This is a genomic window from Rhizobium sp. NXC24 (assembly GCF_002944315.1).
Taxonomy (GTDB): Bacteria; Pseudomonadota; Alphaproteobacteria; order Rhizobiales; family Rhizobiaceae; genus Rhizobium.
In genome coordinates this window covers 978,906-1,036,227 of record NZ_CP024314.1, presented here as the reverse complement: position 1 = coordinate 1,036,227, position 57,322 = coordinate 978,906, and the positions used below count along the sequence as shown (strand labels likewise).

Here is a 57,322-nt window from a genome sequence, read left to right as displayed (position 1 = left end):
ACTTCATAGCTGTTGCTGTGGGTGAAGGAGACCTGGCTGCCGCGTCTTTCGCTATCGCGCGTGGTTTCCAGGACAACGCCATGTTGGCCGCATTTCGCCTCGACCAACTGTATGAAGAGGTCCGTCAGCGCAATGCTCTTCCTGCGAAGCGCGCCCATGTCGACCTCATCCCAGACGCCGAGCACGCCCTTCAGCGCTCGCAGCGACAGAATTGGCTGCGTGCCGCAGAGGAAGCGCTTGATGCCATCGCCGCCGGCGAAATTCCGCTCAAAAGCAAAAGGCCGCGCATGTCCCCACCAGCCGCTGAGCGGCTGTGTGATGGCGTCGTGGTGTCTATGGGCGGCATAGATAAAGGCCGGCGAGCCGGGACCGCCGTTCAGGTATTTGTAGGTGCAGCCGACAGCGAAATCGGCGTTGGCACCGTCAAGATCGACCGGCAATGCACCTGCGCTGTGGCAGAGATCCCAAATCACCAGCGCACCGGCCTCGTGGATCCGGCGCGTCAGCGCCGCCATATCGCGCAGCTCGGCGCTCTTGTAGTTGACGTGATTGATGAGCACGACCGCGACCTGATCGTCGATGAGGTCCTCGATATTGTCCGCATCCCGGCCTTCGAGGCGAAGGGTAACGCCTGGGCGCGTCGAGGCAACGCCTTCGGCCATATAGAGATCGGTCGGAAAGCTGTCGCCTTCCGCGACGATAACGCTGCGGCCTGGCCGCATGGCAAGTGCGGCATGCAGGGCTTTATAGATGTTGATCGAGGTCGAGTCCGTAACCACGGTCTGCCCCCGCGCCGCGCCGATCAGACGTCCGATGCGGTCGCCGAGCTCAAGCGGCAGGTGGAACCAGCCGGCGCTGTTCCAGCTACGGATGAGGCCGTTGCCCCACTCCTCCTTTGCCGCCTGCTGCAATTCGGCGAAAACATCATGCGAGGCGGCACCGAGCGAATTGCCGTCGAGATAGATGACGCCCTCAGGCAAGGCGAAGCGGCCGCGGAAGGACCGCAGCGAATCGGCCGCATCCATGGCCTCGACAGCGGCGAGATCGGGAAGGCTAGTCATAGTGTCGGGTCTCACTTTATTCGCGAATGGTTTCCCGGGCGGGCGCGCCGCCGCGGCTGCGCTTGATGCTTGGCAGGGCCAGCATCAGTAGGACGAACAGGCCGGTAGCGAGCTTCAGGTTCGGCGGCGGCATGCCGGCAGCGAGGCAGAGCGAGACGAGCTGGTAATAGATGATCGAGCCGACGAAGGGTGCCAATAGCTGCCGCAATACCGTCTGCTTGCCGGTGAAGGCCTCGCCGATCATTAGGGCCGCCAAGCCGTTGATCAGGATGCCGATGCCCATATTGACGTCGGCAAAGCCCTGCGATTGCACCATCAAGGCGCCGCTGGAGGCAGAAAAGGCGCTGGCGAGGCCGACGCCGCCGATCGTCGCGGCCCAGACATTGATGCCTTGCGCTTCGGCCATATCCGGATTGGAGCCGACAGCGCGCATGGCGGTGCCTTTCTCCGTCTTGAAATAGAGGTTCAGCGCGATGAGCACGATCAAGGCGATCAGGCCGGCAATGACGATCTTGCTTGCCGGAAAGCCTGGTTGGGTCAGGGGCACCCAATCGAATACGGTTGGCTGGCCGAAGACCGAGAGGTTCGACTTGCCCATGATGCCGAGATTGATGCTGTAGAGCATGGTCGACATCAGGATACCGGCGAGCAGCGTGTGGATGCGGAAGCGCAGATGGATGAAGGCCGTGCAGCAACCGGCGGCAAGGCCGACGACAAAAGCCGCAATGATCGCCAGCGGCGGTGCGACGCCGGCGGCGAGCAGGATGCCGCAGACGCAGCCGCCGAGCGGAAAAGCGCCTTCGCTGGTCAGATCCGGAAAGCTCAGCATGCGGAAGGGGATCATGATCCCCAGCACGACGAAGCTCAGGATGAAGCTCTGCGCCAGCGTGACCGGGATGAGCGAGACGAAGCTCGAAATCGTTGTCTGAATGAAGTCCATGATATCAGCTCACCAGCAGCATGCGGTCGGACTTGACGGCGAAGTGGCCGATCAATTCGGGAACGGTGATCCGCTTCTTCGCTTCACCGATGATTTCGAGATGAACTTTGCCGGCGTCGAGCATGATAACGCTGTCGCCGAAGTCGACGGCGTGCTGCATATTGTGCGTCACCATCAGGGTCGTAAGCTTTAACGTTTCGACGGTTCGCACCGTTGCCTGCATGACAATGTCGGCCGTGCGTGGATCGAGGGCGGCGGTGTGTTCGTCGAGCAGCAGTACGTCGGGCGAACCGCCCACTGCCATGATGAGGGACAGCGACTGACGCTGGCCGCCGGAAAGCAGTTCCACCTTGGTATCCAGCCGGTTCTCAAGGCCGAGACCGAGAACGGCGAGGCGTTCCTTATAGGCGGCGAGACGTGTGGCATTCAGGCCAGGCCGAAATCCCCGGCTCTTCCCGCGCAGCTCCGCCAAAAGCATGTTCTCGCCGACTGTCATGCTGGCGGCGGTGCCCTTCATCGGGTCCTGGAAGACGCGGGCGAGCCGCGACGCACGCTTGTGGACCGGCATGCTCGTGACGTCGTTGCCATTGATGAGAATCTGGCCGGAATCGAGGCTGAGGGCACCGGAAATCGCATTCAGCATGCTGCTCTTGCCGGCGCCGTTCGAGCCAATGACGACGCCGAATTCGCCGGTCTTGAGGGAGAGCGTCAGGCCGTTGAGCGCGATCTTTTCGTCGGGCTGGCCTCTGTAGAAAACCTTGCGCGCGGATTTGATGTCCAGCATCCGTGCCTCCCCTGCAGTGTAGGGTTATGAAATGGCGGCGCCTTCAACGCCGCCATGGATCAGATGGATCCTTCGAAGATGCCGCCTATTACTTCGTGAAGCAATTGCAATCGGCAAGCGAGGCCGGAACGTCGGCGCCGAAGGCCTTCAAAACGGTCTTGTTGATCAACGGAGCATGGTCCTCATAGGCAGGACGTGATGGCGCGATCGTCTTGGGATCGCCACCCTTGAGGATCTTTGCAGCGATCCTGCCGGCATTTTCACCGACCTGCTCGTAGTTGACAGCGAAGCTTGCCGGCACGACACCGCTGCGAACAGCGGCGTCGTCGGAATTGACGATCGGGATTTGTGCTTGGCGGGCGGCTGCGGCAACGGCGGTGATTGCCGGCTGCAAGAGGTTGGAGGCGGGCGTGTAAATCACGTCTGCCTTGCCGGCGAGCGAGGCGATGCGCTGCTGGATGTCGTTGACATTGTCGACGCCGACCGGGACCAGTTCGAAGCCTGCGGCCGGAGCGGCTGCCTTAACCTTTTCGATCAGGGCAGCGTCGTTGGCCTCGCCCGGATTGTAAGGCACGCCGATGCGCTTGGCGTTCGGAAGCAGCTTCTTGGTGAAGGTCAAGATGGCGGCGATGTCCTGCAGGTCGCTTGCGCCGGTAATGCCCTCATCGCCGGCATCCCAGGAAGGAACCAGCTTGGCGGCGACCGGATCGGTCACTGCCGAGAATACGATCGGGATACCGGAGCCCGCGAGTGCCTTCTTGGCGATCTGTGAGACCGGCGTCGTGATGGTGTACATCAGCTTCGGATGATCCGACTGCAACTTGGCGATCATCTGCGGCACCAGCGAGGCGTCGAAGCTGGTGTTGCTCTCGGTATAGACGACATCCTTGCCTTCGACGAAGCCATTCTCGGCCAGCGCCTTTTTGAAGCCGGCGATCGAAGCGTTGAGCTGCGGATGTTCGCCGAAATTGGCAATCGCGATCTTGATCGGCTCGGCGGCTGCCGTCGCAATGCTCGCCATGACCGCGCCGGCGACGACCAGCCCCGACAGCCATCTGGATGTGGACTTCCTCATGATTTCCTCCCGGATTTTATAAGAGAGCCTCGCTCTCTCAACTTTGTTTTTGAGATCATAGCGGTTGCGGTGCTGCTGTCAATTTACGATATATGATATGCACTATAAGCACCTTTGATATATAATTTTACTGAAAACCAAATTTATATATAATTTGCGGCTTCAGGTATCGGGATCGACGCTATGCAGGACAAGGAACCTCTGACGAAGACGGAAGCGGCCTATTGGCTCCTGCGCCGGGATATTCTCAACACGAAGCTGCGGCCCGGCGCATCGTTGAAGCTCAGCACTTTGCGGGATACCTATGGCGTCGGCTGGACTCCGCTGCGCGAAGCCTTGTCGCGGCTGGAGGCGGAAAAGCTGGTCACGGCCATCAGCAATCGCGGTTTTGCTGTCGCGCCGGTTTCCCGCACGGAGCTGGAAGATCTGATGCGGGCTCGGATGGTTGTGGAATTGCCGTTGCTGCTAGAATCGATCGAGAGGGGTGGTCCGGCCTGGGAATCCGCTGTGGTCACGGCCCACTACCGCCTCTCTCGCTGCAAGATCATACCCGACGCCGCTTCTGAGGAAATGGCGGATGAATGGGATGAAAAGCATACGGCATTTCATGCCGCTCTCTTAAGCGCTGCGACATCGAGCTGGCTCCTGCGCTTTCAAAGCACGATTTCCGACCAACTCCGCCGTCATCATCGTTTTCTCGGTCTGGCGCCGACACAGCGCGCCGCCGCTGGCCTGCAGAGCGGTTATGAAAAGGCGGTCGCCGCCCTGCGGGAGGCAATGGCGATCGAGCGGCATACGGAGTTGATGGAAGCGGCCCTCGATCGCGATATCGAGCGCGCCCGAGCACTGATGACCGAGCATATCGGCTATACGCTGCAGGTCTATATCAAGTCCGAAGATGAGGATGATGAGCGCGTGCCATCAAAGTTGCGCAGGAATGTCTAATCGTAACAAAGGCGTGTCCTCTTCTGTTTGGGGATGACAACACGGCGCGTGCCCCTATTCTTTAGGCGATCATTCTCTTCATTCCGGGTTCCGGCATCATCCGATTTTGAAAATACCCTTGGGAGGACATCATGACGCGTACAGTGGTCATAGGAGCAACCGGCCATGTCGGCACTTATCTTGTGCCGCGGCTGGTGGAGGCCGGGCATGAGGTGGTGGCGGTGAGCCGCGGCCAGGCAAAACCCTATTCGCCGAACCGGGCGTGGGATGCCGTCGAGCAATTGACGATGGATCGCGCTGCGATGGAAAAGGACGACAGTTTCGGGCCGGCGATCCGCGCTCTAAAGGCCGACATCGTCATCGATATGATCTGCTTTACATTGGAAAGCGCCAAGCATCTGACTGAGGCTCTCTCGGGTCATGTCGGCCATTTCCTTCATACAGGCACGATCTGGACGCACGGTCTTTCCACCGTCGTGCCGACGCTCGAGGAAACGCCGAAGCGACCGTTCGGCGAATACGGAACGCAGAAGGCCGCGATTGAGAGCTATTTGCTAACGAAGGCGCGTATCGAGAGTTTCCCTGCGACGCTGATCCATCCGGGCCATATCGTCGGCCCCGGCTGGGCACCGCTCAATCCGGCCGGACATTTCAACCTCGCGGCATTTTCGACGCTGGCGCGGGGTGAAACGCTCGTGCTGCCGAATTTCGGTCTGGAAACGGTCCATCATGTCCATGCCGACGATGTCGCTCAAATGTTCATGGGCGCAATTGCCAATTGGCGCGCTTCGACCGGCGAGAGTTTCCATGCGGTGTCGAGCGGCGCGCTGACGCTTCGGGGTTATGCCGAGGCGATGTCGCGCTGGTTCGGCCATGAGCCGAAACTGGAATTTCTTCCCTACGACAAATGGGCGGAAGGCCAGACGCCGGAGGATGCCGAGGCGACGTGGGAGCATATTGCCCGCAGCCCGAATTGCTCGATCGCTAAGGCCGAGCGGCTTCTCGGCTACGCGCCGCGCTATACCTCGCTGCAGGCCGTGCAGGAATCCGTGACTTGGCTGATGGAGAAGAGACGGATCGGGTGACGGCATCCCCTTACCGTTGTAGCCAAACCTCTATTCCTTTCGCTGCCGCGCGTCCGGTGGCGAAACAAGCCGAGAGAAGATAGCCGCCGGTCGGCGCTTCCCAATCGATCATTTCTCCGGCGACGAACACGCCGGGGAGGGCCTTCAACATATATCCGTCGTCGATAGCGCTCCAGCGGATGCCGCCGGCCGATGAGATGGCCTCGGTGATGGGCCTCGGCCTCAGGAGCGGGATCGGCAGGGCCTTGATCAGGTGCGACAGTCGTTCCGGATCTGCCAAATTGGCTGATGGAACCAGTTCTCGCAGCAGCGCCATCTTGACGCCTTCGATTCCCGCCCCTTTGCGAAGGCGATTGGAAAGGCTGGCTTTGACATCCTGCCGCGCCAGATCGCGGGATAATCGCTGCGCTGTCCTGCCGGGCGTAAGATCGACCGTGAGCGCGGCTTTACCGTCGTTTGCGAGCCGGTCACGCAGGCTGGCGGCATGGGCGTAGACGAGGCTGCCTTCGATACCGTGTCGGGAAATGACGAACTCGCCGGGAAAAGTGCCGGCGGCCGATGTTGCGGTCACGGCTTTCAGCGGCTCTCCGGCGAAGCGCTCGCTAAAAATGGCGCTCCAGGCGACATCGAAGCCACAATTGGCGGGCTGGAAGTCGGCGATGTCGATGCCTTTGTTCCGAAGCCAGGCGATCCAGGCGGCGTCCGAGCCGAGCCGGGGATAACTCGCGCCACCAAGCGCGAGCAGGGCTGCGTCGCATTGAACGATCGTTCGTCCCTCTGGCGTCTCGAAGGCAAAGCCGCCTTCTGCAAAGCCGGACCAGCGATGCCTTGTCAAAACCTTGACGCCTTCTGTCTCCAGCCTGCCGATCCAAGCGCGCAGCAGCGGCGAGGCCTTCATGACCGCTGGAAAGACACGGCCCGAAGAGCCGGTGAATGTCTCCGTGCCAAGTCCTGCCGCCCAGCTCCTGATATCATCAGGCGTAAAAGCGTCGAGGGCCGAACGTAACCGGTCGGAGCTTTGGCCGAAGCGATTGGCGAAGCGGATATAATCTTCCGAGTGGGTGATGTTGAGGCCGGATTTCCCCGCCAGCAGGAATTTGCGGGCGACGGTCGGCATGCTATCGTAAACGGTGATCCGATGACCGGATAGCGACAGCACTTCGGCCGCCATCAGCCCCGCCGGCCCGCCACCGATGATCGCGATCTGCTTTCCTGTCATGAAGCCGCCCGGTGCTGAATTGTTTTTGTTCTCTTGGGCCGAGCCTGCATTGAAAGCAAGGTGTCTCGCCTAAGTCATTGCCGTTATAGGTGCGAGTCGCTTGCGAAGCTGTCGGATCGCACGTTCCGCTCGCCATCGCCAAGAAGGCATGATCGATGATCAGCGCGATGCTTCGAGCTTGCGCGCTGGTCACGTTGCCAACGGCGCAATTTTTATATAACCATATAGTTACTATCGCTTCCGATTTTCCTGGGGCTGTCAACTTGTGTCATGATCGAGTAATTGTCGGCGGCTAGGGGGCCGCGTGGCCTTGCCAAACGCAATCGGGAGCGGCGATGAGCGAAGCCAAAATCACGAAGGGCCGATCGAAGAGCCCGGAGGCTGAAACTGTGGTCGGGTCCACCGATCAGGCGGTATCGACCTCACCCGCCGAGCGGCCGCGCCTCAGGGATGCGGAGCGCACGAGCAAGGCGATCCTGGCTGCGGCGACGAAGGAATTTGCCGAGCGCGGCTATGGCGGTGCCCGTGTCGATGCCATAGCCGAGCGCGCCAAGATCAACAAGCGCATGCTCTATCACTATTTCGGGGGCAAGGATGCCCTTTATGTCGCTGTGCTGGAAGGCAGTTACGTTGCCATCCGTTCGGCGGAGGCAAGGCTCGATCTCTCGCACCGCAGCCCCACGGAAGGCATGCGGGAGCTTGTTGTTTTCACATGGAAATATTTTCTCGATCACCCGGAATTTCTTGGCATTCTCAACACGGAAAACCTGCATAAGGCCCGCTTTCTGAAGAGGTCGGCGCGGATTTTCGAGCTGCATTCGCCCCTGGTCTCGGAGATTTCCGGTCTGCTGGATCGCGGCGCTGCGGCCGGCGATTTCCGTCCGGACTGTGATCCCGTCAAGATCTACATGAGCATCGCGGCCCTCGGTTCCTTCTTCCTGACGAACCGCTGGACGCTGTCGACGATCTTCCGGCGGAACCTTTCCGATAAGTCGGAGATCGACGCCTGGGGCGAGCATATCGTCGACGTCATCTTCGCCTACCTGCGTCCTTAAGCTTTTAAAACGCCTCTTAATCCCACCGAATCCGCGCAATTGCCGCTGCGGCCGTCGATGATGGCCGTTGACAGCGCCGCTTTGCCGTGTCACTCATGTAACTATATAGTTATTTACGGGAGGAGTGGGATATGGTGACGAAGCCGATCGGCATCATCATGCATGGCATCACCGGCCGCATGGGCTACAATCAGCATCTCGTGCGGTCGATCCTGGCGATCCGCGAGCAGGGCGGCGTGCTGCTTGCCAATGGCGACAGGTTGATGCCGGACCCGATCCTCGTCGGTCGCAATGCCGAAAAGATCGCAGAAGTCGCGCGTAAGCACGGCCTCGCGAAGACGACCACCGATCTCGACAGCGCTCTCGCCGATCCCCACAACACGATTTTCTTCGACGCCGGCTCGACGCAGATGCGCGTCTCGCTGCTGGAGAAAGCCATCGCAGCCGGCAAGCATGTCTATTGCGAGAAGCCGATTTCCGAGACGCTGGACGAAGCTCTTTCGGTCGCAAGCTCCGCAGAGCGTCGCGGCGTCAAGAATGGTGTCGTGCAGGACAAGCTTTATCTGCCGGGCCTGCGCAAGATCGCCATGCTGCGCGACAGCGGTTTCTTCGGCAAGATTCTCTCCGTGCGCGGCGAGTTCGGCTACTGGGTTTTCGAAGGCGATTGGGGCGTGAAAGCGCAGCGCCCCTCCTGGAATTACCGCAAGGCCGAGGGCGGCGGGATGATCCTCGATATGCTGCCGCACTGGCGCTATGTGCTCGACAATCTCTTCGGTGAAGTCAAAGCCGTAAGCTGCTACGGCGCGACGCATATTCCAAGCCGCGTCGATGAAAACGGCAAGACCTATGTCGCCGATGCTGACGATGCTGCCTATGCCACGTTCGAGCTCGACGGCGGCGTTGTCGCGCAGATCAATTCCTCCTGGGCGGTGCGCGTGCGCCGCGACGATCTCGTCACCTTCCAGGTGGACGGAACGCATGGTTCCGCGGTCTGCGGGCTGATGCGCTGCTGGACGCAGCATCGCGTTAACACGCCGAAGCCGGTCTGGAACCCGGACCAGCCGCAGCCGATCAATTTCTTCGAGACCTGGGACGAGGTGCCGGACACGCAGACCTTCGACAATGGTTTCAAGGCGCAGTGGGAGGATTTCCTGCGGCATGTCGTCGACGATACGCCATGGAAATTCACCTTGCGTGAGGGCGCCAAGGGCGTTCAACTCGCCGAACTCGCTCAAAAGAGCTGGGCAGAGCGCCGCTGGGTCGACGTTCCCTCGCTTTCCGCTCGCTAGGAGACAAGACCATGACGAAGACCCTTCGTTTGCCCGGCACCGACGGCAAGCTTGCCGAATTCATCGTCGCCAACACACCGCTTAGCCCACCGGAGCGCCCGGCAGGCGGCCATCGCTTCAATCGCGTCGCCTATGCCGCGGCTCATGTCGTCGTCGATCCCCTGGCCGACAATGATCCATGGCTTGACCGCAACATTGATTGGGAGCGGACGATCGCTTTCCGTGAATATCTCTGGGATCTCGGCTTTGGCGTCGCGGAAGCCATGGACACGGCGCAGCGCGGCATGGGTCTTGATTGGGCTGGTGCCAAGGAGCTGATCACGCATGCGCAGTCGGCCGCCCGCAATCGCTCGGATTCGCTGATCGCCTATGGCGCAGGCACCGATCATCTAGCGCCCGGTCCCGATGTCACTATCGACGACGTCATCCGCGCCTATGAGGAGCAAGTCGCCTTCGTCGAGGGACAGGGCGGGCGCATCATTTTGATGGCGAGCCGCGCGCTTGCGGCGGCTGCTAAGGGACCGGACGACTATATCCGCGTCTACAACCGCATCCTCGGGCAGGTCCAACAGCCGGTGATCATTCACTGGCTCGGCTCCATGTTCGATCCAGCTCTGGCCGGCTATTGGGGTTCGTCCGACGATATGCGGGCAATGGAGACGGCGGTCGCGATCATCAACGACAACGCCGCCAAGGTTGATGGCGTCAAAATCTCGCTGCTGTCGGCGGAAAAAGAGATCGTCATGCGCCGCCGTCTCGATCCGGCGGTCAAGATGTATACCGGTGACGATTTCAACTATGCCGAATTGATCGCGGGTGACAGCCAGGGCTATTCGCATGCGCTGCTCGGCATCTTCGACGCGATCGCGCCTGCGGCAAGCGCCGCTCTCGCGAAGTTGGCCGAAAACGATCTCGAAGCTTTCCATGAGATGCTGGCTCCGACCGTCCCTCTGTCGCGCCATATTTTCAAGGCGCCGACGCGCTTCTACAAGACCGGCGTAGTCTTCCTCGCCTATCTCAACGGCTTCCAGGATCACTTCCAGATGCTGGGCGGTCAACAGAGCACGCGTTCGATTGTGCATTTGTCGGAACTGTTCCGTCTGGCCGATACGGCCCGCGTTCTCAGAGACCCCGATCTTGCCGTGCAGCGGATGAAGACGATCCTTGCCACGGTCGGCGTCGCCTAAAGCAATTCCGGGAAAAGTGCGTGGCGGTTTTCCGTCCGGAATTGCGTGAAAACAAAGAGATAGAGTAGTTCGGCGATTCCGTGAAGCGCTGAACTGCTCTAATCGGGAAACGGGATCTGGGAGGATCATCAGAATGGCTGTATCCGGCCTTTCCATCAATCTTGCGACCGTGCGCCAACAATATGATATGCGTCAGGCGGTCGAGGCCTGCCTGAAGCAAGAGATCGTCGCGATTGCGCCCTGGCGCGATCAGGTGCATGCGATCGGCTTGGCGGAAGCAGCGAGGATCGTTGCCGATAATAGGTTGAAGGTCACCGGATTATGCCGTGGCGGCATGTTCCCAGCCGCAGATGCTGAGGGCCTGAGGGCCGCGATCGATGACAATAGACGGGCGATCGACGAAGCGGCGGCGCTGAATGCCGATTGCCTCGTGCTCGTTGTCGGCGGTCTGCCGAAGGGTTCGAAGGATATCGCTCACGCTCGCGAAATGGTGGCGGATGGCATCGCGGCGATCCTGCCGCATGCTCGCAGCGCCGGCATTCCGCTGGCAATCGAGCCGCTGCACCCGATGTATGCCGCCGACCGTGCCTGTGTGAATACGCTAGAACAAGCGCTCGATATCTGCGATCTGCTGGGCGAGGGCGTCGGTGTCGCAGTCGATGTCTACCATGTCTGGTGGGACCCGAAGCTTTATGAACAGATCGCGCGTGCCGGCGCCAAGGGCCAGATCCTGGCGCACCATATCTGCGATTGGCTGGTACCGACCACGGATCTGCTGCTCGATCGCGGCATGATGGGCGACGGCGTCATCGACCTGAAGCGTATTCGCGCCGCTGTTGAGGAGGCCGGTTTTTTCGGTCCGCAGGAGGTGGAAATCTTTTCGGAGGCGAATTGGTGGAAAAGGCCGGGTGAGGAGGTCCTTTCCACCTGCGTCGAACGTTTCCGCACGGTTTGTTGAAGGCGCAACGTGTGCCCGATCAGGCAGGCATAAAAAATGCCGGGCCACAAATGGCCCGGCGAAGTTTGAAGACTTAAACCAAAGCGGCTTATTCGACTGGGACGATCTTGCCCGCATCCCACTTGTAGAGCGAGAAGCTCTGCGAGGTGAGGTCGCCGGTTTCGCCATAGGTGACCTTCCCAATGGCGGTTTGGATCGGTTCGCCGCTCTTCAGTGCGGTGGCGACGGCTTGGGCGTCGTCGGCGCTGCTGGCCTTTTCAATGCCGGCCTTCAGGACTTGCACGGCAGCGTAGGCGTTCAGCGTGAAGGCTTCCGCCGGGATGTTGCGCTCCTTCAGCGCCGCGGCGGCGGTCTGGGAATCCGGGTTCTTCAGCGCGTCGGAGGCATTGGTGAAGATCGTGCCTGCAGCGGCTTCATTGCCGATTGCCCAATATTCGGTATTCGACAGGCCGTCGCCGCCGATGAGCTGCGCCTTGACGGATATGTCGTGCAATTGGCGGGCGAGAAGGCCGCCTTCCGGATGATAGCCGCCGAAATAGACGAGATCGACGCCGGCAGCCTTGAGCTTCGCCGTCAGCGCGCTGTAATCCTTTTCGCCAGGGGTCAGGGAATCGTTGAGCACTTCGGTTACGCCACCGGCGTTGAGCGTTGCCTTGAAGGCGTCCGCCAGACCTTTGCCATAGGCGGCCTTGTCGTTGAGGATGGCGATCTTCTTGTCCTTGAAGTTCTTCAGCACGTATTTCGCGGCGACATCAGCCTGCTGGTCGTCACGGCCGCAGGTGCGCAGAATGTTGGGGAGGCCGCGCTTGGTGAGATCCGGCGCGGTCGCGGTCGGCGTCACCATCAGGATACCGTTTTCAGCGAGTGCATCCGATACCGGAATGGCAACGCCCGAGGTTACCGGACCGACGACGAAACGAATGCTCTGACCCACGAAATCGTTAGCAACGGAGACGCCCTGCTTCGGATCCCCGGCATCGTCTCCCAGCTTCAGCACGACTTTCTGGCCGAGGATACCGCCGGCCTTGTTGATCTCGTCAACGGCGGTCTGCGCGCCGTTCTTGACCTGGTCGCCGTAAGCGGCCACAGGGCCGGTTAGTGGCGCGATGAGGCCGATCACGATATCCGCATGCGCAAGTGGCGCGAAGGCCAGCGAGGCGACGAAGGTCGCAGCCGTCAATGTCTTCAGACTCATTTTTTCTCTCCTTGGATGGGCGCGGCAGCGCCCTTTGAACCCGCCGCAATGGTCTGTCGTCGCGCGCGAACTGCCGTAAGGCGCCTTGAAAATGGAGACAGAAGTGACATCGAAGCTGATGATCGCTTTCGGACATTTTTGACCTCAAAAGCGCTCATAAGGGTAGTTTCTGTAGGAATATTACCGCGATTCCGCAAGAAAATAACCGTGGTGGAGACAATTTTGACGATTTCTCGGAAATTTCTATCGAAGTACCGACAGTGGAGTTTTGGGGAGCGCGAGGTCGTTTTGCACCTCGAATGCCCTGCCGAAGATTCGTAGGGGCGTTTATTCTGCCAATGCTTGATGCCAGGCTCGCCGGTAGGCTCGCAGACCCGGTAGCTCGGCCCGAACGGGGTGGTTTTCCGGCGCGGCCGCAGGTTTGATGCCGGTCAGCAGCGCCGCACCTTGGCTGGTGCCGGTCGAGCCGGGCAGGGCGACGACGTCAGATCCCGTTAGCGAAGACAGGGCGGCAAGATAAGTCCGATTAAGCGCGAAAGGTCCCTCGACGAAAATCGGGCCTTTGGCGCCGATCAGATCCAGGCAGGCTTCAGTCATCAATGCTAGATAGAGGTTGGCGGCGGCTAGACGTTCCTCGGAACTCGCTTGCGCTTGCCCGATCCAGTGCATCTTTTTGCCAGGGAAGGGGCCGGAACCCTCGACCACGTTCGGTAGCAGCATGATGCCTTTTTCGATAACGGTCGCGAGCATCTCCTCCGTCGTTTCCTGTGATACCGGCCCGATTTCACCTGCCAGGATCTCGAACTCCCGCCCGCCCATGAAACGCGAGGAAGGCACGGCGCGGCCATATGCATCAACATTGGCAAGCGCGTCACGCGCCGGGTCGAGATGGTCGAGATCGCCGCCGACGGCGAAATTGATCACCCATGTTCCGGTCGACACGACGGCAAAGGGCGCTTCGTTCTCCACGAGATGTGGCAGCAGCGACGCGTTGGAATCATGGATGCCGCAATAGACCGGAACCGGAGCACTGAGGCCGATCTCTGCCGCGATCGCCGGCAATAGAGGTCCGAGCGCATCGAAGGCGGAACGGATCGGGGCCATGAGAGAACGAATGTCGAGCGTGTCGACCAGCGAGGAATAAGCGCCGGTGGTCGGATTCCAGAGATCGGTGTGACAGCCGAGCGAGGTGACCTCGTTGGCGGCAATGCCGGTCAGCCGCAGGGCCCAATATTGCGGATAGGTCAGGATCGTGCTGACGCGCGCGAAGTCGTTGGGAAATATGCTCTTCTGATAATGGATTTGCGCGCCGACATTCAGCCCGCCGGAAAGCCTCGGTGAAAAGGTCTCGCTGAAGGGCGGGCGCAGGCGGTCATAGGCTTCCTGCACGGCTTCAGGATAGCGATGCTCGTAATCGAGCACCGGCAGAGCAAGGCTGCCGTCTTCAGCAAGTAGAACGGCGGAGGCGCCGTGGGTGGTAATCGATATGGCGTCGAAGCCGGGTGTGGCAGCAAAGTTCTTCAGCGCACCAATAACGAAATCCCACAAGCCCTCGATGTCATAATGCGGGTAGGGGTCGGTCTTCAGCGTGGTATTGGACGTCCGAACGCCGGCGATCTCAGCGCCGGTCTGCGCGTCGAGCACCACGACCTTGGCATTGGTCTTGCCGATATCGAGGACGGCAATGCGGCGATAGGTCGATGGAGCGGTCATGGCAGATGGAAAACCGTCACGAGATCGCTCTGCACTGGCGAATTGTCAGGATTGGTCGCCATGATATCGGCCATGTGCGCCCACCATTTCTTCATGACCGGATGGTCGGGAAGGCTGGCCATCGTGTGATCCTTCGGCCGCGTCAGAACGCCGAACAGCGTGTTCGTCTCGCGATCGAGATGGATGGAATAATCGCTCACGCCGGCCTGGTGCAGCAGCTCCACCAGTTCCGGCCAGATCTCGTCATGACGTTTTCTGTACTCGCCCTCCATGCCGGGATTGAGCGTCATCTTGAAGGCGTGGCGTTCGAGGGAAGCGATCATTTCGAGCTCATGGCTTTGATGCGCCGTGCGACGATCGGCAGCGCGATGGTGATGATGAGGAGGAGGCCGATGAAGATCGACATGACGATGCCTGGCACGTTGAGAAGGCCGAGGCCGAACGTCACCAGACCCATGACGAAAGCGGCGATGACGACACCGCCGATCGTGCCGGAGCCGCCAAGGATCGACACTCCGCCGAGCACCACCATGGTCACCACCTCCAGCTCCCAGCCGAGCGCGATCGAGGGGCGGGTGGAGCCGAGACGCGAGGTCAGGCAGACGGCGGCGATACCACTCATGATGCCGGTCAGGAGGAACAGGATGAATTTGACCCGCTCAACCGGAATGCCGGAGAAACGCGCTGCAAAATCATTATTGCCGATCGTATAGACCTGACGGCCGAAATTCGTCGCATGTAGCAGGATGGCGAAGGCGATCGCCAGCACGATGAAGAGAACGAATTCGAAGGAGAAGACCCAGAAGACATAGCCCTGGCCGAAATAGGCGAAGGCGTCGGGATAATTGCCATAGGCCTGGTCGCCGAGGACGATATAGGAAATGCCGCGAAACAGGCTCATCGTGCCGATGGTCACGACGATCGACGGCAGTTTCAGCACAGAGACAAGGAAGCCGTTGAAAAGGCCGCAGACGAGCCCCACGCCCAGCCCGATCGCGACCAGCCCAACCGTATCGACGCCCACTTGTGCCGCAGCGCCCATGGCGGTCGACGCAAGCGCGATGATGGCGGCGACGGACAGATCGATTTCGCCGGCAATGACGAGCAGCGCCATGGCAAAGGCGATCATTGCCTTTTCAGTGAAATTGAAGGTCGCATCCGAGAGATTGTAAGGGTCGAGGAAATAGGGCGAAGCCAATGAATTAAAAATGAAAATGGCAATCGCGACGCCGAGAAGCAGGACTTCCCAGCTTGCCATTATGCGCTTGAAGGGCGTGCCCAGACGATCGGGAATGCTGCGCTTTTCCGGTGCGGTTTCGGATACGGTGCTCATGCGGTGACCTCCTTACCCGAGGTTTCCTTCGCTGCCTGATCCCTGAGGATGATGCGGCCGCGATTGCGCTCGCGCCGGGCGTTGAAGACGACTGCCAGGATGATGACGGTGCCGGATATGGCCATCTGCGTGAACGGCGAAATGCCGATGACGGGCAGAGCATTCTTGATGACGCCGAGAAACAGCGCGCCGAGCACGGCGCCGGCGACCGAGCCGACGCCGCCGGCGATCGAGATACCGCCGATGACGCAGGCTGCGACGCTGTCGAGTTCGAAACCGTTGGCGATGTCGACATAGGCGACCGCATAGCGCGACACCCAGAGATAACTGCTGAGGCCGGCCAGCGCGCCCGAAAGCACGAAGGCGAGGAAGCGCGTCCAGCCGACATCGATGCCGGCATAAACAGCCGCAACCGGATTGCCGCCGCTGGCATAGGTGGAGCGGCCGAAGCGTGTGTAGCGCAGCAGGAGATACATCATCAGCACGATGGCGATGCCAACCCAGGAGAGCACGGGCAGGCCGAGGACCAACGTACGCGGTACGTTCAGGAAGATCGGCGTGAACTGATGCGCGTTCACCCAGGCGCCGCCGGACAGTACGAAGGCCATGCCGCGGTAGATGGTGAGCGTCCCGAGGGTGACGACGATCGGCGGGATTTCCAGAGCCCAGACGAGATAACCGTTGATGGCGCCGAGCACTGCGCCCATAACGACAGCCGTGACCACGAGCACGATCAGCGGCAGATCGGGATAGGCAGCATTCAGCATGGCGATCGCCATGCCGGTAAACGCGAGATTGGCGGCGACGGAAAGATCGATCGATTTCGTCAGAATGACCGTCATCTGCGCCAGCGCCAGGATGATCAGGATCGACGTATCGTTGAAGATGTTGGCAAGATTGGCGGGCTCGGCAAAGCCGGCCGCACGCGTTGCGAAACCGGCGATCATCACGATAATGATGAGGAAGAGCAGCGTTTCGCGTTTTTTGAGTATGCGTAGCATCCGGCCCTCCCTATGCATTGCCCGTGGCGGCGCGCACCAGCGTTTCCGGCGTCAGTCCTTCGCGGTCGAACAGGCCGGCCGAAAGTCCCTCCTTCATCACCAGCACGCGATCCGACATGCCAAGGATTTCAGGCAGTTCGGAGGAGATCATGATGATGCTGAGGCCTTCCGCCGCCAGCTCGCTGATGAAGCCGTGCACAGCCGCCTTCGAACCGATATCGATGCCCTTGGTCGGCTCGTCCAAAATGATGATCTTCGGCTGCGTCGCCAGCCATTTGCCGATCACCACCTTCTGCTGGTTGCCGCCCGAGAGCGTGCCGACAGGCACGGAAAGGGCAGCGGCGCGTAGGTCCAGCCGCTCAGCATATTTGCGGGCGAGCGCAAACTCGTCGGCCGCTTTAAGAAAACCCTTGCGCGAGGTGCGCCCGAGCGAAGGCAGCGACATGTTTTGATAGATCGGCATCGGCAGCGCCAGGCCATGGCGGCCGCGTTCCTCCGGCACATAGACGATGCCGGCGCGGATGGCCTCATGCGGCGAATGAATATGGATTTCCTGACCGTTCAGCGTCAGCCGTCCGGAGAGCGGCCTGGTGATCCCGAACAGCGATTGACACAGTTCGGAACGGCCGGCGCCGATAAGGCCGTAGACGCCGAGGATTTCTCCGCGCCGGAGCTTGAAGGAGATGTCGCGGAACTCGGTGCGGTGACAATAATTTTCGACCTCGAACACCACGTTGCCAATTGTAACGGGCACTTTCGGGAAGGCATCCTTGACGTCGCGACCGACCATCATGCGGACGATCTCGTCCTGCGGCGTCTCCTTCAGCGGGCCATGACCGACGGCGCGACCATCACGAAAGACCACGAAATTATCGGCGATTTCATAGAGTTCGTCGAACTTGTGGCTGATGAACAATATCGCCTTGCCCTTGGCCTTCAGACTTTCGACGATACGGAAGAGGTCATCGATCTCCTTGCGAGAAAGAGCCGCGGTCGGCTCGTCCATGATGACGATGCGTGCTTCGATAGACAGGGCGCGGGCAATCGCCACGAGATGGCGCTGCGCGATGGACAGGTCCTTCAGGCGGATCGACGGATCGATGGTGCTTTCCAGCGATTCCAGCAGCAGCCTTGACCGGCTGTTCATCGTCTTCCAGTCGATCGTGCGGAATTTCGTGCGCGGCGCATGACCGAGAAAGATGTTTTCGGCAACCGTCAGCTCGTCGAAGAGCACGGTCTCCTGATGTATGGCGGTGACGCCGGCGTCTATCGCGGCCTGGGCGCTGTGAAACGCAACCGGCTTGCCGTCGACGAGGATTTCGCCCTCGTTCGGACGATAGATACCGGTCAGAATCTTGACGAGCGTCGATTTGCCGGCGCCGTTTTCGCCGATCAGGGCGGTGACCTTGCCGGGATAAAGCGAGATGCTGACGCCGTCGAGCGCCTTCACGCCCGGAAAGATCTGCGAAATGCCGCGCATTTCCAGAATGGCGGTATTGCCCAAGCTTGGCATGCCCGTGGCGGGTCGTTGAAGGACTGTGGTCATCAGCAATGTACCGGATAAGTTAACCAAGTCCGGCGGCCGAAGCCGCCGGAAAGCTGCGAATGGGTCTGCTGATCAGAAGACCTTGGAGAACTGATCGATATTCGAAGCGTTGTAGACGAAGGGATCAGCCATGGCGGCTTCGCCGTTGTCTCCAACCTTGATCTTGCCCATACGGCCGGCATTGATCTCGCTGCCCGGCTTGCCGTCGGTTTCACCCTTGACGAGACGGTAGGAGATCTGCGTGGCGGAATAGCCGAGGTCGATCGGGTTCCAGATCGCAAATTCCTTCGTGGCGCCCGACTTGATGGCGCCGGCCATTTCGGACGGCAGGCCGAGACCGGTCACATAGACCTGGCCGATCTTGCCGGCATCCTTGACAGCCTGCGACGCGGCGAGCACGCCGACGGTCGTCGGAGCGACGATGACCTTGACTTCCGGATGCGAGGTCAGGAGGCCCTGGGCTTCGCGGTAGCTCTTGTCGGAAAGGTCGTCACCGTAGACGGTCGTAACGAGGTTGAGGCCCGGGAAATCCTTGAGCTGCTTCTTCATCTCGCCGATCCAGATGTTCTGGTTTGTGGCGGTCGAAGTCGCCGACAGGATGGCGAAATTGCCCTTGCCGCCGTCAAGATGGTCCTTGGCGAGCGTCAGGCACATCTTGCCGATCAGCTCGTTTGAAGACGGATTGAGCTGCAGGATGCGGCCGGCCGGAGCCACGCCGGAATCCCAGGAGATAACCTTGATGCCGCGCTGCGTAGCCTTCTTCAAGGCAGGCACCACAGCATCCTTGTCGTTGGCGGAGATAGCTATGGCATCGACGCCCTGTGCGATCAGCGAGTTGATCACTTCGATCTGGGCTTCGGCGGTCGGCTGCGTCGGGCCGGTGTAGATGACCTGCACGCCGCCGAGTTCCTTGGCGGCTTCCTGAGCGCCCTTATTGGCCGCTTCGAAGAAGCCGTTGCCGAGCGACTTCACTACGAGGCCGATCTTGATGTCTTTCGCACTTGCCGTGCCGGCCATCATTGCGACGGCCAGCGCTACGCCGATCGCCAATTTCTTTGCAATATTCATGTCTCTTCCTCCCAAAGTTGATAGGCTATGCTCACCCCGCCACAGCCGCGCATCTCATGCGACGGACGGGGAATCCTCCCTCTCGGCCTGCGCCGTGACGCTCGCGATAATCAGCGACACGCCGGCATCCTCGATCATGCGTACAGTCTCCGCCGACACGCCGTCATCGGTGATGATGGTCGTTACCTGCTCAAGTGGGCACAGGATCAGGCTGGAGCGCTGACGGAACTTGCTGGAATCGACCATCACGACCAGCTCGTCGGCCTGGCGCATCAGCTTCTGCTCGCTCTGGATAACCAGCGCGTCGGCTTCCATGACGCCGAGCGGACCAACGCCTTGCGCGCCGATAAACATGCGCCGCGCATAGAAGTTCCGGGTCGTATCATTGTCGAAGGGCGACAGGATCAGGCTCTGCTCGCGATAGATCGCGCCGCCCGGAATCGTTACCGTGTTCTTCGAGTGCTTCACCAGATGTTCGGCAATGGCGAAGGAATTGGTCATCACCTGCAGCCGATAGGCCGAGATGTAGTGGACAAGCTGGAATGTGGTCGTGCCGCCATTGATGATGATGGCGTCGCCCTGACTGCATAATTCAGCGGCCTTGCGCGCAATTGCGCGTTTCTTATCGATATTGACGCCTTCCGAAACGCGGAAGGGGCGGCCGGCGAGATTGCCGAGCTGCGGAGGATGAATCGATTCCGCCCCGCCACGCACGCGCCGGATCTTTCCCTGCACATGCAGGGCCGCAATATCGCGGCGGATCGTCGCTTCGGAAGCCTCGGTCAATTCGGAAATATCCTGAATCGTCACCACAGGCTTTTCCTGTACGGCGCTCAAAATGATGCGATGGCGTTCACGTTCGTGCATCGGCTCCTCCTTCTCGGGTTATTTCGCAAATGTGACAAAGTGTCAATCACAAACGCTCAAAAACTTTCATATTGCATCGCAGCATTATCAATTATGATCGTTTTCGATTGACAAAGCGACTATCCGTGAGCGATATCGTGATTAACAAGGGCGGTTTGAGCATCTTTTAGACCGTCCGCAAGACATGATCTTATGGGAGGATGACATGGCGGCTGGTGTTCAGCTTCTGGAAAACCGTTGGGATGATGCATATGCGGCCGGCCTCGATGAGCCGGGCAAGCTGCTCTACCGGTCGAATCTGCTCGGTGCTGACAAGCGTATCACCAATTACGGTGGGGGCAACACATCGGCCAAGGTCATGGAAACCGATCCGCTGAGCGGAGAAAAAGTGAAGGTATTGTGGGTTAAGGGCTCTGGCGGCGATGTCGGCACTATCAAGCTCGACGGTTTTGCCACGCTTTATCAGGACAAGCTCGACAGCCTGAAGGGCATCTACAATGGCGTTGCCGACGAGGACCGCATGGTCGGCTTCCTGCCGCATTGCACCTTCAACCTCAATGCCCGTGCCGCTTCCATCGACACGCCGTTGCACGGTTTCGTGCCTTTTACCCATGTCGACCACATGCATCCCGACGCGATCATCGCGATCGCGGCTTCCAAAAATTCCCGCGAGCTGACCCGCGAAATCTTCGGTGAAGACATCGGCTGGCTGCCATGGCGGCGCCCCGGTTTTCAGCTCGGCCTCGATCTCGAAGCCTTCGTCAAGGCGCATCCGAATGCCAAGGGCGTTGTTCTCGAAAGCCACGGCCTCTTCACCTGGGCCAATGACGCCAAGGGCTGCTACGAACTGACGCTCGCGATCATCAACAAAGCAATTCAATGGTTTGTGGCGAAGACTGAAGGCAAGACCATTTTCGGCGGCGGGGTAGTCCAGAGCCTGCCGCAGGCCGAACGCCGCGCGATTGCCGCCAAGCTCATGCCGGAAATCCGCGGTCGCATCGGCAAGGCGGAGCGCAAGCTCGGTCATTTCGACGATCAGGATGCCGTGCTTGAATTCATCAATTCGAACAATCTCCGTCCGCTCGGTGCGCTCGGCACGAGTTGCCCGGACCATTTCCTGCGCACCAAAATCCGCCCGCTGATCGTCGACTTTGATCCGGCAAAGCCCGACGCAGACGCCGTCATCGCCGGTCTCGACCAAGCGCTGGAGGATTACCGCGCCGACTACGCCCGCTATTACAACGACTGCAAGCATGATAATTCGCCTGCCATGCGCGATCCGAACCCAGTAATCTTCCTGGTGCCGGGCGTCGGTCTGCTCTCCTTTGCCCGCGACAAGGCAACGGCGCGCATTGCCGGCGAGTTCTACGTCAACGCTATCAACGTCATGCGCGGCGCCTCGACCGTATCCGAATATCAGGGCCTGCCCGAGCAGGAAGCCTTCGATATCGAATATTGGCTGCTGGAAGAAGCGAAGCTGCAGCGCATGCCGAAGCCGAAGAGCCTGGCAGGTCGCGTTGCTTTTGTCACCGGCGGCGCCGGCGGCATCGGCCGCGCCACGGCGGCGCGTCTGGTGGGCGAGGGCGCCTGCGTGGTGCTGGCCGATATCGACCAGTCGGCACTTGAGAGCGCGCAGGAGGATTTCGCCAAGAAATACGGCGCGGACTCTGTACGCAGTGTCAAGCTTGATGTGACCAAGGAGGACGCAGTGATTTCGTCCTTCGCGGAAGCCTGCGTCGAATTCGGCGGTATCGATATTCTCGTTTCGAATGCCGGCATTGCTTCCTCGGCGCCGATCGAAAGCACGGAGCTTTCGATGTGGAACCGCAATATCGACATTCTCGCCACCGGCTATTTCCTCGTCTCGCGTGAAGCTTTCCGGCTGTTCCGGCGTCAGAATCTCGGCGGCAACGTCGTCTTCGTCGCCTCCAAGAATGGCCTTGCCTCGTCGCCGAATGCGGCCGCCTATTGCACCGCCAAGGCCGCCGAAATCCACCTGGCGCGCTGCCTGGCGCTCGAGGGTGCGGAGGCGGGCATTCGCGTCAACACGGTCAACCCCGACGCCGTCCTGCGCGGCTCCAAGATTTGGAACGGCGAATGGCGCGAACAGCGCGCGGCCTCTTCGAAGATCGAGGTGGACGACTTGGAAGAACATTACCGCAAGCGCTCTATGCTGAAGCTCAACGTTTTCCCGGAAGATATTGCAGAGGCTATCTATTTCCTCGCCTCTGACCTCTCCGCCAAGTCGACCGGCAACATCATCAATGTTGATGCCGGCAACGCACAGAGTTTTACGCGATAGTTGGCGAGGCGGTGGCGGCCCTCGGCGCCACCATCGTGGTTCGAGGCCCTGCCGCGCTCGCTTCGCTCTTGCGGCAGCGCACCTTACCATGAGGGTGGGGTAACTATTGCGCCGAACTGACGGGGAGATCAGCCCTCACCCTGAGGTGGCCCCATAGGCCCTCGAAGGGCGAGGGCGGATGATGGCTTGCAGGATGAACGCACCGTAACATTTCGAATAACATACCTGGGAGGAAAGAATGGCCGAGTTCAGAATTGCGCCGGATCTGGTCGCTGCGGAAAACGACAAGCGCGCTGCTGCGCTGAAATCTGATTATGAAGCGCTAGGCGCCACGCTCGCGCGTCGCGACGTCGATATCGAGGCCGTAACGAAAAAGGTCTCGGAATTCTTCGTTGCCGTGCCCTCCTGGGGTGTCGGCACCGGCGGTACACGCTTTGCCCGCTTTCCCGGTACCGGCGAACCACGCGGCATTTTCGACAAGCTCGATGATTGCGCCGTCATCCATCAGTTGACGCGGGCGACGCCGACCGTCTCGCTGCACATTCCCTGGGACAAAGCCGATGCAAAGGAATTGAAGGCCAAGGGCGATGCGCTCGGCCTCGGCTTCGATGCCATGAATTCCAATACTTTCTCCGATGCTCCCGGCCAGCCACATTCCTACAAATACGGCTCGCTCAGCCATGTTGACGCAGCGACCCGCGCCCAGGCGGTTGAGCACAATCTGGAATGCATCGAGATCGGCAAGGCGATCGGTTCGAAGGCGCTGACGGTCTGGATCGGTGACGGTTCCAACTTCCCCGGCCAGAGCAATTTCACCAAGGCGTTTGAGCGTTACCTCGCCGCAATGGCGGAGATCTATAACGCCTTGCCGGATGACTGGCGGCTGTTTTCCGAGCATAAGATGTACGAGCCGGCCTTCTATTCGACCGTGGTGCAGGACTGGGGCACAAACTATCTGATCGCCCAGACGCTCGGGCCCAAGGCCTACTGCCTCGTCGACCTCGGCCACCACGCGCCGAACACCAATATCGAGATGATCGTCGCCCGCCTCATCCAGTTCGGCAAGCTCGGCGGCTTCCACTTCAACGATTCGAAATATGGCGACGACGATCTCGACGCCGGCGCGATTGAGCCCTATCGCCTGTTCCTCGTCTTCAACGAACTGGTCGACGCCGAGCATCGCGGGGTAAAAGGCTTCCATCCGGCTCACATGATCGACCAGTCGCACAATGTCACCGATCCGATCGAAAGCCTAATTTCCAGCGCCAACGAAATCCGCCGTGCCTATGCGCAGGCATTGATCGTCGATCGAGGGGCATTGGCGGACTATCAAGACTCCAACGACGCCCTGATGGCCTCCGAAACCCTGAAGCGCGCTTACCGCGCCGATGTGGAACCCATCCTCGCCGAAGCCCGCCGCCGCACCGGCGGCGCCATCGATCCGGTTGCGACTTATCGGACGAGCGGCTACCGGAAGAAGGTTGCGAGCGAACGCCCAGCCTCGGCGGCAGGCGGGGGCGGAATTATCTAAAGAGCCTATACTTCCGGTGGATTCGCGAACGGATCGAGCGAGCGCGCATCCATCAGCCGGAAATGCCTTAGGTTTCGGGTGAGAACCGTGTAATCGTGTCGCAGTGCTGTTGCGGCAATCGCAGCATCTTCGAAACCTGGATCTCCGCCCCGTCCTACCGCCTGGTCGAATAGTCGGCCCGCGATGCGGGCAGTTTCTGTATCGAGCGGTAGGATACGGTCGCCGTAAAGATGGAGAGTGAGTTCAAGCCACTCGCCAAGCAGCTCAGCTTTCTTGGACGCGCCCATCCGACGGGCTTTCGCAATCCCTGTTTCTATTTCGGCGACAGTCACGGTGGAGAGGTAAAACTGATGGGCATGGGCTGCAATCCATGCCCGAACCGCCTGCGATAGTAAATCTTGCGCGCGCAATGGCGATGTCGCGGAGATGATATTCGTATCCAGAAGATACATTAGATATCATCATCGCGTAGCAGCCGGCCCGGCTTGCGCACTGGCAGGTCGTCGTCTTCAAGTGGTGCATTGGTGAGTAACCAACCAAAGGACGGAACCTGCTTCAATTTTTGATATTCGTCATAAGAGATGATGACCGCGGTGCGCTCGCCATGGCGAGTAATGACCGCTGGATTGCCGCTGAGAGCATCATCGACCACAGCAGAAAGCGTTGCTTTCGCATCCTTGAGCTGAATTTCCTTCATGGGATCACCAATATGACTACAGTAGTCATATTGTAGGAGTGGCTTAGAGTTTCGTCAATGCATCATCAGATGCAGCCCTGGAATCATGTCAATTCCGCGCATAAGGATGCCGGTGGTTATTGAAGGTTGATCCCAATCAAACCTGGCAACCCTTGAGAAACACCTCGGCGCAAATGCGTGCCCGCCGGGTGATCTCCGCGATGTTCGGAGGGGGGAGTTGGCGCAGGATGGCGGCGCGCTGCGGCTCCATAATCATCATGCCACGCAGCATGCCGGAAGCCATATGGGGGTCCTCCAGACGGATGAGCCCGCGTTCGCATTGCGTCGTCAACCATTTCTCCATGATGGCATTCGAGCCGACGATGGCCGTCTCATAGAATGATGTGGCGATTTCCGGAAAGCGGTCCGATTCGGCGATGACGAGACGCATAATGTCGATCGTATCGTCCGACATCGTCAGCATGCCATAGGCCGTCAGCAGTCGCTCCAGGCCCTGCCGCAAATCCATCGTCGCCAGCGTCGACTGGTCCAGCGCCAGGAAAAACCGGCCGATACGGTCGGAAACGATGCTCGAAAACAGGTCTGCCTTGGTCGGAAACAGCCGATAGAGCGTCTTGGTCGAGACGCCGGCGGATTGGGCGATCGCGTTGATGCTCGCGGCCGCATAGCCGTTTTCCCGAAATTGCGTATCGGCTGCCTCGATGATCAGGCTCTTCGTATCGTCGTCGCAGCGAAGCTGGGGTCGGCCGCGGGAGCGCTTCTCATTTATTTGAATTTCGACCATGACAATTTTCCAAATTCCTGTTGACTTCCATTTTACAGCGCATATTTTGGAAAACAACAAGTTTCCTAAATGTGCGGCCGAGAATTTTTGCGGGCATGTACCTCCAAGACGATCGGCCATCAGGAGAGACGATAGTGGAAAACAAGGTTCATGTATTGAATGCGAGCAAGCAGGCACCGGTTGCCGAAGCATCGACCATGGATGCCGGCAAACCGGATGTGACGGTCGAACTGATGCGTATTGCCAGCGAGGAAAAGCCGGCGGCAAAGAAGCGGGGCAAGTCGTTCCTGCTCGGCGCCACGGCACTCGCCGTCATCGCAGCCGCCGCCTATTACGGTCATAACTACTGGACGGTCGGCCGTTTCCAGGTATCGACCGACGATGCCTATGTGCAAGCCGATAACAGCGCCATCGCGCCGAAGATTTCCGGCTATGTTACTGGCGTCGTCGTCAACGACAATCAGACGGTCAAGGAGGGGCAGGTACTGGCCCGTATTGACGACCGCGATTTCAAGACGGCGCTTGATCAGGCCAAGGCCGATGTTGCCGCCGCTCAAGCCGATGTCGAGGCCAAACAGGCCTCTCTCGACATGCAGCAATCATTGATCGCAGCCGCCCAGGCGACCGTCGATGTCGACAAGGCCAACGAGACCTCGCGGAGCAGAACGACAAGCGTTATGCAAGCCTATCGGTAAACGGCTATGCGCCGGTGCAAACCGCACAACAGGCCGCCTCGCAGATCGCCGCCGCCCGGGCCGCGATCGACCGCGATACGGCATCGCTTGCCGGGACCATCAAGCAGGTCGATCTGTTGAAGGCGCAATTGGCGCAAGCCAGGGCGACCCTTGCCCACGACCAGGCCGTCCAGAGCCAGGCGGAGCTCAATCTGTCCTATACGACGATCGTCGCACCGCTCGATGGTGTCATCGGCAACCGCACGCTCCGCGTCGGCCAATATGTGCAGGCCGGCACGCAGTTGATGTCGGTGGTCCCGACGTCGGCCGCCTATATCGTTGCGAATTATAAGGAGACGCAGTTGACCGACGTGCATGCCGGCCAGCCGGTCGACATCGAAGTCGATATGTTCCCCGGCCGCGTCTATCACGGTCATGTCGACAGCTTGGCGCCCGCGAGCGGCCAGGAATTCGCGCTGCTGCCGCCGGACAATGCCACGGGTAATTTCACCAAGGTCGTGCAGCGCATCCCGGTCAAGATCGTCCTCGATGGCGATAGCGCCGCCTCCGGCGATCTGCGCCCCGGCATGTCGGTGCAGCCGAGCATCGACATCAAGACGGCCGACCAGAGCCACGGCGCATGAACGGTGAAGGATGAGGAGTATTGAGCCATGTCCACTATCGCAGCCACCACCGCCATCGCCATCCCGCAGCCAAGCGCGAAGGCCAGCACCAGGGAATGGATCGCCGTACTCGCCGGCATGATCGGCGCCTTCATGGCGATCCTCAACATCCAGATCACCAATGCCTCGCTTCTCGATATCGAAGGCGGCATCGGCACGGGCGTCGATAACGGTGCCTGGATATCGACCTCCTATCTGATCGGCGAAATCGTCGTCATCCCGCTGACGGCTTTTTTCAGCAACGTCTTCTCGTTTCGCCGCTATATCCTAGTGAATTCGATCCTCTTCCCGCTGCTCTCGATCGCCTGTGCCTTCGCGCATGATCTCGGGACGATGATCGTGCTGCGCGGGCTGCAGGGCTTTGCCGGCGGCGTTCTGATCCCGATGGCCTTCACGATGATCCTCACCAAGCTACCCAAGGCACAGCAGCCGACGGGCCTTGCGATCTTCGCGCTATCGGTCACGGTTGCTCCTGCCATCGGCCCTACCATCGGCGGTTATCTGACGGAGAATTACGGCTGGCAGACAATCTTCTTCATCAATGCCCTGCCGAGCGCCATCATGGCGATCGCCCTTGCTCTGACACTCGAGAAGGGGCCGCTGCAACTTGGCCTTCTGAAGCACGGCGACTGGGCTGGCATCGTGACGATGGCAATCGGGCTTTCGGCGCTACAGACTGTGCTCGAGGAGGGCAATAAGGATGACTGGTTCTCCTCGCCCTTCATTCTGAAGCTCAGCACTATCGCTGTCGTTTCGCTCAGCGCCTTCATCTGGATAGAGTTGACCGTTCAGAATCCGCTGGTGAAGCTGCGGCTTTTGAAGCAACGCAATTTCGGCATCGGCGTTCTCGTCAACGTGCTGGTCGGCTTCGCGCTCTTCGGCTCGGTCTATATCCTGCCGCAATATCTCGGCCAGGTGCAGCGTTACAATGCCGAGCAGATCGGCAACGTGCTCGCCTGGACCGGCTTGCCGCAACTCATCCTCATTCCGCTGGTTCCGGTGATGATGAAGCGCTTCGACGTCCGCTATATCGGCTTCCTCGGTATCGCCATCTTTGCCATAAGCTGCTTCATGAACGTGACGCTTTCCGCCGACACCGCGGGTGATCAGTTCTGGATACCGAATATCGTGCGCGCTATCGGGCAGGCCATGGTCATCACACCGATTACGGCGATCACCACCGCCGGTATCGCACCTGCCGATGCCGCCGCCGCATCCGGCTTGACCAACATGCTGCGAAATCTCGGCGGCGCGGTCGGAACGGCAACGCTCGGCACCGTGCTCACCAAGCGCGAGCAGTTCCATTCCAACATCATCGGCCAGTCTGTGACGCTGGCGCGCGATGAGGTGAGGGAGCGGCTGACGCAGACGACCAATTATTTCCTGTCGCACGGCGTTTCGGATCATGCCCTTGCCGCGCAGAAAGCAACGGTCGCCCTCGGCAGCATCATCAAGCGGCAAGCACTGATCATGGGCTTCAGCGACACCTTCGCCGTCATCGGCATCCTCTTGGCGACCGCCGCAATCGCCACGCTTTTTGCCCGCAAACCGCAGCCCGGCGGCGGGGCAGGGGCTCATTGATACGGTCGCCCATTGCTGGGCAGCGAAATATTGGACCGCGACAAGCTACCCCAGCTTGCCGCGGTCGCCGTTGTAAGATAGCCGCAGACCAATGGTGAGTTTTCCTATCCGCGCAACGTCGCGCGCATCTTTCGGGTAGCCGAGGCGCGGGAATCCGGTATTGTCGGCATCAACGACGAATGGCTGTCGCCCACTCGGCGGCGAAGGCTCGAAAGACGGCATCGAAAAGTATCTGAAGTGAAATATCTCGCCCTCAGTGGCTTGGTAATTGAGGAAAATCATTATGACCACTGATATCGACGGTTTCGCGGGTCGCCTGAAGCGCCGGGAAAATGGCGGCATGATCTCAGCCTGGATCGGCACGCCCGATCCGCTGCTGGTCAATCACCTCTCGCAGGAAGCTTTCGACGCCATCGTCCTCGATATGCAGCATGGAATGTGGGACATGGCCTCCGCGGCGAACGGCATTGCGCAGGTGCGCCTGGCCGGCAAGCCGGCAATCGCGCGCATCCCGGTCGGCGATTTCGCGTCAGCGTCGCGGCTGCTCGATGCCGGCGCCTCCGCCATCATCGCGCCGATGATCAATTCCGCCGATGACGCCCGTGCTCTAGTGAAAGCAACGAAATATCCGCCCCTCGGCGAACGGAGCTGGGGACCTTCGCTCGCGCTCAATCATTTCGGCATCGCTGCTGACGAGTATCTGCAGGGCGCCAACGGCCTGACTGTCACCATCGCCATGGTCGAGACCCGCGCTGCGCTCGATGCCATCGATGAAATCCTCGCGGTCGACGGCATCGACGGTATCTTCATCGGCCCATCCGATCTCTCCATCGCGCTCTCGAACGGCGCGCGTTTGGCACCCGACAGCGCCGCGATCGATCAGACATTGGCGCATGCAGTGGCGCGTTGCCGCGCCTATGGCAAGCTGATCTGCGCCTTCGGCACGGACGGCGAACGCGCCGGGCAATTCCTGAAGCTTGGCCTGGATCTCGTCATTGCCGGCGCCGAAACCGCACAGCTCCGCGCCGGTGCTCGCGCTGCAATTACCGCTGCCCGCAAGGTTGCGGCTTCCTGATCGGGATTGGAGCCAATTCGGCATCGAGGATCTTTGGTGATGGGGTGGACACCCCATCACAGCGGGTAGTTCGAATAAATCATCCTGAGATTTGGATCATTGGCGATGCTCACCGGAGTGACGAGGCTCTGATTGAGGATGTATTTATAGCACTGATCGAAATCGTAGCCGCGCTCAGTGCATTCGCTATCGCGCTGCCACCGCGACTGCACCAGGTTTCTGACAAGCATGTTGTCGATGTGTAGCTCAGATATTTTCTGCACCTTGCCGATCTCGATGCCCGCAGCCTTGTAGGTGAGATAGGGCAGTTCACTGCAGTAAATCGCATCGTTGTTGAACGAGAAAAACAGGTCATAGGGTTTGCCGTAGAGCGTGCGGGCGTAGGACAGGAGCTGTCGTGCGGTTTCGGGGGTGAGTCGCGGATCGCGATAGATCGCCACCTGTCTCAACAAGCCGCGATTGACCCAGGTTTTCAGCGGTGTTTCCTTGACCTTTGCCCCGGCCTCGATGACCGTGATTGCCCCATTGTCGTTTTTGATGATGCCCATGTGTGAAAAGGCAGAACCAGTGGCGAATATAATCGCGCTTGATTGGTTACTGGTCGATGTCTGAAAAATCAGATCGCCGTCTTTGAGCGGCGGATAATCGCCGCCCGCCATGGCATAGAGCGTTCCTACGACAAGACAAACGCACAGGATCGCAACAGCCGTCAACTTCTTCATGCGATCCCCGTAACCGTTTGAAAGCGCTTGATTAGGCCGCTTTTACCAAGGCTCTTTTGCGGCTGAAACATGGCGGGCAAAAGGCCAATCATGAAACTCACGGTAGGGATCATTATTGCCGCAATGGAGTCGTCGCGATCCTTTAGGGGGCGATTTTTACATAGCAGGGATTGTACATGTTAAAGCCGCAGCCACCGCCGACGGCTTGTGCCGGCGTGATAAAATTTTGCAATGCGATCAATACTAGCGCGGCGGCGATCGCAGTCAGAATCGTCTTCGTATATTTGTCCATTATATTCCCCTCAATATACAACTTATGCGGATGGGTCTAATATGATTCTCGTGTGATTGCGAGGGGAATGCGGATTGAAATCTGTGGCGCCGGCCCGGACGGAAAAGTCACTATCCGGGCATCAATACCGATCGTGCTCGTAGACCACGTCAGCCCACGTTCCCGTCGCCGTCGACTGCAGGCAGGCGTCGATGAAGGCGAGGCCGTCAACGCCGGTCCAGGCATTGGGCGTCAGTTCCGCCAGCGGGTCAGGCTCGGCGCCGGCAATGCGGGCGGCAACCAGTTCGGCGAAATCGGTGTAGATATTGGCGAAGGCTTCGAAGAAGGCTTCTGGGTGGCCGGTGGGCAGGCGGGTGCCTCGCTGGGCATGCGGATGCAGGCTCGGAAGGCCGCGCGTGCGTAGCTCGTCGGCGCGGTTCAGCCGCATGACGCGCAGATCGTTGGCCTCGGCCTGGTTCCACGAGATGCCGCCGTCTTCGCCATAAGCCTCGATGCTGACGACATTCTGCGCGCCGGTCGCCACCTTGCTCACCAGCATCTGGCCTCGCGTACCGTCATCGAATCTGAGGATCACTTGCGCCGTATCGTGTGCCGTGCGGCCGGGTAACGATGGGCCGACATCGGCAAGCACTGCGGCGATGCGGCGACCGCAAACAAAGCTCATCAGTTGATGGGCATGCACGCCGATATCCCCAAGCACATGGCTCTTGCCGCCTTTGGCCGTATCGAGCCGCCATTTGGTGCGGGGCGCCATCTTGTCCGGCTCGGCCTCGACAGGTCGGCTGAGCGAGCCCTGTACATAGCGGACATTGACGAGACGGAGAGCGCCGATCTCGCCGCCGGTAACTGTGGCACGCGCCTCGCGCACCATGGGATAGCCGGAATAATTATGGGTGAGCGACAGGATACGGCCGCGGTCATGGGCCTTGCGGGCGAGCGCTAGCGCGCTGTCGTAATCGTTGGTCAGCGGCTTGTCGCAGATGACGTCAAGACCGGCGTCGAGAGCAGCGGCCGCATATTCATAATGGCTGTCGTTCGGCGTCATGATGGCGACCGCGTCGATGCCGTCAGCCCGCAGGGTTTCGGCTTCGATCATGCTCCATACATCGGCATAGCCGCGCTTGATGCCAAAGGCATAGGCGGAGTTTAGCGACCGCTCCGGATCGGAGGAAAATACGCCGGCCGCAAGATCGAAGCAATCGTCGAGGCGTGCGGCAGTGCGATGCACCGGACCTATAAGCGAACCCTGCGCACCGCCGATCAGGCCAAGCCGCACCCGCCTGCCAAGAAGTTTGAAAACCACAGCCTGCGACATGGGAACGCGCCTTTCCTGCTGACCGATGAGAGAAATTAGATAGCGCAATCCTAACATTAGCACAGCGCCGCGCTCGACATTTTGCATGTATCTCAGCCAATATGACAATGAGATATGGGTTCGGGGAAAACCGATCCGACGGGTAGCAGCCGGTCGATCCAGGCGCGTTTTCCTAAAGGGAGGGCAGATATGAGCAAGCCGGGAAAAGGTATCCGCAACGGTCTCACCAATTACGGCGATCCTCGTTTTGCCGCCTATCTACGCCGTTCCTTCGCCTCTTCGATGGGGTATTCGCGCACCATGCTGGAAAAGCCGGTCATCGGCATCACCTGGACGGCAAGCGGCTTCAACAATTGTCACCGCAACGTGCCGGAGCTGGTGGAGGCAGTCAAACGCGGGGTGCTGGCATCCGGAGGCCTGCCGCTCGATTTCCCCGTGACCTCGCTCGGTGAAGTCTTCCTCAATCCGACCAGCATGGTCTTCCGCAATCTGATGGCGATGGATGTGGAAGAAATGGTCCGCGCCCAGCCGATGGATGCCGTCGTGCTTGTCGGTGGCTGCGACAAGACTTTGCCAGCGCTGGTAATGGGCGCGGCCTCCGCCGGCAAGCCGGCAATCGTGCTGTCCACCGGGCCGATGATGACCTCGCGTTATCAAGGCGAGCGGCTCGGCGCTTGCACGGATTGCCGCCGGTTCTGGGGCCGCTATCGCGCCGGTGAGCTGAACGACAGGCAGATCGATGCGGTGGAAGGCGCCCTGGCGACGACCGCGGGCACCTGTGCGGTGATGGGAACGGCCAGCAGCATGGCAATCATGCTGGAGGTGATGGGCCTGATGTTACCCGGAACGGCAGCGATTCCCGCTGTCCATGCCGATCGCCTGCGAGCAGCGGAAACGACGGGTGTTGCCGCAATGGGCTTGGTTTCGTCGGGAACGACCATTCGCGAGACCGTCACCCAGGCGAGCATCGACAATGCGCTGAAGACCTTGCTCGCGATCGGTGGTTCGACCAATGCCATCATCCATCTGGCGGCGATCGCGGGACGTCTCGGCCTGAAGGTCGATCTGCAGGCGCTGAATGCGATGTCCGATGCAACGCCTGTGCTCGTCGATCTCAAGCCGACGGGCGATGCCTATATGGAGGATTTCTTCTACGCCGGCGGCGTCGGCGCATTGCTGAAGCGTCTTGGTGATCACCTCGACCTATCGGCACGCACGGTCACGGGAGAAACGCTTGCTGAGCTAGTCCCCGATGATGATGCCTGGGTGGACGATAAGATCATCCGCCCGACCGAAACGCCGATCCGCGCTGACGGCGGTCTCGTGGCGCTGTTCGGAAACCTGGCGCCAAAAGGGGCGATCCTCAAGCGCGCGGCGGCCGACGAGAGGCTCTTTGAAAAGACCGGCCGCGCCGTCGTTTTCGAAGGGCTCAAGAACCTTTCGGAGCGGATCGACGATCCCGATCTCGAGGTCACGGAAGACGATATTCTCGTGCTGAAGAATGCTGGCCCGAAGGCCTCCGGCATGCCGGAGGCTGGCTATCTGCCGATACCGGCCAAGCTGGCGCGCAAGGGCGTGAAGGACATGCTGCGCATCTCGGATGCACGCATGAGCGGCACGGCTTACGGGACGATCGTACTGCATGTTTCGCCTGAATCCGCGGCAGGCGGGCCGCTGGCGCTGGTCCGCAACGGTGACCTGATACGCATCAGCATCAGGGAACGGCGTTTGGATCTGTTGGTCGACGAGGCGGAGCTTGCCAAGCGCGATCCGACGCCGGCGCCTCCTGCCGAGACCCGCGGCTGGCTCGGCCTCTACAACAAGCACGTCCTCCAGGCCGAGGACGGCTGCGACCTCGATTTTCTTGTTGGGGAAAGCCATCAATAGAGATCGTGACATCCTGACGACCCAAGGGCCGTGCTTGCACGCGCATTTGACAGCGGGCATTGTCGAGCAGGCGAAGTGAAGCGAAGGGATTTGTCCAGCATGCAGGGATCGGGGATAGGGCGCGGCTTGCGGCGTGATGCGGGTCAGCGAGTGACGTTGCGCACCGTCGCGACCACACTTGGCCTGTCGATCACCACCGTCAGCCGCGCGCTGAAGGAAGGCCCTGAGGTCAATCGCGAAACGATCGAGCTGGTGAAGCGGGTAGCCGGCGAACTCGGATATCGCCCGAATCTCGGTGGCCTCAATCTCCGCACCGGCAAGACCCATGCCATCGGGATCGTGCTGCCCTTCGAGCGCGAAGGCGAGATGAATATCGTCGTCGCCTCGCTGGTGGAAGGCGTGTCGCGCCATATGAAGGGCTGCGGCTACAGGACGACCGTCGTGCCGCAATTGCAGGCAGACGATCCCTTGACGACGGTTCGCGATCTCGTCGAAGAGGGCTCTGTCGACGGCATCATCATTACCCATACGAGACCGCAAGACGACCGCGTCAAATATCTGCTGGAGGTCGGCACGCCCTTCGTCACCTTCGGGCGCACCGAACTCTTGAGTGTCCACCCGAGCGTTGATCTCGATCATGAGGTGATCGGTGCGGAAGCAGCGCGGCTGCTGCTCGATGCCGGCCATCACCGGCCGCTTCTGATCGCGCCGTCCAGCCAGTTCACTTACAGCCTGCAATTCGTCAAAGGCTGGAGCAAGACCTTTACGTCGCGCAACCTCATCGTTCCCGACGACCTTACTCACTTTGCCGCAACGACGCCGGACAGCGGCCAGGAGCTGGCGAAAAATATCATCGCCTGGCATCCGGAAGCGACCGGCGCTTTCGTCGCCAGTGAAGAGGCCGCTCTCGGCTTCCTCGCCGGGCTGCGTAAGGCCGGCCGGCATGCGGGCAAGGATTTCGGATTGATCACCTATGGCGGCACCCGATTGCATGATTTCTTCAATCCGCCGCTCAGTGCCTTCTATTATTCCAACTATATCATCGGGGAGCGCCTTGCCTCCCTCTTATACCGCGCGATCGACGGTGACGATCCGGGCAATCTGCGCGAACTGGTGCATGCGGAATTCGTGGATCACGACAGCCAGGCGCTCTCTGCATAATTTCGATCCGCTTCCAAACATCAAGTGATCCATCGAAGCCATTCGTAACGTTATCATTTCAGGTGACGCCGGAGAATCCATGCCTAATAGGCTGAAAAGGATTGCTTGACAGAATTGCAGTCATCCATCATTCGTAACGTTACGAATTGCTGATTGGAGGGGTAAGAGGCTCCGTTCGGCAGAGAGTGTCAGCTAGAGAACGGGAGCCTCGTATCTCGCAGGCAACCGCATTCCATGGGAGGATGTCGTGGGCGCCGGCTCGTTTTTTTTCGGATCGCCAATCTGGACGTTCAACTGGAACCCGCCCTACGAGGCGTCGCTGAAGCGGCTCGCGCGTACCGGCTGCAAGGGTTTCGAGCTCACCGCCTGGTCGATCGATATGCTGGACTATTATACGCCGGCGACAATCCGCGGTCTGAAGGAGATCGCTGCGGATGAGGGGCTGACGCTCACCAATTTCTTTTTCAATTTGCCCTTCAGCCGCCAGGCGGGCGCCGCCTTTTCCACCGTCGATCTCGACGGCTACAAGCGCGGCGTCGATATCGTGGCGGAGATCGGCGCGCCGATCATGACCAGCATGACGCCCTATCCATTCCAATCCGACGTCAAGCCGATCCTGCAGCGGCCGATCTCGCAGGAGTGGACGGCCGCCGTTGAGCCGCAATGGGACTGGACGGCGGAATACAACGCCGTCGTCGATGGCTTCGCCAAGGCCTGCGAAATCGCAGGATCAGCCGGTCTGCGCGTCGCCATCGAGCCGCATCCTTATCGCTGGGTCAGTTCCGGCCAGGGCATGCTGCGGTTGATCGAGCGCACGGGTGCTTCGAACCTTGGTCTGAACTTCGACCCAAGCCACCTCTTTCCGGCCGGGGACATGCCGCACTATGTCGTACTGGCGCTCGGCGACCGCATCTTCAACACGCATTTCTCCGACAATGAGGGCCATACCAATGCCCACTGGCGCCCGGGGCGCGGCAAGATCGACTGGAAAGCGATCTTCGCCGCTCTGCAGGCGATCGGCTATTCCGGTCCGATCACGCTGGAGCTGGAGGATGCGCCCGGCGCGTCGCACTGGACGCATTTCCGCGAGGCGACACCCGAATTCGACCAGGAGATGCGGCGTGGCATGAACTATCTGCGCGACGCCGCCGCTGAACTCAACATCACCATTTCCTAGAGGCCATATTCATGAGCACCGCACCCATGAAAGTCGGCATCGTCGGCGCCGGAAATATCAGCGCCACCTATGTCGCAACCCTGCACATGTTCGATTTCATCCGCGTCAAGTCGATCCATGACCTCTATGAGGGGCCGGCACAAAAGCTTGCCGCCCAATTCGGCATAGAGGCAGTCTCACTCGATGCCATGCTTGCCGACCCGGAAATCGGCCTGATCATCAACCTGACGACGCCGGTCTCGCATTACATGATCAGCAAGAAAGCGCTTCTTGCCGGCAAGCATGTCTATTCGGAAAAGCCGCTTGGCATCAGCATGTCGGAAGCCGAGGACCTCATGTCGATCGCTCGCGCCGGCGACCTGCGCCTCGGCTGTGCGCCCGACACGTTTCTCGGCGGTGGCCATCAGTTGACGCGCCGGCTGTATGATGAGGGCCGCATCGGCAAGGCGGTGTCGGCCACCGCCATGCTGCTTCTGCCCGGCCATGAGCATTGGCATCCGAACCCGGCCTTCTTCTACGGCCGCGGCGGCGGACCGATGCTCGATGTCGGTCCCTACTACGTCACTAACCTGATTGCTCTGCTCGGTCCGGTACGTGAAGTTTTCGGCACCGCCAAGATCACCCGCATCGAACGCGAGGTGAAGACCGATCCGCGCCGCGGCGAGACGATCAAGGTGCTGGTGCCGACGCATCTGACCGGTGTGATGGAGTTCCACAGCGGCGCGACGATCACCATTGCCACGAGTTTCGATGTCATCAAACACAAGCACAATCAGATCGAGATTTACGGCTCCGAGGGAAGCATGGTAACACCGGACCCGAATAATTTTAGCGGCAAGGTTGAGATATTCCGCGATGGCGGTCAAGCCTGGGAAGAGATCCCCGTCGACCATCCCTATACGGAAGGCGTGCCGGGCCATCTCGGGCTGCGTGGTTTGGGCGCGGCCGAAATGGTAGATTCCCTTCGCGCAGGGCGCCAGCATCGCGTATCCTCGGAACTCGCCTTCCACGCATTGGAAGTGATGACCGCTTTCGAGCGTTCGGCACAGTCGCGCAAGGTGGTTGCAATTCACAGCAGTTGTGGCCGGCCGGATCCGATCCCGCGCACAATTAGTGAGGGACGTTTCGCATAGGCTGGGTTATAGAGAATTAGGAGAATTGGCAGTCCTCTGAGACTGCATGCTTGACGAACGGGCGATGCCGAGGAAGCATTGCCCGTTCGCCGCAGGGAATGGAGGCCCGGCGGCGCGGTTCTGGAGGACGACAGCATTCGGCACCCGATGGTCTTGTGACGGCGGCGGCTGAAATACAGGCGTTCAGAAGAACGCCACAAGAGGAGGAGGAGCATATGCGTGGATTGTTAATGGCATTGGTTGGCGCCACGGCGCTGATCGCAGTGGGCGTCACCGGCGCTCAGGCTGAGGGGAAGAGAGCCGAAGTCCTGCACTGGTGGACATCCGGTGGCGAAGCCGCAGCCGTGCGGGAACTGGCCAATGCATTCAACGCCGCCGGTGGCCAATGGGTGGACACCGCGATCGCGGGGTCCGGCTCGACCGCACGTCCGATCGGCATCAACCGCATCATCGGCGGCAATCCGCCGACAGCGATGCAGTTCAACACCGGCACGCAGATGAATGACCTGGCACAGCAGGGCCTGCTGCGTCCGCTCGACGACCTCGCCAAGGAACAGGACTGGAAATCGGCGCTGACGCCGGCCTTCTACAATGCCATCCAGTATCAGGGTCATATCTACGGCGCACCGATCAACGACCATGGCCAGAACTGGATCTTCTATTCCAAGGCCGTCTTCCAGAAGGCGGGCGTGACCGAAGAGCCGAAGACCTGGGATGAGATGTTCGCCGCTCTCGACAAGATCAAGGCCGCTGGCCTGATCCCCGTTGCCGTTGGTGGCCAGCCCTGGCAGCTTCAGTCGATGTTCAACTCTATCCTGCTCGGCGAGGGCGGTAAGGAACTCTACAGCAAGGTCTGGAAGGATCTCGACACCGACGCCGTCAAGTCCGACAAGTTCAAACATGTGGCGGAAGTCTTCGCCAAGCTGCGGAATTATCAGGATCCGGGTAGCCCGAACCGTGATTGGAACGTGGCAACCGGCATGCTGATCGACGGCAAGGCCGGCATCCAGTTCATGGGTGACTGGGCCAAGGGCGAGTTCATCCATGCCAACATGGTCGCCGACAAGGATTTCGGCTGCATCCTCGGACCGGGCGAGTCCAACTTCATGATGGGCGGCGACATCTTCGTCTTCCCGGTCCTGAAGGACAAGACGGCGACGGATGCGCAGACGCTACTTGCGACCGTGATCATGTCCAAGGAAGGCCAGCTCGCCTTCAACTCCAAGAAGGGCTCGGTGCCGGTCCGTCTCGACGTCGACACGTCCAAGCTCGATGCCTGCGCCCAGAAGGGCCTGACCGCGCTCAAGGATCCGAGCCGCCAGATTCTGGCGCCGGATGTGCTCACGGCTCAGGACATCGTTCAGACGGAACAGGACCTCGTCGCCCAGTATTGGACGACCCCAAGCATGACGGCCGACCAGTTCGCCGACCAATTCGCACAGGTCATCGAACAGGCGAAGTAAGCCTCATCCGACATCCATGCGGCGGCAGGTCCTACCTGCCGCCGGTTTCCATGAATGCTGAGGAGGAGCTGAGGTCATGAGTACCCCCGAAACTGCTGCCGGAACCATCGCGGGGACCGGTGCCGGGACGACTGCCACTAGGAAGAAGAGGCATCTTTCCGCCTATGTTGCCTTGTTCCCAGCCTTTATCATCGTCTTGCTCGCCTATGTCGTGACGGTTATCTGGAACATCTGGATATCGTTCACCGACAGCAAGGTATTGCCCGTCAACATTTTTGTCGGCACCAAGCAATACGAACGACTGTTCACGACGGCGCGCTGGATATTGTCGCTGCAAAATGTCGTTCTCTTCGGCATCCTCTTCATCGCCGGCTGCCTGATCCTTGGCTTTCTCCTCGCCGTAGCGCTGGATCAAAAGGTCCGGTTCGAGAACACGTTCCGGACAATCTTCCTCTATCCCTTCGCAATGTCCTTCATCGTCACCGGGCTCGTCTGGCAGTGGATCATGAACCCGACGCTCGGCCTGCAAAAAGTCGCCGATAGCATCGGCTTCACCTGGATTCGCTTCGACTGGATCGTTCAAAGCAATCTCGCGCTTTACGTCATCGTGCTCGCCGGCATCTGGCAATCGTCCGGATTGGTGATGGCGATCATGCTCGCGGGATTGCGTGGCGTCGATCGCGAACTCTGGAAGGCAACGCGCATCGACGGCATACCGGCATGGCGCGTCTATCTCCACATCGTCATTCCGATCCTGCGACCGACCATCATCACCGCCAGCGTGCTTCTGGCGATCGCCGTGGTCAGGGTTTACGAACTGGTGCTGGCGACGACAGGCGGCGGGCCGGGGATCTCGACCGAAGTGCCGGGAAAATTCATCATGGATTACCTCTTCGGCCGCGGCAATATCGGTCTCGCGACCGGGGCCTCGACCGTCATGTTCATCACCGTGGTCATCCTGGTCACGCCATGGCTCTACTACGAATATTTCCGTGAAAAACCGAGGGGGAACTGATGACAATGCCATCTTCCGTCGCATTCGCCATGGAGGGGCCGGCCGGGCGTAAGCCGCAGCATCTGTCTCCGGCGCGCATCGGCATTTACGCCTTTCTGGTCATCGCGGCTCTGTTCTTCCTGCTGCCGCTCTATGTGATGATCGTCACCTCGCTGAAATCCATGCCGGAAATCCGCCAAGGCAATATCTTCGCCTTTCCGCAGGTCTGGACAGGCGAAGCCTGGGTGCAGGCGTGGAGTACGGCTTGTACCGGCCTCGAATGCGGCGGCATCAGCGTCGGCTTCTGGAATTCGGTGAAGATCCTGATACCGAGCATGATACTGTCCATCTTCATCTCGTCGCTGACCGGCTATGCGCTGTCCTTCTGGCGGGTGAGGGGGGCTAACGTTCTCTTCGCCGTCCTGCTGCTCGGCGCCTTCATTCCCTATCAGGTCTTCATCTATCCGCTGGTACTCATCTACCGCGGCGTCGGCATCTACTCGACACTGCCGTGCATCATCATCACCCATACCGTCTTCGGCCTGCCAGTGCTGACGCTGCTGTTCCGCAACTATTATTCCAGCCTGCCAATGGAATTGTTCAAGGCGGCCCGCGTCGACGGGGCGGGACTATGGCAGATCTTCTTCCGGCTGATGATCCCCATGTCGATCCCGATCCTGGTGGTGGCGGCCATCCTGCAGGTTACCGGCATCTGGAACGACTTCCTCTTCGGCGTCGTCTTCGCCGGACGGGAAAACTTCCCGATGACGGTTCAGCTCAACAACATCGTCAACTCCACCCAGGGCGAGAAGCTCTACAACGTCAACATGGCGGCAACCATCCTCACGGCCCTGGTTCCGTTGATCGTCTATTTCGGTTCGGGTCGCTGGTTCGTGCGCGGCATCACCGCGGGCGCAGTCAAGGGATAATCCATGGCCAATGTTTCCATTCGCGAACTTGCAATCGATTTCGGCAGCGTCAGCGTGCTGAAATCGTTGAATATTGAAATCCAGTCGGGCGAGTTCATCGTCCTTCTCGGACCGTCCGGCTGCGGCAAGTCCACCCTGCTCAACGCCATTGCAGGCCTTACCGACATCAGCAGCGGCCAGATCTGGATCGGCGACAGGAACGTCACCTGGGAAGAGCCGAAGGATCGCGGCATCGGCATGGTGTTCCAGTCCTACGCGCTCTATCCGACGATGACGGTCGAGGGAAATCTGTCCTTCGGGCTGCGCATCGCCGGCATGGGCAAGGACGAGATCACCGAACGCGTCAATCGCGCCGTGCAGATCCTGCAGATCGATCCGCTGCGCAAGCGACGGCCGGGCGAACTGTCGGGCGGCCAACGCCAGCGTGTCGCCATCGGCCGCGCCCTCGTGCGCGACGTCGATGTCTTCTTGTTCGACGAACCGCTCTCGAACCTCGACGCTAAACTCCGCACCGAGCTGCGTGTCGAGCTGAAGCGGCTGCATGCCGGCCTCGGCTCGACAATGATCTATGTCACGCACGACCAGATCGAGGCGCTGACGCTTGCCGACCGCATCGCTGTCATGAGTGGCGGCGTCATCCAGCAGTTCGCCGCGCCGAAGGAAATTTACCGCCGGCCGGTCAACCGCTTCGTCGCCGGTTTCGTCGGCTCGCCATCCATGAACTTCCTCTCGGGGCAGGTGGCGAGCAATGGCGGTACGCCAGCCTTCATCTTGACTGATGGACGCAAGATCGACCTGAATGGCTATGAGTTTTCAGGCACGCCCGGCGATGGCCGTCCCGCAACGCTTGGCGTGCGGCCGGAACAGATGCAGTTCGCCCCGGCTAATGGCCGCATGTCCAGCCTGCCGGCAACCTTCAGCATCGTCGAACCCATGGGCTCGGACAATCTGGTCTGGGGCCAAGTTGGCAAGGAGACCATGTCGGTGCGCATCGATGCCGATGAGGAGGTTGCGTTGGAGAGCGAGCAGCCGGTCTATTTCCAGCCGGCGCTCGCGTCCCTGTTCGGTGAAGACGGTCAGCGTCTTTAAAGGATCGAGTCGCGCCGCGCGTTCAACAGCGCGCGGCGCGGTCTTCATGCCCTGACTTCGAAGACCATGTTGAACGGCGTTTCGGTCGCCTTGCGGAAATGCGAATAGCCCGCATCCATGGCGACCTTGCGCAGTTTCATCTCACCGGCTTGCGCACCCAAACCCAGACCGACTTCTTGCGATAGTGAAGCCGGCGTGCAGATCATCGTCGAGGCGCCGTAGAAGACGCGGCCGACCGGGTTGAGATTGTCCTTCAGGCAATCATGCGCGAAAGGCTCGACGATCATCCAGGTGCCGTCATCAGCAAGGCTTTCCTTGACATGCTTGCCGGCGCCGACCGGATCGCCCATGTCGTGCAGGCAATCGAACATCGCCACGAGATCATAGCCGGCAGCCGGGAAATCCTTGGCTGACGCCTGCTCGAAGGTGATGCGGCCGGCGACGCCTGCCTCCTTCGCTGCGGCTCTCGCCCGCTCGATGGAGGGGAGATGGTAGTCGAAACCGAAGAAGGTCGAGTTCGGATAGGCCTGCGCCATCAGGATGGTCGAGGCGCCATGACCGCAACCAACGTCGGCCACGGCAGCGCCGGCCTGAAGCTTTTCATCCAGGCCCTCCAGTGCCGGTATCCATTCTGAGACGAGGTGGCTGTTGTAGCCCGGCCGGAAAAACCGCTCTGTGCCTCGGAACAGGCAGGCGCTGTGTTCATGCCATCCGAGACCGCTGCCGGTCTTGAAGGCATTGGCGATCTTCGGTTCGTCCATCCACATGGATTGAACGACATCGAAGGCGCCGGTGAAGAAGGCGGGGCTGTTTTCCTCAGCAAACACCATCGCCTGTTCGGGCGTCAGGTAGAAGCGTTCGGTCTTGTCGTCATAGCTGACATAATCGGCAGCCGCCTGCGCCGACAGCCATTCGCGCACATAGCGCTCCTTCACGCCTACTTTGTCGGCCAGTTCCGTCGACGTCATCGGCGTCCCGTCCGCCATGGCTTTGAACAGACCTAAATGGTCTCCGAGTGTCACCAACACTCCCGAGACCGCCGCTCCGACGTCGCCGACTAGGCGTCCGACCAGGGCGTCAAGTTTTTGCATATCAGGTTCGCGCATGACATCCTCCTCCCATCAGAACTGCTGCAGCGTTCCGTCCGGATATATTCGGAAGCCGGAAGATACTCCCGGCTAGGAGGGGAGGCAATGATACGACCGGGCTAAGCATCTTTGCGTTGCTGCCCGAGAGAAAACGTAACCTATTGGGATTATGATATATTTTTCGAAATCTACGTCGTGCCTCAGCTTGCGCGGGCCAGCTCTTTTTCCAGAGCCGAGAGCAAGCGCGGATCGTCTGCGGTAACGTCGGGTGCGAAGCGGGCAGCGACCTTGCCATCCCGGCCGATCACGAATTTTTCGAAGTTCCAGACGATGCCGCCATCCTGTCCGGTTTCGAGGCCGTGCTTTGCCAGGCGCTCCCGCATCGGTCCGTCACCGGTCGTTTCGACGCCGGAGGCGATCAGGCTGTTGTAGAGCGGATGCCGCTCTTCGCCCGTCACTGCGATCTTGGAAAACATCGGAAACTGCACGTCATAGGTGAGGGTGCAGAAGCTCAAGATTTCGTCATTCGTGCCCGGTTCCTGGCCCTTGAAATCATTGGCGGGAAAGCCGGCAATGACGAGACCATCGTCGCGCTTGTCCTCGTAGAGCTTTTCCAGCCCTTCATATTGCACCGTCAGCCCGCATTTGGAGGCGACGTTGACGACCATGATGACCTTGCCGCGATAATCGGCAAGTGTCGTCTCGCTGCCATCGATCCGCTTCACCGGGATATCGAGCACGGTATCAGTCATCACAATCACTCCAAATCATTTTGAAAACAGGCTGCCGATATCAGCGCGCGAACCGGCTGAAGTCAACGGCACGATTGCGTTATGCGGCCAGATCCAGCCGCACCAGATTACCTCCCGACCGCATAGGCCTGCATCAAACGCGGCGTGGCGGCCGCGCGCAGCAGGCCGTCGGCATCGCGCCGTGCGGCGGTCAGCCGGCCGACCGTCCATTCCGGCGCGACCGTCAGCTTGTGGCCCTTCTTGCGCAGTGCCTCGAGCACCTCTGCGCTGAAATTGGCTTCCGCCGTAATGCTGCCGGGCTCGCGCGTGCGGGGATAGAAGGAGCTCGGGAAATGCGCGCTGTGGAACAGCGGCTGATCGATTGCCTCCTGCAGGTTCATGCCGTGATGGGCGTAGCGCAGGAAGAAAGAGAGCTGCCATTGTTCCTGCTGGTCTCCGCCGGGTGTGCCGAAGGCAAGCGTCGGACGACCCTCGTAGAGGCCGAGCGATGGCGTCAGCGTGGTGCGCGGCCGCTTGCCAGGCGCGAGCGACGAAGGCAGGCCGGACTTCAGCCAAAACATTTGCGCGCGTGAATTGAGGCAGAAGCCAAGGCCGGGGATGACCGGCGAAGATTGCAGCCAACCGCCCGAGGGCGTCACCGAGACCATATTGCCTTCGCGGTCGATGACGTCGATATGCACGGTATCGCCGCGTTTTTCCCTCAGATGCGACATGGTTGGCTCGTAGACCACGCCAGCCTTGGCTTCCGGCGTTTCCAGCATGTCCATCGTGAGGTCATACTGGCTTTCGAAGCCGGGCAGCCTCCCGGGACGCAGATCATAGGACGCTTGCGAGGTGATCAGCTTGCGGCGCTCTTCGGCATAGGCATCCGACAGCAGGATCTCGAGCGGCACCTTGGAGAAGTTCGGATCGCCGTAGTACACCTCGCGGTCGGCAAAGGCGAGCTTCATCGCTTCCGTGATCGTGTGGACGAAATCTGCGCCGGCCGGATCCATGGCTGAGATATCGAAACCCTTCAGCAGCGACAGCGTCTGCAGGAAAGCCGGCCCTTGGCCCCAAGGGCCGATCTTGGCGATGGTCCAGCCGTGATAGTCATAGGTCAACGGCTCTTCGATCGTTGGCCACCAGTTGGCCATGTCATCGGCCGTCAGCACGCCCTTGTGGCGTCGGCCGCTCGCATCCATGACTTCCGCCTTGCGGAGGTAAGCGTCGATCGCCTCGGCGACAAAGCCGCGATAGTAAGCGTCGCGCGCCGCTTCGATTTGCGCCTCGCGGCCGCTTTTGCTTTCCGCCTCCGCGACCACGCGCTTCCAGGTTTCGGCAAGCACCGGGTTCTTGAAGTTCGACCAGGGTTCCGGAGCGAAGCCGCCTGGCAGCCAGGTTTCATAGGAGGTCGGCCACTCCTTGCGATAGAAATCGGCAAGGCCGGCTATGGTCTCGGAAACGCGCGGCAGCACCGGATGACCATGCTCGGCATAGTAGATCGCCGGCTCGAGGACGTCGCGGACGGTGAGCTTGCCATAGTCGCGCAGCATCAGCATCCAGCCGCCGAAGGAGCCGGGGATAACGGTTGCAAGCAGTCCGTCGCCGGGGATCAGCGACAGGCCCTCGCTCGTATAATGTTCGAGAGTGGCGCCGGCGGGAGCAGTGCCCTGGGCGCAGATGACTTCGACCTTGTCCTTCTTCTTGGAATAGATGACCGCGGGCATATCGCCGCCGGGACCGCAGAGATGCGGCTCGACGATCTGCAGGACAAAGCCGGTCGCAACAGCCGCATCGAACGCGTTGCCGCCCTTTTCGAGGATGCTCATGCCGACGGCCGAGGCGATCCAGTGTGTGGAGGTGACGACACCGAAAGTGCCGAGAATTTCCGGACGTGTCGTAAATGCGGTCATTGCAGCAGCCCTTTCAGATGATTCATGCTTTGCGCAGTCATTTCAAATCCTCGGCAAACTCTTCGGCCAGCTCCTTCTGCGGATGCTGCGCGTCGAGCGAGGTGACGCGGACTAGGCTTTCCTGCAGCATCAGCAGATGTTCGCGCATGGCCTCGGCAGCTTTCATCGGATCGCGAGCCGCGATCGCATCGATGATTGCCATATGCTGTGCGTATGTTACCGGGCGCGTTCTGTTGATATTGCGGGCCAATTCGCGAATGGTTTGCCATGCCTCGTCCTGACGGACATGGTTGATGACATCGAAGATCGACAGAAAGAATTGATTGCCGGCGCTTTGAGCAATCAGGCGATGCAGCGCGCCGTCCCAAAGTTCGCGGCTATCGGCATCGCCGCTGGCGAAGATTTTTTTCGTCAGCTCGTACATACGCTCGATATCGTCGGGTTTGGCGCGCATCGCGGCGAGCTGGGCGAGCTGCGGCTCGATGCGCAGACGCACTTCCATGACTTCCATGAGATTGGTGCCGGCGACCAGCGAGCCGACATGCTGGCTCCAATCATCCGGGCGCTGGCCGGCATAGGTCCCCGACCCCTGGCGCCGCCAGATGCGGCCTTCGGCCTCCAGCACTTCCAGTGCTCGCCGGATGGCGCGGCGGCTGACGCCGAACATATCCGAAAGAGCCCGCTCTGTCGGCAGCTTGCCTTCCGGTTCCAGTTTGTCCGATTCCAACAGGCCCCGGAGCTTTTCCAGGGCATAGGTGGAATTTTCGGGAAGATTGCCCGCTGTCATGATGTTTTATGTATCGGACCAATTTTAAATTGGTTCAATACAAGGTCAACCCGTATGCGCCGTCAAGCTCTTTTTTGTGCAGTATATAGCGAAGCACCGTGCCTTCCCAGCAATCAGCGGCGGCTCGCCGAACGAGCTGAAATCGCCACCTCGGGCGTGAAGGTAAAATCCTTATCGAAGGGGTAGGTGGGCCTCTGCTTGCGCAGCCGCGGCAGCCGCTCGACGAACTGATCGACCACCCCGGGCGAGAGCGCCATCAGGTTTGGATTGGCGATCGGAGCCAGTTCCGGCGAGAGATAGCCGGACTTTACGACAATGATCTTGGCTCGATGCGGATCGAGCCCGAGACGTGTGAAGTCGGCAATGTTGTGATACGGGCGGCGTTTAGCCGACAGTACCAGATCGATGCCGCCCGCCGAGACGACCGCCTGGCGGTCCATGGCATCGTCGGTATTCAGCAGGAACTTGACCGTGAACGCGGCGGTCACCGGTTTGCTGCCCTTGGTGTCTAGCGATGCGCCGACAGTGAGATCGAGTCTAGCGCCGACACCGGCAGCGTAGCAGGCTTCGGTTGCCGCTCTGTCGGCGATACCCGCGAATACGACGCCAGTCGCGCGTTTGGCGAGAAGTTCCGCCAGCACATCGGCGCGGTCGCCGATACCGCCGCCGGTCGGGTTATCGCCGGATTCGGCAAGCACAACAGGCGCGGTCGGGCTGCCGATTGCCTTTGCGACACATTCCTCGATCGAGCCGGTCTCGCAACCAAAGACGAAATCCTTGCGGACATCCCAATAGGCCTGCGCCAGCCGTTTGGCTTCGCATTCGAGAACGGAGCGGTCCGTGCCGGTCATGATGGCGGCCGCAGTAGCACGGGACTCGTCGGCCCAGACATAGCCGACCATCAGCGAGGCATCCCAGACACCGTCGATGGCATCGATACCGGGCAGCAGGTCGTAGAGACTCTTTGCGGGCTCATCGACAGTGCTGGTGCGCTCGCCGGGCAAGAGCACAGGGATCGGCGCCCAGAGCAGGATGGGCTTCACGCCGGTTTTCAGGCTTTTAACGAGCATCGTCACCGCACGGCGCATGGTTTCCTCAACGTCGATATGCGGCGCGGTGCGATATGTGGAATACATGTCCAATGCATCGATGATACGCTGGGTGACATTGCCATGCAGATCGTAGCTCGCGGAAAGCATGCAGTCGTTGCCGACGAGCTCGCGGGCAGCGCTGATCCAATCGCCCTCCGCATCCTCCATGCCCTCGACATACATCGCTCCGTGCATGGCGAGGTAGAGACCGTCGAGCGGCAAGAGCGGCTTCAGCCGCTCCAGGAATTCCGCCTTGAAGGCTTCATAGGCGTGGCGCGCAACAGGCCCGCCGGCGATGGCCCTCGCGTGGATCGTCGGCAGGAACTCGGCGTCATAGTCTTTGAGAAATGCGAAATAAGGTGCGGCCGTCAGTTCCTCGCCGCGCACGACGCGGAAATCCTTTTCTTCGTTCAGAACCGGATTGTACGTGCTGCATTCGATATGAATGCCACCAACGGCAATACGCATGGAAAACCTCAATTCGGGTTGGGACCAATCAGGAAATTGTGGGCGGCGATGCTGGCTGCACCTCGCGCCCAGATGTCGCCGTTGACGCGTTGGGTGCGGATCGGCGTCTGCCCGGCATAGCGCGGCAACACATTGGCTTCGATCGCCTGCTGCACGAGGGTGCCGAACAATCCGTCGAAATTGCCTTCGACATGGGTGATCAAGATCATGCCGGGATCGTTGAACTGGATGAGATGAGCGATCGCCAGACCAAGGGCGCCGCCGGCCCGGTGTAGGATGCGGATGGCGACGGCATTGCCAGCCGATGCCTCTTCCTCCAGCTCGGTCAGCGAGGTGCAGGAAAGGCCCTCCGTCTTCGACATTTCCTTGATCGCGTTTATCGAGGCCACGGTGTCGAGGCAGCCGCGCTTGCCGCAGCGGCAGGGCGAGCCGTTGGGCTCGATGGTGCAATGGGCGATCTCACCGGCGCCGCCGTGATTGCCGCGATAGAGCTTGCCTCGGATGAAATGGGCACATCCGACGCCTTCTCCCAACGAGACGACGCTAAAATTCCGGATGTCGCGGGCAGTGCCGAAAAGCTTTTCGCTGACGGCTATGGCCTTGGCGTCGTTTTCAATGAAGGTCTCGATGCCGGTCTTCTGCCGGATGATCTTGGCAAGCGGCACACCCTGCCAGCCAAGCAGGGTAGATTGCACGCAATTGGCTTGCTTCTCGTCAACAAAACCGGAGAGCGCCACGCCAAGGCCCGATAGTTTGGCCGCCACATCAGGCCGCCCGGCGAGCAGTTTCGGAAGCGCATCGGCGATCAGCCTCGCTATGACCTCCGGATCGCGCGACAAGGGCATATTCTCGCGGGCAATAATCTTACCGTTGAGATCGCTGAGGACCATCGGCGCCGGATCCTCAAGCAGCGAGATGCCGACGAAAAAGGCGCCTTCAGGATGCAGATCAAGCAATATCGACGGCCGGCCCTGGCCATAGACCGTTTCGGTTTCATGCAGGACGCCAAGCGTGATCAGATCGCGGGCAATCCCGCTCATCGCCGCCTTGCTGAGCCCCATCGATGCGGCAAGAACCGTCCGGCTGAGCGGGCCGGATTCGCTGATGACACGCAGGAGCTGTCGCTGCGAAGAGGTGAGCAATTCGATGTTCCGCCTGGGTATTTGCCGAATATTTTGGCTTGAAAATAAGTTTAGCAATTGAACAAATTAATCGCAATAAATCACAAAAATGGCTTAAGTCCATTGCTCGGACTTGCAGGGAGCAGCTCGTGCGCGTTGCTGGCGAGCGCGCCACTTTCGGCAGTCAGCGATGCCGGCCGACCTCGTGGATCAAATCGATGAGCGCCCGCAGCCCGGCCGGCAGGAGCCGGCGGCTGGGATAATAGAGGCAGAGGCCGGGCAGAGCAGGCGTCCAGTCTTCCAGTATGCGCGCCAATCGTCCCGCAGCGATATCGGCAGCGGTGGACCATTCCGAAAGATATGCCAAGCCTGCGCCCTCGCGGGCCGCTTCCAGGATCAATGTCGGCTCGTCGAGAGTGAGGGAACCGGGAACATCGAGCGTCAGCACTTCGCCTTGTTTTTCGAATTCCCAGCGATAGAGCGAACCGCTCGGCAACCGTGCGCGGATGCAACAATGCTGCATCAGATCCTGTGGCTTGCCGGGCTTTGGGTGCGCTTCGAAATAGGCGGGAGATCCGACGACGGCATAGCGCAATGGCGGGCCGAAGGGCACGGCGATCATGTCTTTCGGAACGGTATCCGCCGTACGGATGCCTGCATCGAAGCTATCCGCGACGATATCGATCATACGTCCCTCGGTCACCAGATCGAGGCGCATGTCCGGATAGCGTTTGAGATATTCAAGAACGATCGGCGTCAGGATCTGGCGTGCTGCGCCGACCGAGCTGTTGATGCGCAGGACACCGGCCGGCGTGTCACGATGGCTGTTTACCGCTTCCATGGCGCCGTTGATGTCCGACAGCGCCGGTGCGACCGTGGCGACAAACTGCTCGCCGGCGGCCGAAAGCGAAACGCTGCGCGTCGTCCGGTTGAACAGGCGCACACCAAGCCGGGTTTCCAATCCGGCGACGGCATGGCTCAGCGCCGTCGGCGACATGCCGAGTTCTACCGCCGCGGCTCGGAAACTGCCGCGCCGGGCGACCGCGATGATGGCCTCGAGTTCGATCAATCCGGACTTATGCATTATCCCGATTTCCGCACCACTTCATGGCGCTTTGTCCCGCTTACTGATGCAAACCTATCGGCTTATATCGGAAATAGCCACAAAAACCGCATCGCGGAGAAGGAGATCATCATGAGGATCATCGACAAGATTTACATCGACGGCAGTTTCGTTGCGCCGCACGGGGAGGAGCTTTTCGATCTCTTCAATCCGGCAAAGGGCGAAGTCATCGGCAAGGTCCGGCTCGGCGACGCAGAGGATGTGCGCCGCGCCATCGCGGCCGCCAAGCGGGCCTTTCCGTCGTTTTCACAGACAAGTGAGGAAGAGCGCATCGCCTTGCTGACCCGGCTGCACGATTCCGTTCTCGCAAAGGCTGAAGCTCTGACGGAGGCGACGATCGAGGAATATGGCGCCCCGGTTTCCCGCGCCTCCTGGGCAACGCATTATGCGGCAGATTGTTTTCTCAATGCCGCGAAAACGCTCGAGCATTATGAATTCACGCGGCGGATCGGATCGGCAGAGGTAGTGATGGAGCCGCTCGGCGTTGTCGGCCTCATTACGCCCTGGAACAACGATTACGGCTTCATCTGCAACAAGCTCGCGACCGCGATTGCCGCCGGCTGCACCGCCGTCATCAAGCCGAGTGAAATGAGCGCCTTGCAGACGCAAATCCTGACGGAGTGCCTGCACGATGCCGGCTTGCCGGCTGGCGTGTTCAACATCGTCAACGGCCGCGGCGATGTGGTCGGCGCCGAATTGAGCAGCCATCCCGACATCGCCAAGATTTCCTTCACCGGCTCAACCGCCGTCGGCAAGGCGATCCTGCGTGCAGGGGCTGAAACCATGAAGCGGATGACGCTGGAGCTTGGCGGCAAGTCGCCGACGCTGGTTCTCGATGACGCCGATTTTGCCGAGGCCATCCCGCATGTCATCGCCGCCGGTTTTGCCAATAGCGGCCAGGCCTGTATTGCCGGCACGCGTGTGCTTGTGCCGGAATCGCGTGCGGCGGAATTCAATGCAATGCTCAAGGCTGCGGTCGAGAACATCAAAGTCGGCGATCCCCGTGATCCCGCAACCGCAATCGGCCCGATGGTGAGCCAAAAGCAATATGAGCGCGTGCAGCGCTACATTCAGTTGGGAATTCGGGACGGCGCAGCGGTCCTCGTCGGCGGCGAGGGGCGGCCGGACGATCTGGAAAGCGGCTATTTCGTCAAGCCGACCGTTTTCACCGACGTCACCAACGACATGGCGATCGCCCGCGAGGAAATCTTCGGGCCGGTCCTCTGCGTTCTGACCTATAGGAGTGAAGAGGAAGCGATCTCCATTGCCAACGATACCGTCTACGGGCTGCAGGCCTATGTGATTTCGTCCGACCCCGAGCGTGCCCGCGAGGTCGCCTCGCGCATCGTGGCCGGGCGAGTGATGATCAATGGATTTCACAATGAGCCCATGGCGCCCTTCGGCGGCTTCAAGCAATCCGGCATCGGCCGCGAATACGGCGTCTTTGGCTTGGAGGCCTATCTGGAACCGAAGAGCGTGATCGCCGCCGCCTAAGGGCAGCGCGTTTCCTGCCATGCCTCGAAATAGCGACTTGTCAGCCAGGTTAGCAACGCGCAAGCTGCCGATATCCTGTTTCATCGCAAGGCCCGGACCTATGACCGCACCTCTCGACGACGAAGTCTTTTTGCGCCGATCCTTCGAGGTCGCGTCGCGGGCGCGAGCTAATGGCAATCATCCTTTCGGCGCCATTCTCGTCGGCCCCGACGGAACGGTGCTGATGGAGCAGGAAAACGCTTTCAATCCGACGCAGGACATGACCGGCCATGCCGAGCGCGTACTGATGACACGGGCTTCGCAGCAATATTCGCCGGGTTTCCTCGTGCAATGCACGATGTATACTTCCGCGGAGCCCTGTGCCATGTGCGCCGGCGCCGCCTATTGGGCTGGCGTCGGGCGTGTCGTCTATGGTCTCAGCGAAAGCCGGTTGAAGGCGATTATCGGCAATCATCCCGAAAATCCGACGCTTGATCTGCCCTGTCGCGTGGTCTTCGAAGCGGGCCAGCGTAAAGTCGAGGTTGTCGGGCCGATGCTTTGCGAAGAGGCGACGGCATTGCATGATGGCGTATGGTGAGACGCGAATTGCGGCGTCACGGCCGCAAAGATGAGCCAATCGGCGAGCAAGGCATGCCCTTAGTCAAACGATTGACACATGCTGGTATAAGTATGCAAAGCTTACTATAATGTTTCAGCAGGCCGACGCCCCTGCAGTTGTTTAATCCTTCGACGTCGATTCCAAAATTTATCGTTCGCCCATGGCCGTCTTTGACGGTTCGCGTGCGTTTGCTGCCGGGCGGAACAGTCAGAAAGGAATGTCATGTCCAGTACGGCCGATCGTTCAAGACGTCCGCTGGTCATTGTCTCGATCATGCTCGCGACTTTCATGGTCGCGGTCGAGGCGACGATCGTTGCCACCGCCATGCCCCGCATCGTCGGTCAGCTCGGTGGCTTCACCTATTATAGCTGGGTTTTCTCCGCCTTCCTCCTGGCGCAGTCCACGACGACGGTGATCTATGGCAAGCTGTCGGATATTTTCGGCCGCAAGCCGATCCTGATCGGCGGTATCCTCATTTTTCTCGTCGGTTCGGCGCTCGCCGGCCTGGCCTGGTCGATGCCCTCACTGATTGCCTTCCGGCTGCTGCAGGGTCTTGGCGCCGGTGCCATTCAGCCGGTGACTATGACCGTGGTCGGCGATCTCTATAAGCTGGAGGAGCGCGCCAAGGTGCAGGGCGTGCTCGCCAGCGTCTGGGCGGTGTCGGCCGTCATCGGCCCGCTTGCCGGCGGCATCATCGTCGATAATTTCTCGTGGGCCTGGATTTTCTGGATCAACCTGCCGGTCGGTGTGCTAACCATCATCGGCTTCACCCTTTTCCTGCATGAGCAGATCACGCCGCGCGAGGCGAAGATCGACTATCTCGGTACGATCCTGTTTTCGATATCGATCATCTCATTGCTGGTGATCCTCACCGAGACCGATTCCGGATTCGGCATTCTCGGCACGCTCGCGCTCGTCTTCGTCGTCACCGGCGTGCTGTTCCTCCTGCAAGAGCGGCGCGCGCCGGAGCCGATCATCTCGATCGAGCTTTGGGGCCGGCGGCTGGTGGCGACCAGCAATGCGGCGACGCTTCTGGCCGGCATGGCGCTGATCGGGCTGACGACCATTCTGCCGATCTACGTACAGGGTGTGCTCGGTCGTTCGCCGCTGGTGGCAGGCTTCACGCTGACGATGCTGATTGTCGGCTGGCCGCTGGCGGTGATGCTGTCGAGCCGTTTCTTCCGCGCGTTCGGCATTCGCAGGACGCTGCGCGTCGGCAGCTTCATGTTCCCCTTCGGCTCGGCCTTCCTCCTGTTCCTGACGCCGGAGAGCAGCCCGGTCCTCGCCGGTATCGGCTCCTTCCTGATGGGTTTCGGCATGGGGCTCATCAGCCTCACCAGCATCGTGCTCGTGCAGGAGAGTGTGGAATGGTCGATGCGCGGCAGCGCCACGGCGTCGATCATCTTTTCACGCAGTCTCGGCAATACGCTCGGCGCAACCGCCTTGGGCGCCGTGCTCAATATCGGTATCGTCCACTTCGGCAGCGGCGATCTAGCCGCCAAGCTGCATGGCGTCCTGAACCAGCCGACCGGCCTTTCTGATCTCGCCAGCGATCCGGCAATCCGCGGCGTCTTCGATGCGGCCCTGCATTGGAGCTTCTGGGGCGTTGTCGTCGTCGCGATCCTGACCTTCGCGACCACCTGGCTCATCCCGGTGGCGCATGAGGCCGGCCGCCGGCAGGTACCGAAGACGGATGCGCAGGAAGCAATGACGCACTGAGCGTCGGCCCATTTTTGAAATATGCGCCAGCCCGGCGGGATTCGATCTGCTCCGCCGGGTTTATGTCGGTATTACAAGCTCTTGCTTAATGATCTTCCTGCACCGTGGCAACAATCCACGGCCGTCTTCGCTGCCTCAGAAATCGTAGCGATCGATGCGCCAGGCGTCGAGCAGGCGATGTGAGGCCTTGAGCGCCGCATCCGCGTCGCGGGCGACAATCGCGTCCAGGACATCCTTGTGATAGGGCAGGGAACGTTTCTGGCCTTCCGCCACTTCGTCATGGCTCGAAAGCGCTCGGTTGGCGTAAATCGCGACGGCGATCAAATCGATGAGCTGCGCGTAGATCATGTTGCGGGTGGCGGCAAAGATCGCGGTGTGGAAGCGCAGGTCGGCATCTGCATTGGTGTTGACGTCGCCAATGGTGGAAACCATGTCGTCATAGGCAGAGGCGATGGCGGCGAGATCCTCGGCGGTGCCCCGCGCCGCGGCTCGCGCCGTGGCTTCCGGCTCCAGCACCCGCCTGAGATCTTTGATCGAGCGCATGATCTCCACCGAAGGGCCGGTCTCATAGTACCAGACCATGACGTCGGTATCGAGATGATGCCAGTTGGAGCGGTCTTTGACGCGCGTGCCGACACGAGTCTTGATTTCCACCAGCCCCTTGCCGGCGAGGCACTTCATCGCTTCGCGGATCACGGTGCGGCTGATGCCGAACTGCTCAACGAGTTCCGGTTCGTTCGGAAGCGTCGAGCCGACGGGATAATCGCCGCCGACGATGCGGCGGCCGAGTTCATGCACGAAATAGCCAAAGACGCCCCGCCGCGGGATCGTGCCATATTTGCGCACATAGGCATCGAATGGCGACTGCGACACGATCAGTTTCGTTTCCGGGCTCACCCGAGAGGCAGTCGTTGCGCCAATGCCATATTTCATTATCCGGGACTCTCATTCCTGTTGAAGAGCCGATACGAGAAAATCTTCAGCTTATGACGACCCTTTGGGGCTTCTTGCTGATATTTTCGGTTTGCTCGCAGCGGTTCCATAGTTGCTCGATGCCGATTCGGCCGTTCTCATTGCGCCATATCTCGACGGGGTGACTCTACCATGTCTTGCGTGCGCATGCCTACTAGCGCCGGATCGACGGCTCCTGGGCTCGGCGTTTAATGTAGCGCGGTCGAATTGAAGAGGCGCGGATCATGATCAAATTCTGATCAGGCCGTTGAATGAAACGTGATCATTTCGTCGAATGGTAGGACGATTTCAGGCTATCGAAAACGATTCCGAACCGCTTAAATGACGAGGTTGAAAAGCGGATTCGGAGCATTTTGTGAATGACTGATATGTCCACGCGCCAACGGGGGGAGGTGGCGCAAGCTTCCAGCTCACGGCCGCTTAAGATTGCGCTGCTCGTGGCTGGCGCGTTTTTCATGGAAAACCTGGACGGCACGGTCATTGCCACCGCCTTGCCGCAGATGGCCGCTTCCTTCGGTGCCCGTCCCGTTGATCTCAATATCGGTATGAGTGCCTATCTGCTGACGCTCGGCGTCTTCATTCCGATCAGTGGCTGGATCAGCGATCGGTTCGGCGCTCGCCTGGTTTTCACTACCGCGGTCGTCATCTTCACCTTGGCTTCCGTTCTCTGCGGCTTTGCCAATGGTGTCGGCTCTTTTGTCGCGATGCGCACCCTGCAAGGCATTGGCGGCGCAATGATGGTGCCGGTCGGCCGCCTTCTGGTTCTCAACAATACGCCGAAGGATCAATTGATCTCGGCAATCGCGACGATCACCTGGCCGGCGCTCGTGGCGCCCATTCTCGGGCCGCCGCTCGGCGGTTTCATCACCGATCATGCAAGCTGGCGCTGGATCTTCTTCCTCAATCTGCCGCTCGGTATCTTGGCGTTCATCTTTGCCCTCATGCTGATCCCTGAGACCAAGAATGCTGCACGACCACCCTTCGATTGGCCAGGCTTTGTCGTCAGCGGTTTCGGCTTGGCGAGCCTGATGTACGGGCTTGAGCTGATCGGCCGTCCCGATCTGGTGTGGCTGGAAGCATGGGGTTATGTCGGCGTTGGTTTCGCGTTGCTCACAGGCGCGACCTTCCATTTCCTGCGAACCGATCATCCCCTGATCGATCTTGCCGGACTGAAATCGCCGACTTTCGCCATCACAATCTCCGGCGGCTCGCTGTTTCGCATCGCAATTGGTGCTGTACCATTCCTGCTGCCGCTCATGTTCCAGGTCGGTTTCGGGCTCAGCGCCTTTCACGCCGGCATGCTGACCTTGGCGGTCTTTGCCGGCAATCTGGCGATGAAGCCGGGCACGACGCCGATCCTCCGGCGCTTTGGCTTCAAGCCGGTGCTGGTGGTCAACGGCATCCTCAATGCGATCTTCATCGCCGCCTGCGCTCTGTTTTCGGCCGATACGCCGCTCTGGTTCATCATCCCGGTCCTGTTCATCGGCGGCATGTGCCGATCGATGCATTTCACGGCGCTGAACACCATTGCCTTTGCCGATATCCCGCCGCAGCAGATGACGGGCGCGAACACGCTGTTCAGCACGGCCTTTCAGGTGACCACGGGTATGGGGATCGCCGTCGGTGCCATCGGCATCCGTATTGGCCAGGCGGTCAGCACGCCGCTCGGGGTAGGCGGGATCGCAGCGATCGAATTTCGCCTGGCTTTCATCATGCTCGGCATCATCGCGCTGCTTGCCGTGCTGGACTGCCTGCCGCTCGATGCCAAGGCCGGCGACAATGTTTCGCGCAAGCCGAAACCGAACGCGAAAAAGGCGGCCTGAACGGTCGCCTTCGGCAGGAGTATGCAGGGTGGGTCGCAGCCGCCCGGCGGCTCAAAAATGATAGTTGATAAGATTATAGCGCAACAGAAGAGTGGGCACTGCGATCAAAAGGAGAAGAAGCACTGCTATGCTTGCGGCACGCAACATTTTTAAGCGGCGCGTGCGCTGACCGGTCCAGTCATATACCATTTTACATGTCTCCCCGTTCCGTGCGCGCTAAAAGGCAACAAAATCAAGCTCTAGTCAATACGAATAATAGAATGACCTTTAACAAGTGCCGCCTAATGCATTGGATTGGCGAGGGGTTCGCTCTGTATGGAGCGGTATCTATTTGCCTCTTGCTTCGCAGAAAGGTCGTTTTGTGACCATGGTCATGGCTATATAACGGTTGAGGATGTCCTTGCGGCTGCGCGGGGATGGGAGATTGTTTCCGAACAGAGGAATGACGTGATGAGCAAGGTGCGTGCCCTGGTACTGGAGCGTCAGCATGAGCTGGCGTTACGCGATATCGACCTGCCGCAAGAGGTCGGGCAGGGTGAGGTGAAGATCAAGATTCATACGGTCGGCGTCTGTGGATCGGA

51 protein-coding genes and 1 pseudogene (2 of these 52 only partly in view) are annotated in these 57,322 nt (G+C 60.1%); 24 read left to right on the top strand and 28 right to left on the bottom strand.

Going from position 1 to position 57,322, the window contains the following annotated elements; all coding sequences use genetic code 11:
• The 4 genes from kynU to NXC24_RS28820 form a co-directional block, all read right to left on the bottom strand.
• Window positions 1-1,061, bottom strand: the 5' portion of a protein-coding gene (gene kynU / locus NXC24_RS28835) for a kynureninase (RefSeq protein ID WP_104826787.1). The gene continues 187 nt to the left of window position 1, outside the view; the window shows 1,061 of its 1,248 coding nt (coding positions 1-1,061); the start codon lies at window positions 1,059-1,061; its stop codon lies beyond the left edge, outside the window.
• A gap of 16 nt (window positions 1,062-1,077) precedes the next feature.
• Complete coding sequence (locus NXC24_RS28830) at window positions 1,078-2,001, bottom strand: ABC transporter permease (RefSeq protein ID WP_104826786.1); 924 nt, start codon at window positions 1,999-2,001, stop codon at window positions 1,078-1,080.
• A gap of 4 nt (window positions 2,002-2,005) precedes the next feature.
• The gene (locus tag NXC24_RS28825; protein WP_104826785.1) at window positions 2,006-2,785 is read right to left on the bottom strand and encodes an ABC transporter ATP-binding protein; all 780 of its coding nucleotides are present in this window, start codon (window positions 2,783-2,785) and stop codon (window positions 2,006-2,008) included.
• 88 nt (window positions 2,786-2,873) lie between these two features.
• Window positions 2,874-3,860: an ABC transporter substrate-binding protein gene (locus tag NXC24_RS28820; protein WP_104826784.1), complete on the bottom strand. Its 987-nt coding sequence runs from the start codon at window positions 3,858-3,860 to the stop codon at window positions 2,874-2,876.
• Between the two features lie 183 nt (window positions 3,861-4,043).
• Here NXC24_RS28820 and NXC24_RS28815 point away from each other — a divergent pair, with 183 nt between their 5' ends.
• Both NXC24_RS28815 and NXC24_RS28810 read left to right on the top strand, forming a co-directional pair.
• Window positions 4,044-4,805, top strand: a complete 762-nt coding sequence (locus NXC24_RS28815; RefSeq protein ID WP_104826783.1) for a GntR family transcriptional regulator — start codon at window positions 4,044-4,046, stop codon at window positions 4,803-4,805.
• A 131-nt stretch (window positions 4,806-4,936) separates the two neighbouring features.
• A complete protein-coding gene (locus NXC24_RS28810; protein ID WP_104826782.1) occupies window positions 4,937-5,890 on the top strand; it encodes an NAD-dependent epimerase/dehydratase family protein in 954 nt (317 codons plus the stop codon).
• 10 nt (window positions 5,891-5,900) lie between these two features.
• Here NXC24_RS28810 and NXC24_RS28805 read toward each other — a convergent pair whose 3' ends face one another.
• Complete coding sequence (locus tag NXC24_RS28805) at window positions 5,901-7,109, bottom strand: TIGR03862 family flavoprotein (protein ID WP_104826781.1); 1,209 nt, start codon at window positions 7,107-7,109, stop codon at window positions 5,901-5,903.
• Between the two features lie 335 nt (window positions 7,110-7,444).
• Here NXC24_RS28805 and NXC24_RS28800 point away from each other — a divergent pair, with 335 nt between their 5' ends.
• The 4 genes from NXC24_RS28800 to NXC24_RS28785 all read left to right on the top strand — a co-directional run bounded on the left by NXC24_RS28800 (window position 7,445) and on the right by NXC24_RS28785 (window position 11,598).
• Window positions 7,445-8,164, top strand: coding sequence for a TetR/AcrR family transcriptional regulator (locus tag NXC24_RS28800; protein ID WP_104826780.1), 720 nt, complete (start codon window positions 7,445-7,447; stop codon window positions 8,162-8,164).
• Between the two features lie 131 nt (window positions 8,165-8,295).
• Window positions 8,296-9,453 carry a Gfo/Idh/MocA family oxidoreductase gene (locus NXC24_RS28795; protein WP_104826779.1) on the top strand — a complete coding sequence of 386 codons (1,158 nt, stop codon included), beginning with the start codon at window positions 8,296-8,298 and terminating at the stop codon, window positions 9,451-9,453.
• A gap of 11 nt (window positions 9,454-9,464) precedes the next feature.
• On the top strand, window positions 9,465-10,640 hold the full coding sequence (locus tag NXC24_RS28790) for a dihydrodipicolinate synthase family protein (protein ID WP_104826778.1): 1,176 nt from the start codon (window positions 9,465-9,467) through the stop codon (window positions 10,638-10,640).
• Between the two features lie 133 nt (window positions 10,641-10,773).
• A complete protein-coding gene (locus NXC24_RS28785) occupies window positions 10,774-11,598 on the top strand; it encodes a sugar phosphate isomerase/epimerase family protein (protein ID WP_104826777.1) in 825 nt (274 codons plus the stop codon).
• 88 nt (window positions 11,599-11,686) lie between these two features.
• Here the strand turns inward: NXC24_RS28785 and NXC24_RS28780 are convergent, their stop codons facing one another.
• The 8 genes from NXC24_RS28780 to NXC24_RS28745 form a co-directional block, all read right to left on the bottom strand.
• On the bottom strand, window positions 11,687-12,793 hold the full coding sequence (locus tag NXC24_RS28780; protein ID WP_104826776.1) for a branched-chain amino acid ABC transporter substrate-binding protein: 1,107 nt from the start codon (window positions 12,791-12,793) through the stop codon (window positions 11,687-11,689).
• A 327-nt stretch (window positions 12,794-13,120) separates the two neighbouring features.
• Window positions 13,121-14,506, bottom strand: a complete 1,386-nt coding sequence (locus tag NXC24_RS28775) for an FGGY-family carbohydrate kinase (protein WP_104826775.1) — start codon at window positions 14,504-14,506, stop codon at window positions 13,121-13,123.
• Window positions 14,503-14,829 carry an L-rhamnose mutarotase gene (rhaM, locus tag NXC24_RS28770; RefSeq protein ID WP_104826774.1) on the bottom strand — a complete coding sequence of 109 codons (327 nt, stop codon included), beginning with the start codon at window positions 14,827-14,829 and terminating at the stop codon, window positions 14,503-14,505. The genes NXC24_RS28775 and rhaM overlap by 4 nt, the downstream gene beginning before the upstream one ends.
• Window positions 14,826-15,839: an ABC transporter permease gene (locus tag NXC24_RS28765; protein ID WP_104826773.1), complete on the bottom strand. Its 1,014-nt coding sequence runs from the start codon at window positions 15,837-15,839 to the stop codon at window positions 14,826-14,828. The genes rhaM and NXC24_RS28765 overlap by 4 nt, the downstream gene beginning before the upstream one ends.
• The gene (locus NXC24_RS28760) at window positions 15,836-16,840 is read right to left on the bottom strand and encodes an ABC transporter permease (RefSeq protein WP_104826772.1); all 1,005 of its coding nucleotides are present in this window, start codon (window positions 16,838-16,840) and stop codon (window positions 15,836-15,838) included. The genes NXC24_RS28765 and NXC24_RS28760 overlap by 4 nt, the downstream gene beginning before the upstream one ends.
• Window positions 16,841-16,850: 10 nt before the next feature.
• Complete coding sequence (locus NXC24_RS28755) at window positions 16,851-18,386, bottom strand: sugar ABC transporter ATP-binding protein (protein ID WP_104826771.1); 1,536 nt, start codon at window positions 18,384-18,386, stop codon at window positions 16,851-16,853.
• Window positions 18,387-18,458: 72 nt separating this feature from the next.
• On the bottom strand, window positions 18,459-19,454 hold the full coding sequence (gene rhaS, locus NXC24_RS28750; RefSeq protein WP_104826770.1) for a rhamnose ABC transporter substrate-binding protein: 996 nt from the start codon (window positions 19,452-19,454) through the stop codon (window positions 18,459-18,461).
• Between the two features lie 54 nt (window positions 19,455-19,508).
• On the bottom strand, window positions 19,509-20,321 hold the full coding sequence (locus NXC24_RS28745; protein ID WP_104826769.1) for a DeoR/GlpR family DNA-binding transcription regulator: 813 nt from the start codon (window positions 20,319-20,321) through the stop codon (window positions 19,509-19,511).
• Window positions 20,322-20,526: 205 nt separating this feature from the next.
• On the opposite strand from NXC24_RS28745, the gene NXC24_RS28740 reads away from it, so the two are divergent.
• Window positions 20,527-22,623 (top strand): bifunctional rhamnulose-1-phosphate aldolase/short-chain dehydrogenase, encoded by a 2,097-nt coding sequence (locus tag NXC24_RS28740; RefSeq protein WP_104826768.1) that lies wholly within the window; start codon window positions 20,527-20,529, stop codon window positions 22,621-22,623.
• A gap of 238 nt (window positions 22,624-22,861) precedes the next feature.
• Window positions 22,862-24,154 (top strand): L-rhamnose catabolism isomerase, encoded by a 1,293-nt coding sequence (rhaI, locus tag NXC24_RS28735; RefSeq protein WP_104826767.1) that lies wholly within the window; start codon window positions 22,862-22,864, stop codon window positions 24,152-24,154.
• Window positions 24,155-24,159: 5 nt separating this feature from the next.
• Here the strand turns inward: rhaI and NXC24_RS28730 are convergent, their stop codons facing one another.
• From NXC24_RS28730 to NXC24_RS28720, 3 genes are all read right to left on the bottom strand, one after another.
• Window positions 24,160-24,606 (bottom strand): type II toxin-antitoxin system VapC family toxin, encoded by a 447-nt coding sequence (locus NXC24_RS28730; protein ID WP_104826766.1) that lies wholly within the window; start codon window positions 24,604-24,606, stop codon window positions 24,160-24,162.
• A complete protein-coding gene (locus NXC24_RS28725; RefSeq protein WP_104826765.1) occupies window positions 24,606-24,851 on the bottom strand; it encodes a type II toxin-antitoxin system Phd/YefM family antitoxin in 246 nt (81 codons plus the stop codon). Before NXC24_RS28725 ends, NXC24_RS28730 begins: the two co-directional genes overlap by 1 nt.
• 136 nt (window positions 24,852-24,987) lie before the next feature.
• Window positions 24,988-25,635, bottom strand: coding sequence for a TetR/AcrR family transcriptional regulator (locus NXC24_RS28720; RefSeq protein WP_104826764.1), 648 nt, complete (start codon window positions 25,633-25,635; stop codon window positions 24,988-24,990).
• Window positions 25,636-25,832: 197 nt separating this feature from the next.
• Here NXC24_RS28720 and NXC24_RS28715 point away from each other — a divergent pair.
• Together NXC24_RS28715 and NXC24_RS28710 are read left to right on the top strand one after the other, a co-directional pair.
• Window positions 25,833-26,953 (top strand): annotated as a pseudogene (locus NXC24_RS28715) (HlyD family secretion protein).
• A gap of 27 nt (window positions 26,954-26,980) precedes the next feature.
• Window positions 26,981-28,573 (top strand): DHA2 family efflux MFS transporter permease subunit, encoded by a 1,593-nt coding sequence (locus NXC24_RS28710; protein WP_104826763.1) that lies wholly within the window; start codon window positions 26,981-26,983, stop codon window positions 28,571-28,573.
• Window positions 28,574-28,618: 45 nt separating this feature from the next.
• Here the strand turns inward: NXC24_RS28710 and NXC24_RS28705 are convergent, their stop codons facing one another.
• The gene (locus tag NXC24_RS28705) at window positions 28,619-28,855 is read right to left on the bottom strand and encodes a hypothetical protein (RefSeq protein WP_104826762.1); all 237 of its coding nucleotides are present in this window, start codon (window positions 28,853-28,855) and stop codon (window positions 28,619-28,621) included.
• On the opposite strand from NXC24_RS28705, the gene NXC24_RS28700 reads away from it, so the two are divergent.
• The gene (locus NXC24_RS28700) at window positions 28,854-29,648 is read left to right on the top strand and encodes an aldolase/citrate lyase family protein (protein WP_199773661.1); all 795 of its coding nucleotides are present in this window, start codon (window positions 28,854-28,856) and stop codon (window positions 29,646-29,648) included. The genes NXC24_RS28705 and NXC24_RS28700 overlap by 2 nt on opposite strands.
• Before the next feature lie 56 nt (window positions 29,649-29,704).
• Here the strand turns inward: NXC24_RS28700 and NXC24_RS28695 are convergent, their stop codons facing one another.
• The 3 genes from NXC24_RS28695 to NXC24_RS28690 form a co-directional block, all read right to left on the bottom strand.
• Window positions 29,705-30,370: a YiiX/YebB-like N1pC/P60 family cysteine hydrolase gene (locus NXC24_RS28695; protein WP_104826760.1), complete on the bottom strand. Its 666-nt coding sequence runs from the start codon at window positions 30,368-30,370 to the stop codon at window positions 29,705-29,707.
• Between the two features lie 142 nt (window positions 30,371-30,512).
• Complete coding sequence (locus NXC24_RS35600) at window positions 30,513-30,662, bottom strand: hypothetical protein (protein WP_199773651.1); 150 nt, start codon at window positions 30,660-30,662, stop codon at window positions 30,513-30,515.
• A gap of 121 nt (window positions 30,663-30,783) precedes the next feature.
• Window positions 30,784-31,977 (bottom strand): Gfo/Idh/MocA family oxidoreductase, encoded by a 1,194-nt coding sequence (locus NXC24_RS28690; RefSeq protein WP_104826759.1) that lies wholly within the window; start codon window positions 31,975-31,977, stop codon window positions 30,784-30,786.
• Window positions 31,978-32,166: 189 nt separating this feature from the next.
• Between NXC24_RS28690 and NXC24_RS28685 the strand changes: the two genes are divergently transcribed.
• The 8 genes from NXC24_RS28685 (at window position 32,167) to NXC24_RS28650 (ending at window position 41,810) form a co-directional block, all read left to right on the top strand.
• On the top strand, window positions 32,167-33,864 hold the full coding sequence (locus tag NXC24_RS28685; protein ID WP_104826758.1) for a dihydroxy-acid dehydratase: 1,698 nt from the start codon (window positions 32,167-32,169) through the stop codon (window positions 33,862-33,864).
• 150 nt (window positions 33,865-34,014) lie between these two features.
• Window positions 34,015-35,025 (top strand): substrate-binding domain-containing protein, encoded by a 1,011-nt coding sequence (locus NXC24_RS28680; protein ID WP_158704574.1) that lies wholly within the window; start codon window positions 34,015-34,017, stop codon window positions 35,023-35,025.
• A 247-nt stretch (window positions 35,026-35,272) separates the two neighbouring features.
• On the top strand, window positions 35,273-36,202 hold the full coding sequence (locus NXC24_RS28675; protein WP_104826756.1) for a sugar phosphate isomerase/epimerase family protein: 930 nt from the start codon (window positions 35,273-35,275) through the stop codon (window positions 36,200-36,202).
• A gap of 11 nt (window positions 36,203-36,213) precedes the next feature.
• Window positions 36,214-37,335: a Gfo/Idh/MocA family oxidoreductase gene (locus NXC24_RS28670; RefSeq protein WP_104826755.1), complete on the top strand. Its 1,122-nt coding sequence runs from the start codon at window positions 36,214-36,216 to the stop codon at window positions 37,333-37,335.
• Window positions 37,336-37,550: 215 nt separating this feature from the next.
• Complete coding sequence (locus tag NXC24_RS28665; protein ID WP_199773650.1) at window positions 37,551-38,798, top strand: ABC transporter substrate-binding protein; 1,248 nt, start codon at window positions 37,551-37,553, stop codon at window positions 38,796-38,798.
• A gap of 76 nt (window positions 38,799-38,874) precedes the next feature.
• On the top strand, window positions 38,875-39,813 hold the full coding sequence (locus tag NXC24_RS28660; RefSeq protein WP_104826754.1) for a sugar ABC transporter permease: 939 nt from the start codon (window positions 38,875-38,877) through the stop codon (window positions 39,811-39,813).
• 5 nt (window positions 39,814-39,818) lie between these two features.
• The gene (locus NXC24_RS28655; RefSeq protein ID WP_245464194.1) at window positions 39,819-40,721 is read left to right on the top strand and encodes a carbohydrate ABC transporter permease; all 903 of its coding nucleotides are present in this window, start codon (window positions 39,819-39,821) and stop codon (window positions 40,719-40,721) included.
• Window positions 40,722-40,724: 3 nt separating this feature from the next.
• Window positions 40,725-41,810: an ATP-binding cassette domain-containing protein gene (locus tag NXC24_RS28650; protein WP_104826752.1), complete on the top strand. Its 1,086-nt coding sequence runs from the start codon at window positions 40,725-40,727 to the stop codon at window positions 41,808-41,810.
• A gap of 44 nt (window positions 41,811-41,854) precedes the next feature.
• Here NXC24_RS28650 and NXC24_RS28645 read toward each other — a convergent pair whose 3' ends face one another.
• From NXC24_RS28645 to NXC24_RS28615, 7 genes are all read right to left on the bottom strand, one after another.
• On the bottom strand, window positions 41,855-42,916 hold the full coding sequence (locus tag NXC24_RS28645) for a class I SAM-dependent methyltransferase (protein ID WP_104826751.1): 1,062 nt from the start codon (window positions 42,914-42,916) through the stop codon (window positions 41,855-41,857).
• Between the two features lie 182 nt (window positions 42,917-43,098).
• On the bottom strand, window positions 43,099-43,650 hold the full coding sequence (locus NXC24_RS28640; RefSeq protein ID WP_104826750.1) for a glutathione peroxidase: 552 nt from the start codon (window positions 43,648-43,650) through the stop codon (window positions 43,099-43,101).
• A 107-nt stretch (window positions 43,651-43,757) separates the two neighbouring features.
• Window positions 43,758-45,545 carry a gamma-glutamyltransferase family protein gene (locus NXC24_RS28635; protein ID WP_104826749.1) on the bottom strand — a complete coding sequence of 596 codons (1,788 nt, stop codon included), beginning with the start codon at window positions 45,543-45,545 and terminating at the stop codon, window positions 43,758-43,760.
• Window positions 45,546-45,582: 37 nt separating this feature from the next.
• The gene (locus NXC24_RS28630; RefSeq protein WP_104826748.1) at window positions 45,583-46,332 is read right to left on the bottom strand and encodes a FadR/GntR family transcriptional regulator; all 750 of its coding nucleotides are present in this window, start codon (window positions 46,330-46,332) and stop codon (window positions 45,583-45,585) included.
• 113 nt (window positions 46,333-46,445) lie between these two features.
• Window positions 46,446-47,891 (bottom strand): M81 family metallopeptidase, encoded by a 1,446-nt coding sequence (locus NXC24_RS28625; protein ID WP_104826747.1) that lies wholly within the window; start codon window positions 47,889-47,891, stop codon window positions 46,446-46,448.
• 8 nt (window positions 47,892-47,899) lie between these two features.
• Window positions 47,900-49,033: an ROK family transcriptional regulator gene (locus NXC24_RS28620; protein ID WP_104826746.1), complete on the bottom strand. Its 1,134-nt coding sequence runs from the start codon at window positions 49,031-49,033 to the stop codon at window positions 47,900-47,902.
• A gap of 163 nt (window positions 49,034-49,196) precedes the next feature.
• On the bottom strand, window positions 49,197-50,096 hold the full coding sequence (locus NXC24_RS28615; protein ID WP_104826745.1) for a LysR family transcriptional regulator: 900 nt from the start codon (window positions 50,094-50,096) through the stop codon (window positions 49,197-49,199).
• Between the two features lie 111 nt (window positions 50,097-50,207).
• Between NXC24_RS28615 and NXC24_RS28610 the strand changes: the two genes are divergently transcribed.
• The 3 genes from NXC24_RS28610 (at window position 50,208) to NXC24_RS28600 (ending at window position 53,946) form a co-directional block, all read left to right on the top strand.
• On the top strand, window positions 50,208-51,629 hold the full coding sequence (locus NXC24_RS28610) for an aldehyde dehydrogenase family protein (RefSeq protein WP_104827881.1): 1,422 nt from the start codon (window positions 50,208-50,210) through the stop codon (window positions 51,627-51,629).
• A 100-nt stretch (window positions 51,630-51,729) separates the two neighbouring features.
• Window positions 51,730-52,206 (top strand): nucleoside deaminase, encoded by a 477-nt coding sequence (locus tag NXC24_RS28605; protein ID WP_104826744.1) that lies wholly within the window; start codon window positions 51,730-51,732, stop codon window positions 52,204-52,206.
• Window positions 52,207-52,449: 243 nt separating this feature from the next.
• Window positions 52,450-53,946, top strand: coding sequence for an MDR family MFS transporter (locus NXC24_RS28600; RefSeq protein ID WP_104826743.1), 1,497 nt, complete (start codon window positions 52,450-52,452; stop codon window positions 53,944-53,946).
• Window positions 53,947-54,081: 135 nt separating this feature from the next.
• Here NXC24_RS28600 and NXC24_RS28595 read toward each other — a convergent pair whose 3' ends face one another.
• Complete coding sequence (locus tag NXC24_RS28595) at window positions 54,082-54,879, bottom strand: FadR/GntR family transcriptional regulator (RefSeq protein WP_104826742.1); 798 nt, start codon at window positions 54,877-54,879, stop codon at window positions 54,082-54,084.
• Between the two features lie 407 nt (window positions 54,880-55,286).
• Between NXC24_RS28595 and NXC24_RS28590 the strand changes: the two genes are divergently transcribed.
• Entirely contained in the window at window positions 55,287-56,741 is a 1,455-nt protein-coding gene (locus tag NXC24_RS28590; protein WP_199773660.1) for an MFS transporter, read from the top strand.
• A 450-nt stretch (window positions 56,742-57,191) separates the two neighbouring features.
• On the top strand, window positions 57,192-57,322 hold the beginning of the coding sequence (locus NXC24_RS28585) for an NAD(P)-dependent alcohol dehydrogenase (RefSeq protein WP_104826740.1). Its footprint extends 916 nt past the window's final position; only the first 131 of its 1,047 coding nucleotides appear in the window; the start codon lies at window positions 57,192-57,194; the stop codon falls past the right edge of the window.

Coding starts and splice junctions, on each gene's coding strand:
- NXC24_RS28600 (WP_104826743.1), top strand. CDS start 52,450: ATGTCCAGTACGGCCGATCGTTCAAGACGTCCGCTGGTCATTGTCTCG.
- NXC24_RS28790 (WP_104826778.1), top strand. CDS start 9,465: ATGACGAAGACCCTTCGTTTGCCCGGCACCGACGGCAAGCTTGCCGAA.
- NXC24_RS28800 (WP_104826780.1), top strand. CDS start 7,445: ATGAGCGAAGCCAAAATCACGAAGGGCCGATCGAAGAGCCCGGAGGCT.
- NXC24_RS28635 (WP_104826749.1), bottom strand. CDS start 45,545: ATGACCGCATTTACGACACGTCCGGAAATTCTCGGCACTTTCGGTGTC.
- NXC24_RS28685 (WP_104826758.1), top strand. CDS start 32,167: ATGAGCAAGCCGGGAAAAGGTATCCGCAACGGTCTCACCAATTACGGC.
- NXC24_RS28670 (WP_104826755.1), top strand. CDS start 36,214: ATGAGCACCGCACCCATGAAAGTCGGCATCGTCGGCGCCGGAAATATC.
- NXC24_RS28775 (WP_104826775.1), bottom strand. CDS start 14,506: ATGACCGCTCCATCGACCTATCGCCGCATTGCCGTCCTCGATATCGGC.
- NXC24_RS28630 (WP_104826748.1), bottom strand. CDS start 46,332: ATGACAGCGGGCAATCTTCCCGAAAATTCCACCTATGCCCTGGAAAAG.
- NXC24_RS28660 (WP_104826754.1), top strand. CDS start 38,875: ATGAGTACCCCCGAAACTGCTGCCGGAACCATCGCGGGGACCGGTGCC.
- NXC24_RS28720 (WP_104826764.1), bottom strand. CDS start 25,635: ATGGTCGAAATTCAAATAAATGAGAAGCGCTCCCGCGGCCGACCCCAG.
- NXC24_RS28665 (WP_199773650.1), top strand. CDS start 37,551: ATGCGTGGATTGTTAATGGCATTGGTTGGCGCCACGGCGCTGATCGCA.
- NXC24_RS28745 (WP_104826769.1), bottom strand. CDS start 20,321: ATGCACGAACGTGAACGCCATCGCATCATTTTGAGCGCCGTACAGGAA.
- NXC24_RS28830 (WP_104826786.1), bottom strand. CDS start 2,001: ATGGACTTCATTCAGACAACGATTTCGAGCTTCGTCTCGCTCATCCCG.
- rhaI (WP_104826767.1), top strand. CDS start 22,862: ATGGCCGAGTTCAGAATTGCGCCGGATCTGGTCGCTGCGGAAAACGAC.
- NXC24_RS28760 (WP_104826772.1), bottom strand. CDS start 16,840: ATGCTACGCATACTCAAAAAACGCGAAACGCTGCTCTTCCTCATCATT.
- NXC24_RS28625 (WP_104826747.1), bottom strand. CDS start 47,891: ATGCGTATTGCCGTTGGTGGCATTCATATCGAATGCAGCACGTACAAT.
- NXC24_RS28645 (WP_104826751.1), bottom strand. CDS start 42,916: ATGCGCGAACCTGATATGCAAAAACTTGACGCCCTGGTCGGACGCCTA.
- rhaM (WP_104826774.1), bottom strand. CDS start 14,829: ATGATCGCTTCCCTCGAACGCCACGCCTTCAAGATGACGCTCAATCCC.
- NXC24_RS28805 (WP_104826781.1), bottom strand. CDS start 7,109: ATGACAGGAAAGCAGATCGCGATCATCGGTGGCGGGCCGGCGGGGCTG.
- NXC24_RS28615 (WP_104826745.1), bottom strand. CDS start 50,096: ATGCATAAGTCCGGATTGATCGAACTCGAGGCCATCATCGCGGTCGCC.
- NXC24_RS28690 (WP_104826759.1), bottom strand. CDS start 31,977: ATGTCGCAGGCTGTGGTTTTCAAACTTCTTGGCAGGCGGGTGCGGCTT.
- NXC24_RS28785 (WP_104826777.1), top strand. CDS start 10,774: ATGGCTGTATCCGGCCTTTCCATCAATCTTGCGACCGTGCGCCAACAA.
- NXC24_RS28815 (WP_104826783.1), top strand. CDS start 4,044: ATGCAGGACAAGGAACCTCTGACGAAGACGGAAGCGGCCTATTGGCTC.
- NXC24_RS28695 (WP_104826760.1), bottom strand. CDS start 30,370: ATGAAGAAGTTGACGGCTGTTGCGATCCTGTGCGTTTGTCTTGTCGTA.
- NXC24_RS28705 (WP_104826762.1), bottom strand. CDS start 28,855: ATGATTTTCCTCAATTACCAAGCCACTGAGGGCGAGATATTTCACTTC.
- rhaS (WP_104826770.1), bottom strand. CDS start 19,454: ATGAATATTGCAAAGAAATTGGCGATCGGCGTAGCGCTGGCCGTCGCA.
- NXC24_RS28765 (WP_104826773.1), bottom strand. CDS start 15,839: ATGAGCACCGTATCCGAAACCGCACCGGAAAAGCGCAGCATTCCCGAT.
- NXC24_RS28820 (WP_104826784.1), bottom strand. CDS start 3,860: ATGAGGAAGTCCACATCCAGATGGCTGTCGGGGCTGGTCGTCGCCGGC.
- NXC24_RS28610 (WP_104827881.1), top strand. CDS start 50,208: ATGAGGATCATCGACAAGATTTACATCGACGGCAGTTTCGTTGCGCCG.
- NXC24_RS28590 (WP_199773660.1), top strand. CDS start 55,287: ATGTCCACGCGCCAACGGGGGGAGGTGGCGCAAGCTTCCAGCTCACGG.
- NXC24_RS28795 (WP_104826779.1), top strand. CDS start 8,296: ATGGTGACGAAGCCGATCGGCATCATCATGCATGGCATCACCGGCCGC.
- NXC24_RS28595 (WP_104826742.1), bottom strand. CDS start 54,879: ATGAAATATGGCATTGGCGCAACGACTGCCTCTCGGGTGAGCCCGGAA.
- NXC24_RS28755 (WP_104826771.1), bottom strand. CDS start 18,386: ATGACCACAGTCCTTCAACGACCCGCCACGGGCATGCCAAGCTTGGGC.
- NXC24_RS28725 (WP_104826765.1), bottom strand. CDS start 24,851: ATGAAGGAAATTCAGCTCAAGGATGCGAAAGCAACGCTTTCTGCTGTG.
- NXC24_RS35600 (WP_199773651.1), bottom strand. CDS start 30,662: ATGGACAAATATACGAAGACGATTCTGACTGCGATCGCCGCCGCGCTA.
- NXC24_RS28825 (WP_104826785.1), bottom strand. CDS start 2,785: ATGCTGGACATCAAATCCGCGCGCAAGGTTTTCTACAGAGGCCAGCCC.
- NXC24_RS28605 (WP_104826744.1), top strand. CDS start 51,730: ATGACCGCACCTCTCGACGACGAAGTCTTTTTGCGCCGATCCTTCGAG.
- NXC24_RS28710 (WP_104826763.1), top strand. CDS start 26,981: ATGTCCACTATCGCAGCCACCACCGCCATCGCCATCCCGCAGCCAAGC.
- NXC24_RS28655 (WP_245464194.1), top strand. CDS start 39,819: ATGCCATCTTCCGTCGCATTCGCCATGGAGGGGCCGGCCGGGCGTAAG.
- NXC24_RS28810 (WP_104826782.1), top strand. CDS start 4,937: ATGACGCGTACAGTGGTCATAGGAGCAACCGGCCATGTCGGCACTTAT.
- NXC24_RS28780 (WP_104826776.1), bottom strand. CDS start 12,793: ATGAGTCTGAAGACATTGACGGCTGCGACCTTCGTCGCCTCGCTGGCC.
- NXC24_RS28740 (WP_104826768.1), top strand. CDS start 20,527: ATGGCGGCTGGTGTTCAGCTTCTGGAAAACCGTTGGGATGATGCATAT.
- NXC24_RS28640 (WP_104826750.1), bottom strand. CDS start 43,650: ATGACTGATACCGTGCTCGATATCCCGGTGAAGCGGATCGATGGCAGC.
- NXC24_RS28730 (WP_104826766.1), bottom strand. CDS start 24,606: ATGTATCTTCTGGATACGAATATCATCTCCGCGACATCGCCATTGCGC.
- NXC24_RS28650 (WP_104826752.1), top strand. CDS start 40,725: ATGGCCAATGTTTCCATTCGCGAACTTGCAATCGATTTCGGCAGCGTC.